The following is a 56,838-nucleotide window of genomic DNA, read 5'->3' as shown; positions in this document are numbered from 1 at the left end:
TGACGGGACGGACCGCAGACTTCACGACGGGGATCGTGCGGGCCGCGGCGATCACGACGAGGATCGCGATCGGTACGTTGACGTAGAACGCCCAGCGCCAGGTCAGATGGTCCGTGAACAGGCCGCCGAGCAGCGGTCCGATCACGGTCGCGACCCCGAAGACGGCGCCGATGGCCCCCTGGTACTTGCCCCGCTCCCGCAGCGGGATGACATCGGCGATCAGCGCCATCGCCGTCACCATCAGGCCACCCGCGCCGATGCCCTGCACCGCGCGCCACGCGATGAGCAGCGTCATGTTCGTCGAGAGTCCGCACAGGAACGAACCGGTGATGAAGACGATCGCCGAGACCTGGAAGACCACCTTGCGCCCGAACAGGTCACCGAACTTGCCGACCAGCACCGTGGCGACGGTCTCCGCGAGGAGGTACGCCGTCACGACCCACGACATGTGCGCGGCGCCGCCCAGATCCGACACGATCGTGGGCAGCGCCGTGCCGACGATCGTCTGGTCGAGCGCGGCCAGCAGCATGCCCAGCATGATCGTCACGAAGACGACGTTGCGGCGCCGCCGGTCCAGCACGGGCGGCTGCGGCGCCGGGGGCTGCACGGTCTCCGTTGTGGTGGTCACCCGGCCAGCCTCACATCGGGAATCGAGGTGCGCATGGTGGGCCGGTACGGATGGGTGGGCCTTGGACCGGTGTTCGGGGGCGGGCGGGGTTCGTGGTTCGCTGCGACTTGTGCGGGGCTGGGCGCGCAGTTCCCCGCGCCCCTCACCGGGCGCGCACCCTAGTGTCCGTGCAGGCTTGGTGCGCGCGTTGCCGCGTCGACCGGGGTGTCCGTCCGTTCCACCTCAGCAGCCAGGTCGGTGGCCCACGCGGTCAGCGTCACCGCGTCGATTCCGTAGGGGCTGTGACGGCCCGTGGTCTCGGTCCACGTGGTGACTCCCGCCGCACCCCGGCGCAGGAGGCGGGCGCCGCCCGACGTGTTGCCGCGGGCCGCATGCGTCAATCCCACCGCCAGCTGCGCCAGAGCACGCCACAGACCCCGCTCCCCGTCCGGTCCCGACTTCCACGCGTCCTCGAACACCTCGTGCGCGTGGAACGGCCTGCCCGCATCCAGCAGATCCTGCGCTTCCGTGACCGTCTCCTCGGGGGCCCGCACCACTCCCTCCGGCTGCCGCGCCACCCCCTCCGCGCCGTACGGCAGCGGACGGCCCAGGCCGTCGCGGGGGCGCGCGTTCCGGGCCCGCCCCTCCTCGTCACGGTCGCGGTCCCGGCCACTGCTCACGTCACTCATGCCTCGATTGTCCCGCGCCGGGGTCCGGCCGTCCGGGCACGGTCCGGCCGCTGCCCCCAGGCCCCTCGCACCGGCTACGGACCACCCCTGAGCTTGGGGTATTGTTCTTTCTGCGCCGCCAAGCGGAACACCCGCCGGGCGGCGCGACCGGGACGTGGCGCAGCTTGGTAGCGCACTTGACTGGGGGTCAAGGGGTCGCAGGTTCAAATCCTGTCGTCCCGACAGTTCGAACGTCGCAGGTGAAGGGCCGTTTTCATAACGGCCCTTTTTCTGTTCCCGGACGCGCTCCGTGGCGTCACTGGGAGTGCGGACTCCCTTCGCACCTGCTGCCCGCTCAGTTGCCGCGCGAGCACGGCGATCTGGGCCGTGTACCGCGTTCAGGCCGGCGAATCGTCGAACACCGGTCCCAGGCTGAACCGGTCGATGATCCACTCTCTGGGCCTGACGCGAGTTCTTTCCAGCTCTTCGCGGCGGTGCAGCGTGTCGCTGCGGATGAACCGCGTCATGGCGTCAGGGAACTCGCGAATTCGTCTGATTCTTTGAACGAATGCCGTAAATCGCTCATCCGGAAGATGGAGGGCGGCAACGCGCAGCTTGTTGTAGATGAGCATTCCGCCGTCCGACGTGACACCGGCATCGGACTTGAAGGCGTGGCGAACGGCGACATCTGGAATCGCGAGACACTTCAATCCCATGGCCCACAGGCGCAGCGAAATCTCGACATCTTCCTCCCCCCATGTGCCGAGCTTTCCATCGAAGCCCTGGGTACGTTCCAGGACGTCGCGGCGCATGGCCATGAACCCGCCGGGAAGCAATGGCACCTCGTAGGCGGCAGTGCCGGCTTTCGACAGCCAGCGCCAGTTGAGCGACGGGTCGCCTGTCGCCCACGTGCCGCCATAGCCTATTCGTGAGTCAGCCTCCATTCCTTGGATGCCGGGCGATACCGCCCCCACATCTTCTGCCTTGAGTTCATCTATGAGCTGCGCTGCCCATCCCGGGGGAACTCCGATGTGCGCATCGGACCACACGACGAAATCACCGGTAACGAAAGTCGCACCGAAGTTCTTGGCCCGTGCCACTCCGAGCCTCTTGTCGGGTCGCACCACCTTCACGATGGAGGGGAACTCGCCTTCCGCACTTCCGTCTGACGACTGATCGTCGACAATGATTACTTCTCGTAGCGTGATGCCCGTCCCGAGGTCGCCGTCGACGATCTCGGAGACCGTCTGACGGAGCCGGCGCCCCTCGTTCCGGGACGGCACGACGACACTCAGGGTCTGATTTCTCATGGTCACATGCCTCATCTTCAATCGAACGGGCGGAGGAGGTCAGGATATTGCGCGGCAATAGACTCATCCATTTCGCATTCCCTTGTCCGGGAGCATCAGACCGGGTCTACCGTGAAATCCAGGGGATTTCTCGGTGTCACCCATTCCCGTGACAGCGTGCCGCCTGGCGGTAGGCTCGCCCATTCGTCCACCAGTGCACCCAGCTGCTCGGCGATCTCCGAGAAGTCAACGGCCAAGATTTCCTTGCGAAGATCCTCGTAGCTCCGTCCGGCAAGAGCGCGACATTCCTCCGCGTCCTTGATGTGGCCGTCGGGATAGGAGTCCTCAACTGCGGCGACCATGATTTCTGCCTTGTAGAAGCGGGCGCCCGCGTCCGCCCTGACTGCAGCGGAGATCTCTGCTGCAGCATCTTCGTCGCGTCCGTTGAGTATCTTCATGCCGTCGAACAGGGCGCCGCGTGAAACGCAACCCCAAAAACCCCAGTCCAGGGAAAGGCAGCCCTCGATGGCGATATGCGACAGTTCGTGCGGCAGGGTGTGGTCGTGGTCTGTCTCGGCCACGAGTACCTCGACTGCGCCAGCCTCGATACGGGCGGTCGCAAGGTACCCACCGGATTCCTTCTTGGTCAGGCTGATCAGCATTTGAGACTCCCATCGAATCAAGAGGTGAGGCCGAGGGCACTCTTCAGGAACTGCATTTCGAGCGGCAGCACATTCTTGATCACCGCCTGGTCGGCGATCATGTGGTTGAGGCCGGGGAGGGGGAGAACGGTGTGAGGACGCCCGGCAGAGGTGAGTGCGGCAGACAGGCGCAGACTGTGGGCTGCGAAGACGTTGTCGTCCGCCAGGCCGTGGATGAGCATGAGTGGACGTCTCAGGCGGGGTGCCAACGACGTCAGTTGGCTCTCCTCGTACGGTCCGGGACTGTCGTCAGGGTGTCCGAGATAGCGCTCTGTGTAGTGCGTGTCGTACAGGCGCCAGTCGGTGACCGGGGCTCCGGCTATCGCTGCATGGAAGATGTCACCACGCTTCAGGACCGCGAGCGCTGCCAAGTAGCCTCCGAAGGACCAACCGCGTATGGCCACTCGACCGAGGTCCACAGGGAAGTGCTCCGCCAGGGCATGCAGGGCGTCGACCTGGTCGGTCAGCGGCACCTCGCCGAATCCCCGAGCTATCTCCTTCTCCCATGCCGGACTTCGCCCCGGGGTGCCGCGTCCGTCCGCCACGATGACGACGAACCCTTGGTCGGCGAACCACTGCGAGGTCAAGTGGGCGTGGTGCGTTGCCACAGCCTTCTGAACGAGCGGGCCCCCGTAGGGGTCCATCAGGACTGGCAGCGGCGGTCCGCCGACCTCGTATCCGGAAGGCATGAAGACCGCGCAGGGAATTCGGCGTTCGCCTGCCTCGGTCAGGGTCGGCCGCGCGGAAATACAGGGTTCCTGGGCCACGGAGCTGATGCGCGTGCCAGTGCCGTGGAGCCAGGCTGAACGCCCGGGAGGATCCAGGGTGCTTGACGTCAGCAGCGTCACGTCTCCGGATCGCAACCCGGCGTGGACCCCCGGGATCGCTGAATGCTGTGTCGTCACCCCGGCGTCGTCCACGCTGTAGACGTGGACCTCACCGATCGACGTACGGGGTGATGCTGAGAACAACAGCGGACCTGGGCCTGCGCTCAGAACAGCGCGCACGTGCAACTCGGAGGCGGTTACCCGTTCGCCGGCGACGGTCAGGTGCCGCGAGTCCGCGTCGTCCGAGATCATCACCAGACGGCCCTTCGAATCCCACGACGGCACGCCGGGGAAGATGTCGCACCAGGTGTCCGAAGTCCGCTCGTGAAGGACCAGGGTGGTCCCGTCGGCAGGGTCGATCTGCAGGACGCACTCCCGGCGCTGGTCACGGGACTGCACCAACATGAGCGGCGGCCCCCAGACACTCCAGCACACGGCAGCGAGGTAGGGCAGTTGCGCCCTGTCCCAGACCACGGGTGTTCGCCCGCCGCCGAGGTCGAGGACGGCCAGGGTGACGCTCGCATTCGGTGTGCCGGCTACCGGGTACGAGACGGCTCGAGGACGTTCGGCGGGTGCGCCGGGGTCAGCTACCCACCACTGACGGATGGGGGCGGTGTCGACATGCGTGGCCAGGAGCCTGTCACTGCGGGGACTCCACCAGAATCCGCGCAGGCGCCCCATCTCTTCGCGGGCGATGAACTCGGCCAGTCCCCACGTGGTGGTGTCTCCCTCGGGCTTGGCCAGGGTGCGGTCGTCGGTCCCGTCAGCAGCAACGACGCGGAGGGCACCGTTGGAGACGTACGCGAGGTGGGAGCCGTCGGGGGACAGGCGGGGGTCGGCCACCGGAGCGGCGGTGGACACACGACGCGGGGCGGCCTGGGGCCCGAGGAGGTCCACCAGCCGGACTTGGCCCTGGAAGAGGAAGGCCGCGCGCGTCACCTCCTCGTCGACGCTGTAACCACCGATGCCCGGCTCGGTGCCATGTTGGCCTTCCGCCATGGTGCGGGGGTCAGCGACGAGTCGCTCCACTCCGGGATCCATGTCGTATACCCATAGCCCGGTTGTCGCTGATGTTCCCGACATGGACCTCAAGAAGACCAGGCGCTTCTGGTCCGGTGAAAGGGAGAAGGAGTGCGGGGCGCCGAGCGTGAAGCCCTGGGTGGTGTGGAGCTGTTCGGGAAAGTCCTTCGCCGAGCGCATGAGTTCCTTCCTCTCGTGGGCCGGTCAGTCGAGGGCGTAGGCAGCTGTTTGCATGCCGTAGAGCTCGGCGTAGCGGCCGTGAGCGGCGAGCAGCTCTTGATGTGTGCCGTGCTCGACCAGCGTGCCTTTGTCGAGGACGAGGATCAGGTCGGATCCGGCGACGGTGGAGAAGCGGTGGGAGACGATGACGGTGATGGCTCCGGTGTGGTGGGCGAGGTAGCGGGCCCGTTCCATGTAGCGCTCGAAGATGGCGTGTTCGCTGGGGGCGTCCAGGGAAGCGGTGGGCTCGTCCAGCACGAACAGCAGGGGAGCCTGGCGCATGGAGGCCCGCGCCAGGGCAGTCTTCTGCCACTGGCCTTCGGAGAGGTCGACCCCGCCGAAAGCCCTGCCGAGCGGGGTGTCGAGTCCGTCGGGCAGGCGTTCCACGATTCTTTCGGCGTCCGCGGCCCTGATGGCGTCCGCGATGCGCGTGGCGTCGGCGATGTGGGCAAGGTCGCCGAGCCCGACGGCCTCGGCGAAGGTGGTCTGCGGGTAGCGGCCGAAGTCCTGGTAGGCGGCACTGGTGCGGGCCCGCCACTGCTCGGTGTGGAGGGCGGTGAGGTTCGTCCCGTCGATGAGGATGCTGCCGCTGTCCGGCCGGTAGAACTTGCCGAGGAGTTTGATCAGTGTGGACTTCCCCGAGCCGTATTCACCTACGACCGCCACTACAGAACCGGCGGGCAGGGTGACGCTCACGTTGTCCAGGGCGGGGCGCAGCGTGCCGGGGTAGGTGTGGCTGACGCCCTTCAACTCGATGCCCCTGCCCAGTGCTTGGGGTGGGGGGAGGGTTCCGCGGGCTCGGGCGCGGTCGGCATCGGCGTAGGTCTGCAGCCAGAGGTAGGGCTCGATCACGACGCCGGCACTCATCGTTCCGGTGAACTGGCTGACGGCGGCTTGGACGGTCTGCTGCAGCGACGCGGCGAGGGTGACGGTCATGACCACGTCGCCCAGGGTGGAGCGACCTGCGGCGGACTGGGTGACGACGAGGGCGAGCATGGCAGTGAAGCCGGCCGTGAAGGCGGCCCAGCCCAGGAACCTCCACAAGAACGCATGCATCCGGGCCCTGAAGCGCTCGCCCACCATGGCGTGCCACGCCTGATTCTGATGCTCGAGGAGCCGGTCGGTGGCACCGCTGACGCGGATCTCCTTGCTCGCGGCCACGTCGGTGGCCAGCTCGAACAGGCGTCGCTGGAGACGGAACTGCTCGGCCGTGGCGGTCTGGGCCCGGTTGAGCAGGCCACGCGCATGGGCGTCGCACCACAGGGGCACTGCCGCCAACGCGAACAGGCAGAGCAGCCAGGGCGAGACGCTGCCGAGCAACAGCAGCACGACGGTGAGCTGGAGAGCCGAGAAGAGTGTGCGGACGGCGGTCCACATTCCCGCCACCAGCTCCCACGACGAGGTGCGGAGCAGGCCGATGCGGTCCAGGTAGTCACCGCGCTCCATGTGCTCGGTGCTTTCGAGTGTGGCGACCTCGTGGGTGATGCGGCCGGCCAGCCAGGCGGGCCCGATCTTCTCGACCACGAGGAAGTTGCCGACCAGGTCGCGCAGACGCGCGGTCACCAGCGTCGCGGTGGCTGCCACAGCCGCTCCGCAGGCCCCGATCAGGGCCTCGGCCGTGTCACCGTACGCGGCGCCGTCGGCGGCAGCGCGCAGGGCGAGCGCCATTCCCACGCCGGCCAGCAGGACTACGGTCTCCACGGCGAAGTTGACGGCCATCAGCACCGGGGCACGCTCGCGCGTCACCCGCAGAATGTCCCACCAGAAACGTACGTACCGAGCACTGTTCACCGCGCCTCGCCCTCCTCGATCCGGTCGTCGTAGCCGGAACGGAAGCGCTCGGCCTGGATCGTGAACAGACGGGCATAGCCGCCGCCCTGCGCCATGAGTTCGTCGTGCGTGCCGCTCTCGGTGACCCGTCCGTCGTCGAGCAGAACGATGCGGTCGGCGTCGCGGACGGTGGACAGCCGGTGAGAGATCAAGACGATGCCGGCGTCGCCCCGGCGGTCGACGATCCGGTGGAAGACGTCGAACTCGGTGCGCACATCCAAGTGCGCGGTCGGCTCGTCCAGGACGAGGACATCCACTCCGCTGCGAACCGCGTACAGGGCGCGTGCCAGTACCACTTGTTGCCACTGGCCGCCGGACAGGTCGACTCCTCCGGTGCGGGAGCGCGACAGTGGCGTGTCCCAGCCCTCGGGCAGTCCCGCAAGCAACCCGGCGAAACCCGCGTCCTCGGCCGCACCCTGGAGTCGGGCGTGATCGGCCGGGGAATCCGCGCGGCCCAGGGCGATGTTGTCCGAGACGGACAGGGGGTAGCGCACGAAGTCCTGGAAGACGATGGCGAGATGACGCCGCCACTGGGCCGGATCGAGGTCGGCGATGTCTGTCCCGTTGGCGGTGATACGGCCCGAGGTCGGGCGGTACAGGCCACCAAGGAGCTTGATCAGAGTGGACTTTCCGGCCCCGTTGAGACCCACGACGGCCAGCAACTCGCCGGGACGCAGGGCCAGGTCGAGGTGGCTCAGGACAGGCCGGTCGGTGCCCGGATAGCGGAACGAGACATCCTCGAACCGAATGACGAGCGGGCCCTCCGGGATCACAGCGGCCTGGGTTTGCGGCGCATTCCCCTGGCCGCTTCCCAGTTCCTGGCCAAGGTCCTCCACGGCTGTCAGGCCCGGCAGCGCACCGTCGACGTCGAGCGCATCCGTGTAGCTGAGGGCGCTCAGTACCGACCAGGCTGCCGCGAAGAGGGCCGTCTGTGTGGCAACAGTGCCTGGCCCGTGCACGGTGTCCCACATGACCAGGAGGTACGCGAGGATCAGTGGTGGTCCGACGATGGCGGCCACCAGCCACTGCCGTTTCGCACTGCGTTCTCCGGCCGCCCAGGTCGGGGCGCACTGAGCCAGAGTGTGCTTGCGGGACTTGTCCGTTGCCCAGTCGGCCAGGCCGAACGTCCGGACCTCCTTGCCCTCGGTCCACTCGGTGGCGAGCTGGGTCCAGTGCCGGGCATGGATCTCATCCATGAGGCCGGAGCGGTCCAGGGCCAGCGTCGCGGCGAACTCCCGCCGCCACATCCACTGACAGAAGAGAGCCGGCAGGAGCACGAGCGCAACCAGCCACCAGGCATGGACGGCCAGCACCAGGCACGAGGCGAGCATCCCCAGGTAGCGGACCGTCAGATTCAGCTGAGCCAAGGCCCCTTCGCCCGGAGTGCGTTCGCCCCAGAACTCACGCTCGCCCCGGGCGAGCCGCAGCAACTGACGCGTACGGGGGCGTTCCAACGCATCGATCGTGGCGCTGCGCGAGACCAGGCGGACCACATCGGCTCGGTGATGACCGTCGATCCTCTGGGTCGCCAGATACGTGAGCGGGCCGGCGAGCTCCTGAGCGATCCGGCCCAGGAGAAAGGCGCCGCCAAGGAGTAGGAGAGGCAGCAATGTCGAGTCGAGGATGGCATTGCGAGGGCCATTCAGTAGTTGTTCCACCAGAAATCCAGTGGCAATTGCCGTGCCTGCTGGGACCAGGGCGCCGACTGCCTCAACTGCGGCAACCATCGCGGCCAGTGTGAATCCAGCATGCCGAAGCGTTCGTAGCAACAGAATCCGCTTCCCAACCGACGCCACGGCGTGGCCCTCCCTCACCAAGATCGGTGGCGACTCTGGCAGATGAAAGGGCAATACCGCAAGGTGTCGTGCCAAGTTACGTGGTGGAAGGTGACTGAAAGGATGCTGAAAGCCCCGGCGATTAATATCCACCCTCGCCAGTACGACCACGCGTGGTGGCGTCATTAATCCTGCGAGCAAAGGAGACTCACGTGCCGACTGCCGCACAGCTGACCTGGGATGAGCCGGCGGAGGCCGTCGTTCCCGGTCACCACACGACGGCCGCGTTCACGCTGGGCTGGGATGAGCCGGCGGAGGCCGTCGTTCCCGGTCACCACACGACGGCCGCGTTCACGCTGGGCTGGGATGAGCCGGCCTCGGACGTCGTCCCCAACAACCACACGACCGCGGCGTTCGCCATCGGGTGGGATGACTAAGTAGCACCCCGCCTCGAACAGTAGGGAAACGCGAATTCATGGGGCGGGGATCGTCTTCGAGGGCGCGCTCCGCCCCATGGCATGTCGAGTGATGAGAGGCGAGGCAGATGGCTGGGTGGAACAGTCTTGCGGCGGCGGATCCAAGGCTCGCCAAGCTGGGAACCAAGTTGATCAGCGCGACGGGACGGGCATTCCTTGCCACTACGCGAAAGGACGGAAGTCCGCGCGTCCATCCGGTATGCCCGGTGATCACGCCCGACGCAGTCTACGTGGGGATTATCAAGGAGTCGCCCAAGTATCAAGACTTGCTGAGGGATGGCAGATACGTATTGCATGCTGTACCTGGGCCCGCAGACGCAGAATTCTGGATCGAAGGAAGAGCCAGGTTTCTTGGCGTTGCAGAGCATGACGCGCTCCGCGAGAGGATTCAAATCCTCAACGCGGCTGCCGCGGGCACCCTCTTTGAGCTCGATTTGGCCAGCGCACACGGCACCATATTCAGTCCGGGGGAGAACAACACCCCAATTCCGGACCGTCGTCACTGGCACGCGGAGAGGAACAGCTGACGTGGAGTATCTGACCTACGTGAGGGTAGTGGCGGTTGACGCCGAGTCCAGCGTCGTCACCACAGCGTCCCGGCGCAGCTTCCGCGTGCCGCTCGGCCGGGACAGGACGATAGAGCTCATCCGCTCCCTGGAGCAGCCAGTGCGGACGTTGGCCGAGCCGGAAGGCGATGCCGCTCTTCTCGATCAGCTGCGGAACCTGCTGGAGCAGGGGGGCAGTCTGGCGCGTATGGGCGGGCACCGGCTGCACGCGGCCGAGAAGATCTTCGTGACCGGAGAGCGTGAGCTGTGCGAATCCGTTCTGGACGCGGGAAGGCTCGGGCTGACGTATGTAGAAGCCGGACGTTTCCTTTCGGACCACTCAGAGCACAGTCTGTGCGAAGGTCCGGTGCTGGTTGTGGCTGCAGGGACGGACGCTCCTCTGTTCCGAGATCTCGGCGTCCGGCTGGAACAGATGGGGAAGACGTGGTTGCCCTTCGTCCTCCAGGAGGGCATGGGCTGGATAGGGCCTCTGCTGGGCGGCGAACGGTTGCGGGTGACTGACCTGCTCGGGCGCCTGACTGCGAACGCGCCGCAATTTCCAGCGGAATCCGGCCCTGTCGTCGCTCTGGGGCGATGGGTCGAGCCCGCGCCCGAGGAGCTGGCGTGGATGGTGTCCCGTGCTTTGGTGGAACTCGCCCATTGCGTGAATGGCGAGGCCACCCCCATTCAGAGCCACCAGGTCGAGCTGGATCCGTCCACCCTTGAGACCCGCAACCACCTCGTCCTGCCGATCCCGAAGGAAACCGAAGATCCAGCCGCGCTTGGTTCGGTGCTGCCTCAAGCGTCGCCTGCCCTGACGCCGTCGGATCTGATCGACAGCAGGACGGGCGTAATCACCGAGGTGAGGCGCATTTCTCACCATCCCTCGATACCGGGTGATCTGGTCACCGTGCACGCTCACGTCTCCAAGCTCTCGCGCGTCACGCCGTGGAAGACCGATCCGGTGGCAGCCGGCAGCACCTTCGGATCTGAGGAGCAGGCAACAGCCGCAGCTGTGGGAGAAGCCGTGGAACGCTATGCGGGCAACATCATCCGCAAGGACCTCCTGCGAGAGGCCACTTGGTCCGAGATCACCGCCGGCAGGGAAGAGGCCCTCGATCCACAGGAGTTGGTCCTGTTCTCCGAGCGGCAGCATCGCGCTCCCGGTTTCCCGTTCGCCCCTTTCACCCGTTCTCTTCGGACGTACTGGGTTGAGGGCGAGTGTCTGTCGGACGGCAAGAGAGCGTGGTTGCCGGCGAGTCTCGTCTACCCGAACTGGAACTCCTCCGAGTTTGCCGGCTCGCCTTACACCAACAACACGTTCTACCCGGGCATCGCGGCTGGACCCAGCCTCGACTTCGCCCGCGCGTCCGGCATCGAGGAGATCATCGAACGGCACGCCACGATGGTGTGGTGGGCGCATGCGCAACCGTTGCCCGCGGTGGCGGCGCCCAAGGGCCTGATCGACTATGCGGGGAGGGAGGCTGGTGGTGAGCGCCAGAGGCGCTGGCTCATCCCCATCGACAACGAGTTCGGCGTGCCGGTGATGGCCGGCGTGGTGGAGGACATCGTCGACCGGATCCTGACCGTCGGGTTCGCTGCGAGGGCGACACCCCGTGAGGCGGCACTCAAGGCATGGGCGGAGGCGTTCACGTTGCAGGACGGTGCTCGCGACCTCGACGACCCCCGAGGTGGCTACCGCCAGTCCGCCGCACGCGGCGAGGTTCTTACGACATGGACCAAGCCCTGGCGCGAGGACAGGCGCTATCTCGACGCATATCGCGGAGACTTCCATGACATGGGAGACCTGATGTGCCAGTTGCAGGTCTATCTCGACCCCCGTGCTGCGGACCAGGTCCGTCCCATTCTGGAGACCGAGGAGTCGCGCGATTTCGCGGAACTTCCCAGTCTCCCGGATCGGTCACTGCGTACCTATCAGTCCCTCGTGGAGGCCCGCGGTTACCGGGTCTACTCCATCGACCTGACCACGCCGGACGTTGCCGCAACCGGTATGGCCGTCGCCCGCGTGCTGGTCCCCGGACTCGTGCCCAACTACGCCGCAGCCTTCCCCTTCCTCGGCCGCGGGTGCCTCCAACGCGCGGCCGTGGAGCTCGGCTGGCGTGACACGGAGCTCGACGAGAGTGAGATCCACCTCTTTCCGTTGCCTCATGCCTGACCCGCGCGGGATACGGGCCAAGTTCGCAGGCCGGCACTGCTTCCTGGACGACATGGCATTCGACGGGCAGTTGTGGGCAGCCGTTGTGCGAAGCCCTCATCCGCGCGCTCGGGTGCTCCACCTGGACACAGAGGATCTCCTCGGCCGCGCGGGCGTAGTCGCTGTTTTCCGGGCGGGTGACGTACCTCGGACAGTGTTCAATCCTGCGGCGCTGCCGGACGACTCCAGGCTGTCCAGGGCACGGGACAAAATGCTCCTGACCGATGGTCCGCGCCACGTGGGCGACGGAGTCGCCGTTGTGGTGGCGACGAGCCGTCAGGGAGCGCGGGATGCCGCATGCACGGCGCGGGTGGACTGGACCGTACTGCCCGCCGTGCTGACACTGGACGAGGCCTTGGCTCAGCGAACGTTCATGGGGCAGGTGCGGTATGGCGAGCAGAGCGTTCTCGAACGATTGGAGCGTTGCGAGGTCCAGGTTTCCGGTACCTACGCCTTCGACGGTGCGGCCCATTCGAACCTCGACACCCACTCATGTGCGGCAGTTCCGTCCGACGACGGTCGCGTGACGTTGTGGACCAACACCCAGAACCCGACCGAGATCCACCGCTTGGTCAGCGAGGTTCTCGATGTGCCAGCCGACCTCCTGCGGGTCAGGAAGGTGGACGAGGGCGGAGGGTTCGGCGCCAAGCAAGAGATGTACGAAGAGGCACTGGTGACGTGGTTGGCACGGAGACTCGGCCGAACGGTCCGCCTCACGTACACCCGGCGGGAAGAGCTGAATGCCGGCCGTATCAGGGGCGGCGGACGGATCGCTGTGCGCCTTGGGTTCGACGCTGCTGGGCTGCTTGTCGCCAGTAGCGTCAAGGCGGTGTTGAACTCAGGTGCGTACGCGTCGCACACGCCCCATGTACTGAGCGGCATCTGTGGACACCTCCTCGCCGTGTACCCAAAGGCCCGCCATCACTACGAGGGGCGTGCCGTCGCCACGCACACCGTTCCGGCCGGCGCCTACCGGGGCTACGGGGTGGCAGAGGCCAACTTCGCCGTAGAGCAGGTGATGGACGTCGCTGCGGACCAACTCGGCCTCGACTCCGTGGAACTGCGTCTGCGTAATGTCCAACCAGCCATGGCAGCGTGCCTCACATCTGTGGCGCGGGCCCGTGATCCTGACACAGCGCCTGGCTCGAAGTCCCTTACCGGTACGGGCTATGCGATCGCAGCCAAGCACAGCGTGACGTCCCTGGCTCCGCCCGACGCGAGCCGCTGTGACATCGCAATGGGAGAGAACGGACGACTGAAGCTCTTCACCGGAACCTGTGACAGTGGCACGGGTTCCAGTTACGCGCTGGCCCGCATCGCGGCCGAGATCATCGGCGTGCACCAGGATGACATCGAAGTTGTCGAGGGCGATACCGACCAGGTCGTTGACCTGGGCAGCACGGGACAACGGAGTCTCTTCGTGGGGGGAGCCGCGACTCGCGACGCGGCCGAAACCTTCGTGAAGAGCGTGCTCGATGCGGCCGGTGGCAGGCTGGGGATGCAGCCCCGGTCCCTGGCCCTCGCCTGGCCGGACGTAGTCGATGTGTCGACGGGACAGAAGCTGATCGGCGTTCCCTCACTCGACCTGGCCGAAATCACGGTCTCGGCCACGGGTGTCGTCACACATCCTGGCGCCAGCTACTGCGCGATGCGGGTCTCGGTGAGCGTGGAACCTGAATCAGGGCTCGTCACAGTGCAGGACGCGTTCATGACGGTCGACTGCGGCCGGGTCGTCGACATCGCATCTGCGCGCGGTCAAGTCATCGGCGGCATTGCGCAGGGGATCGGCCTCGCGTGTGTGGAGGCCTGGAAACCAGGCACGCAGGGGTGCGGACCGTCCGGCATCCATGAGCACGGGGTTCCCCGGGCGGGCGATGTTCCCACAGTGCGTGTGGAGTTCGTGGATGCGAGGAGTGGACAACCGAGCGGCCTGGGTGAGCTTCCCCTGGTACCTGTCATGGCCGCGGTCTCGAACGCTGTCAGCAATGCCATAGGCGTTCGGTGTCGGACCGCGCCCATGCGGCCCGGTGACGTGTGGGAGGCTCTCGCGCCCCATCGGAGGCACCATGAAGACTTCTGACGCCCCTGCAGCTCCGCAAGTACGGAGGCCCACCACGGTGGAGGAGCTCGCGGCGCTTGTGGCAACCAACCCTGGCGTCACGGTTTTGGGCGGCGGCACGCTGGAAGTACCTCGGTGGGCCGATCCGAGTGTGAGGCCGGCACGGGTCGTGCTCCTGAACGACGTCCCCGAACTGACCGTCGTGGACACGGGGTTGTGTGGCGCCGGAGTCACACTGGCACGAGCGGCAGGCCACGCGCGGCTCCCCCTCGCCCTACGCCGGGCGGCGCGATCCATAGCGGGGCCGGCCCTCAGATCAACGGCGACTGTTGGCGGAAACGTGGCTGGGGTGTCGCCGGGGTGCCTCGCCGTCGCTCTTCTCTCACTCGGAGCGGAGGCCGAGGTCCTCCAGCGGGACGGCAGCCGGACCTGGAGGGAGCTGGCGCGGCTGCTTCAGGGGCCGAACCAGGATGGCTACGTGATCCTCGCCTTCCGGTGGCCGGGCACACCTGAAGCCTCCTCCTTTCGAAAGGTCACTCAAAGCGCAGGAGGCGGCGTGCCGTTGGTGACGGTGTCCGTGTCCGTGTCCGGCTTCAACGGGGAGCGGAAGCTGTGGCGTGCCGCTGTCGGCGGCCGAGGCTTCCTCCCACAGAGGCTGCCGGAGCTGGAGCACCAGCTGGCAGCGGATCCCAACGCGAAGAGCCTTCCCGAGCGACTGGTCGGACCTCAAGACATCGAGTTCCGTTCCATTGGTGACGAGGGCGCCCGACGGTTCCGGGTCGCACTGATCGAGAGACAGGTGCGGGCCGCGGTGCTGAGTATCTGGGAGTGAAGGTGGCCGAGGAACCGATGAAGGCAAACGTTGACGGCAGCTCAGTCCTCATACCTACCGATGCACGCCGACTACTTGACTGGCTGCGCGAAGACCTGGGCATCACCACCGTGAAGGCAGGATGTGAACAAGGGCACTGCGGCGCATGCACGGTGCTGGTGGACGGTGTGCCGGTACTTGCGTGCACGACGCTCGCGGTGACCTTGAGCGGCGCGAGTGTGGCAACCGCGGCGGAGGTCTCCAGGCAGGCAGTTGGGGCGCGACTCGTTGAGGCGTTTGCGCAATCGGGCGCGGCGCAGTGCGGCTTCTGCTCCCCCGGCATGTTGTGCGCAGCGGCTGCCTACGTGGCTGACCCTCGCCGAGCCGAGTCGACGCGCGAGGCACTGGCGGGCAACGTCTGCCGTTGCACGGGATACATGCAAATCGTGGAGGCCGTGGAAGAAGTCAAGGCACACGGTGCCCCGGACCGTGCCCCGGACGTTTGAGTCACGCGCGACGGTGAGCCGATATGGCTTGAACATTCGGATTGGCCTGTCAGCAGAGAGCCGGACGGCCGTACCGTGCAACTTGGGGAGTAAACAGGCAAAGGCGGCTTGTGATGTCGGCCTCGAGCACGGTCCGGGCGTCGATTATTGGCCACGGTAGGGTGGTGCGGACCAGATCTAAATCCTGTGTAGCCTCTTCAGGCTGGTTGTTCATTAAATGAAGCAAGTGCTTCCAGCCACCTAGGCGAGATCTCGTTGCCCGCCGGATCGTAACCGCTTACTATCTCCGAATGGCTGATGGCGAACCACTTGGGCGAGGCCGGAACGGCGCCCCGGGATAGGCACCTCTGGGGCCGGCTGGGAGATGCGGTAATGCCGTGTGTGTCGGGTGACTCGGACTCTCGAAAGCTACGTATTGACGAAAAACGGGGGCTATCGTGCAGATTCGGCTACTTGGACCTTTGTGTATCGAGACGCGTTGTGGCGCGCTTTCACTGAAGTCCCCTCAGATGCGCAGCCTTGTCGCCGTCCTGGCGCTCAACGGTGGCAATTCGGTCGAACGCAAAGAGATATGTTCGTGGATCTGGCGTGAAGGTGAATCCCCGGTGAGTGCGGACGGGGCTCTTTATACCTGTGTGAGTCGACTGCGCAATCTACTGAACCGCTCCATGGGTGGTGGAGGTGAATTGATGATCGATACGACGCCAGGCGGATACTCTCTGACTGTCGATCGATCAGATGTTGATGCACTCAGGTTTGAGTCTTCGCTTCGTCGAGCTCGCGCAGATCAACGGCTGGGACGGATGGGGTCAGCTCTCCATGGTTTCGAGGAGGCGCTGGGCTTCTGGTCCGGGCCGGCCCTGGCCAACATTTCGCCGACGGACCCGGTTCTGGCTGAAAGCGTCAGCCTCAATGAAGCGCGTTTCGGCGCAGAGCTTGACCTGATCGGGGTAAGTCTCAGGATGGGGCGAGGCCTGGAAGTGCTCGATAGAGTGTCAGGACTTGTCGTGAAAAATCCCTTTGTGGAGTCGGTCTCATACCTGTATATGACCGCATTGTCGCAATGCGGGAGGCGAAGCGAGGCCATCAGTCACTACAGGGAGGTGTACCGGTCCATGAGGGCGGAGTTGGGATCGGTGCCGTCAATAGAATTGCAGAACTTGCATACGGCCCTCCTCCAGGGGCGGGCGGCATCGGATGGCCTGGACATTTCGTTCGGTGAACCAGCTCAGCTCAGGTCTTGGTGACGCTTCAGAGAGTATGCCCTCAATGACTCTCCAAAGATTCCCCCTCTCGTTTCCGTGAGCCGATCATCAATGTGTTCGCCGGCCATGACGAGAGATGCCAGTTCTCGGCAATATCTGTCATACACCTCCGGGTGATTGTTTACGATCGTTGCGCGCAGTTCCAGGTCGCGATGAATGTGTTGAGCGAGCATGCCGTCGCGGCTCGTGCGGTAGTAGTGAAGTGCCTCAGCAGCCGACGACATCTTGCCTCCGAGCTTTCCTAGTGCGATCCAGAAGTCCCAATCCTCATACGAGGGCATCATTTCGTTGTAGCCGCCGACCTGGACCCAGGCGCGCCTCCTGAACATCGACGAGTACGGCGCCACGTTCCGTGATTTCAGATCCTGGAAATTATATGGTGAATGACTCCAGGTGTAGTCGGCAATGCCGAATGCCCGCAGGGTTGGACGGACGACATCCACGGAATCGTCATCGTCGAGTTTGGTCGCCATGTGCTCGAGGGCGGTGTCGGAGAAGTAGTCGTCCGCATCAAGGCAAACGATGTACTCTCCGCGAGCCACTGATATCCCTGCGTTGCGTGCGCGCCCCAGCCCTCCGTTGCGCTTGAAGAGGAGGGTTACTGCCAGCTCCGGATGATCGTCGGCAAAATCCTGAGCGAGACGTCGTGAAGAATCCGTACTTCCGTCGTCAACGACGATCAACTCCCAATCCGTAGAGCGTTGATCGCGGATGCTGTTGATGGAACGCATGAGATAACGAGAATAGTTGAAGCAAGGGATGATGACCGAAATTTTTGCGTCCACTCGGTCGAGGTTACGCTTGGCTGCTTACAGGCACCTTTCACTCATCTTTTAAGTAACTGTCCAAGAAGCGCGGAGCAAGGTCAGAAGGCCCTGTCCATCGTGGTCACTGCCGGTCGGCGCCGTGACTCACCCGGCCGCTCGCGAGCTTGCCGCGGATGACAACAGCCATTCCGGCGACAGTGACGGCCATGGCGGCGATCTGCAGGGGTGCCGGGGCGCCGGCCAGGTGGAGCATCGCGGAGCTGACACCGACCAGTGGAGACACGGCGAGCCCCAGGAGCGCCGAGTAGGACGGGCCACCCACCAGCAGAATGCGGTGTTGCAGAAGGTAGGCGGGTACATAGACCACGATCCCGAGCAGGGCCAGCATCCCCAGCGTCGCCCAGCCGACCTCGCCCCCGGCGATCAGGGCCCAGATGGCGAGGGGAACCGTGCCGACCGCGAAGATCGGCAGGATCCTCGGCGCCATCGCGCCGCGATACCCGCGGTTGACCCGCTCGAAGTAGATCCCGTAGAACGCCATGGAAAGCAGAGCGGCCACAGCGACCAGCGAGCCCAGGGCGACTTGGTGTCCGAGATTCCCGGCAAGTCGCGGCACCGCGTACAGCACAGCTCCGGCGACCGCAACGACTGTTCCAACGATGGTGCGCACCGGGGGCCACTTGCGAGCCATGACGCCTTCGGCGAGCAGCACCACAGCCGGCGTGAGCGACATGCCCAGTGCGGGCAGGGCGGGCCCGGCGAGGCTGATGGCGACGGTCGACAACAGCGTATAGGCCGTCACACCGGTCAGCGCGAGGATGGCCACCTGCCACCAGCGACAGGGGGGCGAAGGCGCGGCAACGGGGAGCGCCTCGCCGGCCGGTGCGGTTCGGGACGCCGACCACCAGGTGAGGGCGAGCAGGCCCAGGACGGTGAATCCGGTGCGGCCTGCCGATACCGTGGCGGTACTGGCCCCGCGGAGCGACGCCTGCACGATCAGCCAGGTCGAAGTGAGCAGGACGACCAGCGCAGCGGACTGCCAGGCCAACAGCGCCTTGCCGGCCCGCGCGGACACGCCGTAGTCAGGCGCCGCAGCGTGATCGGACCGGGCCAGTCTGCCGTCACCCACGCGCCTCACGGACCACGTCCTCGTATACGGTGCAGGTGCGCTGCACCATCAGGTCGGCGGTGTACAGCTCCCGGTACCGTTCGTGCGCGCTGGCCGTAAGCCGCCGGGCGCGGTCCGGGTGAGAGAGAACTGCCAAGGCGGCCTCGGCCAGGCCCTCGCGGTCCTCCGGGGTGACCAGCAGTCCGTCGATGTCCTTCCGAACCATCTCCGGGATGCCGCCGACCTCCGTCGCCACGATGGGGATGTTCGACGCCATCGCTTCGAGCACGACCAGATTGGCAGCATCGGCCCGCGACGGCACCAGCAGCATGTCGGCCCCGAGCTCCGCGGTCAGCGCGCCCGAGACGCTGCCGTAGAAGTGCACGTTGCCGGACAGGCCGAGTGCTGAGACCGTTCTGCGCACCAGCGATTCGTCCGGTCCGGTGCCGACGAGGTGCAGCTGCGCATGCGGTAGGGAGCGGAGGATCAGCTCGAATGCGAGGACGGCGGCATCGGCGCCCTTCTCCGGCGAAAGCCGCCCGCAGTACAGGATGTTGGGACCCGATGAGCCGTTCAGACGGAAGCCTGACGGTGCGGGAACGTCCACGCCGTTGGGTACATGGCGCACTCGGCCTGCATCGCCGAAGAACTTACCGATGGCCGCGTCGGCGAACTTGGCGACAGTGATGACCGGGAACTGTGCGTTCGCGGCCGAAGCCGCGCGCAGGAACGCATCGACGGGGTTGTACATGTGCTGCGTGTACACCAGCGGCACCCTCAGGGCCATCGACAGCTCGAGACCCCGAAAACCGGCGTGCATCAAGTGGGCGTGGACGATGTCGGGACCCCATTGTGCGCCCCGCGCGTGCAGCTCACGGGAGTCGTTCGGCTCGGCGGGGTCGGCCCCGTTCGGCAGGAGCGTCCGGTCGACGAAGACATCGGCGCCGGCCTCCCGGCACCGTTCGGTCAGGACACCGTCGCTCCCGGCGACGACCTTCACCGCCAGCCCTCGGCGCACTTGGTGGGCGACTTGGGTGGCGACATGGCTGACCGTTCCTCCGGTGGTCGGCCCGCACTGCACAAGATGGATGACGCGCATGTCTGATGAGTCCTTGTATAGGAGAGGAAGCCGGTCGGCCCGCGGTCAGCTGCCCTCGACGGAACGGGCCATCACGGGGTTCCCCGCGGTGAGTCCGCCGTCGACCGTCAGCACCGAGCCCGTGATCCAGGCGGCGCTGCCGGAGGCGAGGAAGCAGACAGCGGCCGCGACGTCGTCCGGCTCGCCGACCCTTCCGAGGGGGTACCACTGAGCGAGCGCGTCGAAGACCGTCGAATCCTTTGCCTCCTGCTCGGCCCATGCTGCTGTGCGGATCGTGCCGGGGTTGACCGCATTGGCGCGGATCCCGTAGGGGCCGTACTCGACGGCCAAGCTACGGGTGAACGACACCAGCGCGGCCTTGGCCGCGCTGTAGGACGGATGTCCGTAGAAGGCGAAGGCATTGACCGAGACGAGATTGACGATCACCCCGGTGCGCCGTGCCATCATCGAGGGAAGGACCGACTGGCAGCAGCGCACCGCGCCCTTGACGATCACGTCGAGGTCCGTGTCCCAGAGGCTGGTCGGAGCCTCGTGCAGTTTCGGCGGGATCGGGCACGCCACGATCGCGTTGTTCACCAGAAGATCGACCGGCCCGAATGTGCTCGCTGCGGTAGCGACCGCCGTGGCGACGCCTGCGTTGTCGGTGACGTCCATGGCGACACCGAGGGCGCGGTGTCCTTGTGCGGTCAGTTCGCCGGCGAGATCCTTGCATCCCCGTTCATCGATGTCTGTCACCACCACCGAGGCGCCCTCACGGGCCAGCCGCGTGGCCGTCACGCGCCCGATACCCCCGGCGGCACCGGTGATCAGGGCGACCTTCCCCGTCAAGTCGAAGCGGTCCGCAGCTGTCATGTCGAGATCCCCTTGTTCTCAATGGGCCACTGGGCTGTTCGCCCGCGACTGGCCGTTGTCGAAGTAATCGCGCAGTACCGGGTCCAGCGCCGGCACCGCGAGCGGAACTCCACCGCCCCGTAGGGACCGTGCCGCCAGTTCGCCGGCCGCGACCGCCATCCGGGCCGCAACCGGGGAGGTGCTGGTGCGAGCCCCCTCGCGGACAAAGTCGACGAACTCCTCGACCGCCTTCACGTCGGCGCCGTCGTGCCCTCCGGCGCTGTCCGGGATCCGGTACTCCGCATCGCCCCGCTCGTCGTAGTTGCGGCGGCCCTTGTTCCACACCCTGATCGCTCCGCCGGCCTCGTCGCCGAAGTTCTCCATCCGCCCTTCGTCGCCGATGACGGTGAAGCTGCGCCAGTAGTCGGGGGTGTAGTGGCACTGTTGATAGGCGGCCAGCACGCCGTTGTCCAGGCGCATGTTGACCAAGGACAGGTCCTCGACGTCGATGGTCGGGTTGAGGTCGCGCTGTGACCTCGGAGGCCAATTGTCCCGGGACAGCCAGTCGTCGGTCTTCGGCTGTCCGGCGGGACGCCGTGGAAGGTCGCCGTAGACGGTCAGGTCGCCCAGTGCCTGCACTGTTTCGGCGTAGCCACCGACTATCCAGTGCAAGGCGTCGAGGTCGTGGGCGGCCTTCTGGATCAGCAGGCTTCCGACCTTGGAGCGGTCGGCGTGCCAGTCCTTGAAGAAGAAGTCCCCGCCGTGGCCGACGAAGTGCCGCACCCACACGCTGCGTGGCCGCCCGATGTCACCCCGCTCGACGACCTCCTTCATCAAGCGGACGAACTGCATATGGCGCATGTTGTGTCCCACGTACAGGCGTGAACCGGTGTCATGGGCGGTCTGGAGGATGGCGTCGCACTCTGCCAGCGAAATGGCCATCGGCTTCTCGAGATAGACGGCCTTGCCCGCGCGCAGGGCATCGATGGCGATCTCGGCGTGCGTGTGATCCGGCGTCGCGACAAAGATCGCGTCCACGTCGTCCCGCTTCAGCAATTGGCGGTAGTCGGTACCGGCCGTGGCGTTGTCGAAGGACTCGGCCGCCCTCCGCGCGGTGGCCTCGTCCAGATCGGCCACCGCGGTGATCCGTGACCCTTCGCCGGGTGGACGGTGTGCGGTCTCGGCGAGACTGCGCCGAAGGCCGAGCCCGATGGCGCCGATTCGAAGATCATCCATAGCTCTGCGCACTCCCAAGATCTGTCGTGGGGTCGACCGGCACGCTCCAACAGTCGTACTTGGTAAGGCTGTTGGCGTGACGGTCAGGCCTGCGATCTCGCAACGCGGTGTCTGTGACGCATCCTCATAATGCTCAATGTTGATCTGTCTTGCAAGGATGCGAGCATGAATGAGCATCAGCGCCCATGGCCCTCGGCATCGAGGTCGCGCCGCACGAGCTCCTCGACCGGTCCCTGATCTGGAACCAGGCCCACCTGCTCCATGCGGTCGGCGAGTTCGACGTCGCAGATCAGGGGCCGTGTCAGAGCAATCCGACACGGCCCCTCGGTCGTTCCTGAGACTCCTCGAACTCCCGCTATTCCGGGGCGTCTTCCTTCATTTGCGGCGTCCCGTACCTGTTGCGCGCCGCGTACCACCACACCGTCGCCAGGATCAGCACCACGGCCAGGGCTGCCGACGAGTAGTTCATCGAGCCGATCGTCACCGGTGACGCCTGCGGCAGGCAGAACAGGATCGTCACGAACGCCACCCACGTCACCGCGGTCCAGCCGACCGGTCTGCTCCAGCGCCCCAGGTTCCAAGGGCCCGGGGTGAAGCGGTCGCCCGCGCGCAACCGCAGGAGGATCGGGATCGCGTACGCGGGCGTGATCCCGATGACGTTGATGGCGGTCACCGCACCGTACGCCGTCGCGGAGTACAGGGACGGCAGCGCGATCACCGCGGCGAGGCCCACGGACAGCCACACGGCGGGCACGGGGGTCCGGGTGCGGGCGCTCACCTTGCGCCACAGGGCCGAGCCCGGCAGCGCGTTGTCGCGGCTGAACGCGAACACCATGCGACTGGTGGCCGCCACCTCGGCATTGCCGCAGAACAGCTGGGCCACGATCACGATCAGGAGCAGTGCCGTCGCCCCCGACGTCCCGACGGCGTCGATCATGATCTGCGCGGGCGGCACCCCGGTGGCACTGTCCTGCGCGCCCGCGTAGTCCTGGATCGCGAACGTCAGGCCCGCGAGCAGCACGAACCCGGCGATCCACGAGACCCACACGGCCCGCACGATGCCCCGCGCCGCGGAGACGGAGGCGTTCGACGTCTCTTCCGAGAGGTGCGCGGACGCGTCGTAACCGGAGAACGTGTACTGCGCGAGGAGCAGGCCGATCGCGGCGACGTACAGCGGGTTGTGCCAGCCGGTGTCGTTGACGAACTCGGTGAACACGAAGGACGGCGACCGGTGGTGGTCGGGGACGATCGCGAGGACGCCGACGATCACGGCCACGCCCGCCAGGTGCCACCACACGCTGATCGAGTTGAGCAGGCTGACCAGGCGGACGTCGAAGAGGTTGAGGGCGGCGTGCACGAAGAGGATGGCGAGGAAGATCAGGAAGGTCGATCCCGGTGTCGGGTCGAAGCCGAACCGGAGGTTGAGGAGCGCGCCGGTGAACAGGGCCGCGCCGTAGTCGATTCCGGCGATCGCGCCGAGCAGGCCCAGGAGGTTGAGCCAGCCCGTGTACCAGCCCCAGCGGCGGCCACCGAGCCGGTCGGCCATGTAGTAGAGGGCACCGGACGTCGGATACGCGCTGGTGACCTCGGCGAGCGCCAGGGCGACGAGGAGGACGAAGAGGCCGACGCCCCCCCAGCCCCACATCATCACGGCCGGACCGCCGGTGCCGAGGCCGAATCCGTATAGCGTCATGCAGCCGGACAGGATGGAGATCACGGAGAAGCTGATGGCGAAGTTGCCGAAGCCGCCCATGCGGCGGGCCAGGACCGGCTGGTAGCCCAGCTCCCTGAGTCTGGCCTCCTCGTCCGGTGGCTGCCCGGCCGCTCCGGACGCCGCGGGGCTCGACGAAGTAGTGCGTATTTCCGGTGTGGACATGAGCTCCTCTTGTGGGGCGAGAGGCGTGAATTCGCGGATGACATACGGAGATTGACGGATCATCAGTCCAGAGGGAAGGGGTGCAGGGGCACCCTTGACTCTCTCGCGGGGGCTGTAGCAGGCTTCCCGCGGTGATCAGGAATGACAGCGGGCCGCGCGAAGGGGTCGTCCTCGCCATCGATCAGGGCACATCGGGGACGAAGGCCCTCGTCGTCTGCCCGCGCCGCGGCGTGATCGGTTCCGGCGCCGCGGCCGTACGTCCGCGCTACCTTCCTGGCGGCCTCGTCGAGGTCGAACCGGACGCGCTCCTGGGCTCGGTGCTCGACGCGGGGCGCCGCGCGCTGGCCGCGGCGGGCGAGCCCGTCCGCGCCGTCGGACTCGCCAACCAGGGCGAGACGGTCCTCGCCTGGGACCCCGCGTCCGGCAGGCCGCTGACGGACGCGATCGTCTGGCAGGACCGGCGGGCCGCACCGCTGTGCGAGGAACTCGCCCCGCACGCCGGTGAGTTGAAGCAACTGACCGGGCTGCCGCTCGACCCCTATTTCGCCGCTCCCAAGATGGCCTGGATCCGGCGCCACCTCACCCGCGACGGCGTCGTCACCACCAGCGACGCCTGGCTCGTCCACCGGCTCACCGGCGCGTTCGTCACCGACGCCGCCACGGCGGGACGCACGCAGCTCCTCGACCTGGACACCGTCGCATGGTCGCCCCGCGCCCTGGACATCTTCGGCCTCGGCGGCGAGCGGCTGCCGGACGTCGTCGATGCCGCGGGACCCGTCGGCACGACGAACGCCTTCGGCCCCGAACTCCCCCTGACCGGGCTCCTCGTGGACCAGCAGGCCGCGCTGCTCGCGCAGGACGTGACCGGGCGAGGAACCGCCAAGTGCACTTATGGAACAGGGGCGTTCCTGCTCGCCCCGACCGGTGGTCGCGCACACCGCGGTGACTCGGGACTGGCCAGTTGTGTCGCCTGGCGCCTTGCCGGGCGGAGCAGCTACTGCCTCGACGGGCAGGTCTACACGGCCGCCTCCGCCGTCCGCTGGCTCACCGACCTCGGGGTCATCGCGGGGGCCGAGGACATCGACCCGGTGGGATCGGCCGTGCCCGATACGGGCGGTGTCACCTTCGTGCCGGCCCTCGCCGGTCTCGCGGCGCCGTGGTGGCGCGGCGATCTGCGCGGCTCCCTGACGGGCCTCGGCCTGGACACGACCTCGGGTCACGTCGTCCGCGCCCTGTGCGAGGGGATCGCCGCGCAGGTCGTCTCGCTCGCGGACGCCGTCGCCGCCGACCTGGGCGAGCCGCTGCGCACCCTGCGCGTCGACGGCGGTCTGACCCGGTCGGCCCTGCTGATGCAGACCCAGGCGGACCTCCTCCAACTACCCGTAGAGGTCGCCGAGTTGCCCGACGCGACCGCGCTCGGCGTGGGTGTCGTCGCCCGGCTGGGGCTCGATCCCGCCCTCACCGTGCGGGACGCGGTCCCGCGCAGGCGGCCCGCCGCCGTGTACGAGCCGCGCATCGACCCGGCGCAGGCCGCCGAACGCCTCGACGGGTTCCGCTCGGCGGTGGCCACGCTCCTCGACCGCACACCGACGGCGTCCTCGTGACCGGCACGACCAAAGGGGCGCTGTCGTCCAAGGGGCCGCTGCCGTCCAGGCCCTACGACGTCGCGGTCGTCGGCGCCGGCGTCGTCGGTACCGCCATCGCCCGCGAACTGGCGCGCCACCCACGCCTGCGCATCGCTCTCGTGGAGGCGTCCGGCGATGTCGGCGACGGCACGTCCAAGGCCAACACGGCGATCCTGCACACCGGTTTCGACGCCGTGCCCGGCTCGCTGGAGTCCCGCCTCGTCAGGGAGGGGCAGCGACTCCTCGCCGCCTACGCGGCCGAGTCGGGAATCCCCGTCGAGCCGGTCGGCGCCCTGCTCGTTGCCTGGGACGAGGATCAACACGCAGCGCTGCCAGGCCTGTTGGAGAAGGCGAGGCGCAACGGATACGGCGCCGCGCGGATCATCGGCGCCGACGAGACCCGGGCTCGCGAGCCGCACCTCGGCCCCGGTGCGCTCGGCGCCCTCGACGTCCCGGGCGAGAGCATCATCTGCCCCTGGACGACCACACTGGCGTACGCCACCCAAGCGGTGCGCTCCGGCGTCGACCTGCACCTCAACTCGCGCGTGGTCTCGGTCGGTTCGGACGAGGTTGGCCATGTTCTGTCCACATCGCGCGGCGCGCTGCGGGCGCGGTTCCTCGTCAACGCGGCGGGGCTCCACGCCGACGTACTCGACCGGCTCGTCCTCGGGCGCGGCGACTTCACCGTCACCCCGCGCCGCGGCCAGCTCATCGTCTTCGACGAACTCGCCCGCGACCTGGTCGGGCACATCCTCCTTCCGGTGCCGACCGCGCTCGGCAAGGGCGTCCTCGTGGCACCGACCGTCTACGGCAACGTACTGCTCGGCCCGACCGCCGAGGACCTCGACGACAAGGCGGCCACCGGCACGACGGCGGACGGACTCGACGGGCTGCTCACGAAGGGGCGCCGCATCCTTCCGGCCCTGGTCGACGAGGAGGTCACCGCCGTCTACGCGGGCCTGCGGGCCGCCACCGAACACGACGACTACCGGATCCGCTGCCACGAGGACCGGCGCTATGTCACCGCGGGCGGCATCCGCTCGACCGGACTCACCGCGTCGATGGCGATCGCGGCGCACGTCACGTGCCTGATCGCCGATGCGGAACCCGGCCTCGGCCTCAAGGAGCCGGTCGACCTGACGCCCGTCCACATGCCCAACCTGGGCGAGGCCTTCCCCCGCCCCTACCAGCGCGCCGACCTCATCGCGACCGACCCCGCGTACGGCACCATCGTCTGCCACTGCGAGCGCGTGACCCGCGGCGAGATCAGGGACGCCCTGATCAGCACGGTCCCGCCCGCTTCCCTGGAGGGACTGCGCCGCAGGACCCGGGCGCGGGGCGGCCGGTGCCAGGGGTTCTACTGCGGGGCCGCGCTGCGTGAACTCCATGAGGGGCGGGGCGAATGGGGGCCGGCATGACGCGGCGGCGGCGGAGCGTCGACGTGGTCGTCGTCGGTGCGGGGCCCGCCGGGCTGGCCGTCGCCCGCGGTCTTGCCGAGCACGGCGCGGGCGTCGTGGAGGTCCTGGAGCGTGAGGCGGTGGCGGGCGGCGTGCCGCGGCACTGCCACCACCGCGGGTTCGGGCGGTGGGGCGTGACCGGGCCGCAGTACGCGGCCAGGACCGTCGAGGCCGCGCTCGGCTCCGGCGCACGCGTGCGGACCGGGGTCACCGCCACCGGATGGGCCGGGCCCCTCACCCTGGACACCACCGGCCCGCACGGGCTCGAACGCATCACCGCACGCGCCGTCGTCCTCGCCACCGGCGCGCGCGAACGTCCGCGCAGCGCACGCCTCGTCCCCGGCACCCGCCCCGCCGGAGTGCTCACCACCGGCGAGCTCCAGCAGGCCGTCCACCTCCATGGACAGGCGGTCGGCACCCGCGCGGTCGTCGTCGGCGCCGAACCGGTCGCTTACGCGGCCCTGTCCGCCCTGCGCCGCGCCGACGTCACCGTCGCCGCACTCACCACCGAGGAGCCGCGCCACCAACTGGGCCGGGCGCGGGCCGCGGCCGCCCGCATCGGTCACGGCGTCCCCGTCCTCACCGGCGCGACCGTGGCCGAACTCCTGGGCAGGGGACGGCTCTCAGGCGTGCGGCTGCGGCACCTCGACGGGCGGCTGACGACGGTCGACTGCGACACCGTGGTGTTCACCGGGGACTTCGTGCCGGACCACGAGCTGGCGCGGCGCGGGGGAGTGGCACTCGATCCCGGGACGCGGGGGCCCGCCGTCGACGGCGCGTTCCGCACCGGCGTCACGGGTGTCTTCGCCGTGGGGAACGTGCTGCACGCGGTGGAGCCGGCGCTGTGGGCGGCCCGGGAGGGCGCTCTCGCGGCCGACGCCGTACGCCGGTTCCTCGAGGGCGCCGGCCCGGCGTCCGGCGGACCCGCGATCGAGGTCGCGGCGCCCCTGCGCTGGGTGGCGCCGAACCGGGTGGCTCCGCAGGCGCCGGTGGACCGCTTCGTCCTGCGCACGTCGGAGGCGCTGGTGCGGCCCGTACTCGTCGTCACCCAGGACGGCCGCCGCCTGCACCGCCAGTACGTACCGCGCGGCGCTGTTCCCCACCGACCCCTGCATCTGGCGGGCCACTGGACGGAAAAGGCCGACCCCGCGGGCGGGCCGGTCCGGATCACGGTGGGCGGGCTCAGGGGCCGCATCTTCGGAGCGTCCATGGAGGGATGCGCTTCCGAGTAGTGCGGGTGGGCGTTCCGCAGCCGCTCGGGTTACGGGCCGTACCTGCCTATGGGCAGACAGGGCCCGATGAACTCCCGCTCTGCATAAGCCAGTTGCCCCGTGAGTGCTCCTGCGCCCTCTCCGCCGTAGTCACTGCTGTTCCCCGGCCCAGTACGCGGCCCGTACCTCCGCCTCCGCGAAGTCCCGGCGCGGCAGACACAGACCGAGGGACTGCTCCAAGGCGTGGAAGTACAGCTCGAACGTATTGGTCAACTCGGGGTGGTCCAACTCGGCACGGCGCACCGCCCGGTTGAGGAAGTCCAGCTCGCCGCCCCGCAGGTAGGGGGCGCGGCCGCGCTCGTACCAGATCAACTCCAGGATGCCCCAGTCGTCGTCGACACGGCGTCCGTCCCGCATGTAGTCCAGGGTGTAGATGGCCTTCGCGGAGGTGGCGGTCAGCCACACGCTCTCCTTGATCCCGAGCGCCGCGTACGCCTCCTTGTCGGCGAAGGACCCCGGTGGCGTGTCGTGGTACAGCAGGAAAGTCCACTCGCCCGCCTGCCCGAAACAGCAGCTCTCCCACTGGCGGTCCCAGTGGGCCCGGCCGCCGTCCACGGCCTGTAGGTCCTTCAAGCGCGTACCGGCCGCGACCTGCGCGGGATCGGCCCCGTACAGCAGGGCCAGCCGCTCGGCGTCGATGCTTCCCCCGGGCTCCGTGCGGAAGAAGGCAAGCGTCGTGTACGGGTCCTGCTCACGCCAGGACCTGGCTATCCAGGCGAGCCCCTCCAGCGGGTCACGCCCGCACGCCTCAACCGTCCCCGCGTCGTCCAGGCCGCCACTGCGGAACCGTCTGCCCCACGCCGCATCGATCCGGTCCAGCGCGTCGGCCACCTCCTCAAGACTGCCGCCGCGCCGACGCATCGCGGCCTCGGCGATCAGGTACAGCACCTGTTCGAGGTCGCGGGTGGCGAAGACCTCCCGGTAGGGACCGTGATGGCCGCGCACCGTGCCGTCCTCGTCCAGCAGCAGGCACAGGCCGTCGTCCTGCGCCTCCTCGGCGAGCTCGGCCCACTCCTCCAGCTCGTCTTCCGAGAGCGCCACGGGCGGCAGCCCGACCTCGTCCAGCAGGGCGTGCCGCGCGGCCACCTGCTGCCAGGCCTCGACAAGTGTCTGCTTGGTGATCTCCATGGCGTCAATATAAAAGGGGGCACTGACAACCGGCCGACCCCGCCGACCGGTTCAGCACTCGGCCGCTCAGGACCGGTACAGGGCCCGCCGTGTTGCCGCGAACCCGCCCCGCCGCGAGCAGCCGCGCGACGCCGACGCCTCCGCCCCGACCGCCACCGGCTCCCCCGAACACACCCAGCTTCCGGGCCGTCGGCGCCGGCTCGGCCACCACGTCTGCGAGCGGTGCCACGACCTCCGGGCCCGCCTCGTACGCCTGCCCCGTGGCACGGTCTGCCTCGGCTGCCCGGTGGTGCACCTTCGGAAAATGGCGCGGACACGCCCATTGTCAGGGTTGCGGTGAGGGAGTTACATGGTGCCCGCACGTGACGAAAGCGCTTTCTGCCGGTCGGGGAACCCCCTGGTCGGCAGCCCCTTCGTTGCCGCTCGGAGGCCGTATGAGACCGCCCCGCACCAGACGTACCGCCCTCGCCCGGACCGCCGTCCATGCCGGGATCGAACCGCGCGCGAGGCCCACCCGGTCCGACCGCCGCACGCTCCGTACCCGACGCACCGCCCTCGCCGCCGTGGCCCTCGCCTCGGCCGCCGTCCTCGCAGCCGCCGCGCTTCCCGCGCAGGCGAGCGGCCCCGCCTCCGCGGTTTCCGCGCAGCCCAACGGCCCTGTCTCACATGGCCCGTTGCGCTCCCATGCGGTGGCCGCCTACGACTTCGGTCACCCCGATCCCGCCGATCCCGCGAGGGAGCGGGACATCGGACGCTCCGGCACCCCGCTCACGCTCATCAACGGCGGCTCCGCGATGCGCGTCGACGACGAGGCGTACCGGGGCAGCTCGCCCGCTCTCCAGGTCCGTCAGCAGAACCCGGCCACGGCCGGCAACGACGACTGGAAAGCGGGTACTTGGGACGAGGGCGGAGTCGGTTCCCTCGGCGCGTTCAACAACGCGGAGTCCGCCACCGTCATGGGCTGGTTCAAGATGACGGGCGACAACCCCACGCTCAACTCCAACACCACCGACCCCACCGACCGCTACGGAGCGATCGGACTCGCCGGGGTGCTCTCCGGCACCAGTGACGGGCACGCCGTACGCGCGCTGCTCGAACTCATCCAGGTCAACGGCGAGTTGAAGCTCGTCGCGCTCGGCCGCCGCCTCGACAGCGGTGCCTCCCAGACCTTCGCCGCCTCCGCCGACTGGCAGAAGGTCCTGCCCCGCGGAGAGTGGGTCCATCTGGCCGCCACCTTCGACTTCCGTGACGGCACGATGGCCCTGTATCGCGACGGAAAGCCCCTCGACGGCTTCTACGTCACACCGGGTGACCCCTGGGAGCTCACCACCACACCGGCACCGCACCGCACCTCGCCGACCGACCCGCGCGGCATCAAGATCGGCGGCAGTTTCCCGCAGAACACGCGCGAGAACAACGCCTGCGACTGCCGCATGGACGATCTCCTCTTCCTGGACCGCGAGGTGACGGCGGGTCAGGTCCGCGCCGAGTACCGGCGCATGACGCGGGGCCGCTGACACCGCGTACCCCAGTTCTTGACCTCTTCCCAGCCGTACTCGCCATCCGAAGGGACCCGCATGGCAGCACGACGCAAGAACCCAAGACTCTGGGCGGCCTTCGCCGTCACCGCAACCCTGGCCCTCGGCGGACTCGCCGCACCCTCGCACGCCGACGAGCCCGCTCCCGCCGCCGCGGCAGCGGGTCTCACCGACCCGATCCCGGAGAAGCCCGCCCAGTCGACTACGGGCCTGGTCCTCACGGAGTACGCCCAGTTCCCCGAGTCGGAGCCGGTCCCGGCCCCCACGGACCCGCGCCTGATGCGCCACGCCAGGATCAACACCATCAACGAACTCCCCGACGGCTCGGGCCGGATGGCGACCCCGGACCTCAACGGGACGCTCTACCTGACCGACCCCAACACCGCCGGCGCGGACACCGGCGGCACCCCGCACCCGTACCTCGACGTCAAGGCCGCCTTCCCGAACTTCTTCTCGGGCCGCGGCCTCGGCCAGGGCTTCGGATACGCCGCGTTCCACCCGCAGTTCGCGAAGAACGGCCGCTTCTACACCATCCACACCGAACTCGCCTCGCAGGTCACCCAGGCCCCCGACTTCAAGCAGGCAGGCACCACCACCTATCACGGCGTCATCACCGAGTGGACCGCCGACGACCCGAAGGCCGCCGTCTTCCACGGCACCCACCGCGAGGTCCTGCGCATCGGCTTCACCGGCCAGGTGCACGGCATCCAGCAGATCGACTTCAACCCGACCGCGAAGCCCCACGACAAGGACTACGGGCTGCTCTACCTCGCCGTCGGCGACGGCGGCCAGGGCGTCGGCAACAGCGAACCGCAGAACATGGCGCTCCCGCACGGCAAGCTCCTGCGCATCGACCCGGCGGGCCGCAACAGCGCCAACGGCAAGTACGGCATCCCGGCCGCCAACCCGTTCGTGTCCACACCCGGCGCCCTCGGCGAGATCTACGCCGTCGGCATGCGCGACCCGCACCGCTTCAGCTGGGACACGGGCGGCAGCCACCGCATGTACCTCGGACACATCGGCGAGCACGCCATCGAGTCGGTCTACGAGGTCAAGGCCGGCGACAACTTCGGCTGGAGCGAACGCGAGGGCCCGTTCCTCTTCGACAAGAAGACCACCGACCCGTGCGCCCGCATCGCGCCCCTGCCCGCCGACGACGCCAAGTACGGCTACACCTACCCCGTCGCCGCGTACGACCACGACCCCGGAGCGGACTGGGACTGCCGCTCGGACGTGGGCCGGGCGATCGCCGGAGGCTTCGTCTACCGCGGCAAGGACGCGCCCGAGCTGCGCGGCACGTACATCTTCGGGGACCTCGTCGACGGGCGGATCCTGGCCGCCGACACCCGCGACATGCGCCGCGGAGCCGGTCTCGCGCCCCTCAAGTCGCTGATGCTGTTCGACCAGGCCACCGGCAAGAAGGTCACCATGCGCGACCTTGCCGGGGACCAGCGCGTCGACCTGCGCTTCGGCACCGACCTCGCCGGTGACCTGTACATCGTCTCCAAGGCGAACGGCAAGGTCTGGAAGGTCACCGGCACCCGCACCTTCGCCGACTGCAAGGTGGGCCACACCCCCACGACGCACACCACCGGCGCGGACAACTGGGCCCCGGTCACCCCCGCCAAGTGGGAGTTCACCCACCGCGAGACGGTCCTGACCGAGCCGGGCGTCTCCCGCCCCGGCCCGCGCCGCCCCTTCGAGTACGCCGTCCTCACCGCGGGCCCGCGCTACTCGAACGTCACGATCGAGGCCGAGGTACGCATCGACACCCCGGTCGACATCACCAACCGGGACGTCATCGTCGTCTGGGACTACAACTCGGACACCCAGTTCCAGTACGCGCACCTGTCCAGCGACAACAGCATCTACCCGCACAACGGCCTGTTCACGGTCGACAACGCGGACCGGCTGCGCATCGACGACCAGTGGAACGGCTCCTACGGCGCGCCCCCGGCCATCAAGGACGCCGCCTGGCACAAGGTCCGCCTCACGCACTGCGCGGACACCGGCGAGACGGCCGTCTACATGGACGGCAGCCGCACGCCACTGATCACGGGCACGGACCCGGTGTTCTCCTCGGGCCGCGTGGGCTTCGGCTCGTTCGACAACAACGGCCGGATCCGGAACCTGAAGGTCAAGGGGACGGTGGCTCGCGACTGACCCGGCAAGACCGAAAGCACGTGTGGGGGAGCCGGTCCGCTGTCCGGACGGACCGACTCCCCCCTGACCGTGCCGCCGTGCCGTCGTTACAGAATCGGCGGTGCGGCCTCGCGCTGGTGCGGGATGGCCACCACCCCCTGCTGGAGGGCCACCGTCCGCGTGGGTGCCGGTATGCGGATGCCCTCGGCCCGGTACCGGGCGTGCAGGCGCTTGATGAACTCGTGCTTGATCCGGTACTGGTCGCTGAACTCGCCGACGCCCAGGATGACCGTGAAACTGATTCTGGAATCGCCGAACGTGTGGAAGCGGATGGCCGGTTCATGGTCGGGGACGGCGCCGGTGATGTCGACCATGACGCTCTCGACGACCTCGGCCGTGACCCGCTCGACGTGCTCCAGGTCGCTGTCGTAGCCGACGCCGACCTGGACGAGCAGGGTCATCTCCTGCTCCGGGCGGCTGTAGTTCGTCATGTTGGTGGAGGCGAGCTTCGCGTTCGGGATGATGACCAGGTTGTTGGAGAGCTGACGCACCACCGTGTTACGCCAGTTGATGTCGACGACGTAACCCTCCTCGGCGCTGCTGAGCCGGATGTAGTCGCCCGGCTGCACGGTCTTGGACGCCAGGATGTGCACGCCCGCGAAGAGGTTCGCGAGAGTGTCCTGGAGCGCGAGCGCCACCGCGAGACCGCCGACGCCGAGGGCGGTCAGGAGCGGGGCGATGGAGATGCCCAGGGTCTGCAGGACCACCAGGAAGCCCACGGCGAGCACCACGACCCGCGTGATGTTCACGAAGATGGTGGCCGAGCCGGCGACCGCGGACCGCGACTGCGCCACCGACCGTACGAGCCCGGAGATCACCCGGCCCGCGGTGAACGTGGCGACGAGGATCAGCAGGGCCGTCAGCGTCACGGTGACGTTGTGCCGGGTCCGGGTGGTGAGCGGCAGCGCCGAGGCGGCCACGGCCAGGCCCGCGGCGACCGCGGCCCACGGCACGAGGGAGCGCAGCGCGTCCACGATGACGTCGTCGCCGCCCCAGCGCGTGCGGTCGGCCCGCACGCCCAGCCAGCGCAGCATCATGCGCAGGAGCAGCGCCGCCGCGAGTCCCGCGGCGACCGCGATCCCGGCCACGATCAGATCGTCGGGCGTCATCGCGCGGTTCACCGGCGGCCTCCCGCGCCGTGGCCGAGGCCGTCGTACGCCGCCGGGAGCGGCCATATGTGATGAGTCGTCACCTTGCTACCTGCTTGTCCGTAAGGGGTGCTGCCGCGCCTGCACCGACGCGCCGGGACATCCTGCCGCACGCGTCGCGCGCATGTGCGCGGGGGATGGCGCTCACCTGCGTCAACGCGGCACACGCGCGTCCGAGGTCAACTCCCCGGCCGCGCGCGTCCACTCGTCAGCGCGCCGTCCCCGCACCGTCGCCGCCGCCCAGCGCGGCGTACCGCGCGTGCGCCTCCAGGGAGTCCGACACGAACGGGTACTGGCGCATCGCGTTCGTCAGACCGGCCTCGGTGAGCCAGTCGTGCCAGACGATCTCGGAGGGGAGCGGCGCGACCGGCCCGTCGACGGTGACCTCGTGGACCCCGAGCCAGTACGGGCCGATCTCCCCGCGGCACAGGTACTTGAAGACGAAGCGGACCGGGGCCGTGACCCCGAGCTCCTCCGCGAGCTCGCGGGCCGCCGCGGCCTCGTACGACTCGCCCGCGTCGACACCCCCGCCGATCAGCCAGTTGTACCGCCCGGGGAACCGCGAGACGTGCGGCGCCCGGCGGTGCACGAGGATCCGCCCCGTGGGGTCGCGGCACACGACCGTCGCCACCCGGTGCAGCCATCCCTCGCGGACGGCGGAGCCCCGGTCCACCGTGCCCAGTACGCGGTCCTGTTCGTCCACGCGGTCCACCAGTTCGCTCATGCGGCCACGATGGCAGATGCCGCCGGACGTCACCGCACCGGCACCGCCCTCCCCTCGCGCGCCGACCGGTACGCCGCGGTGACGATCCGCAGGGAACGCAGCCCTGATTCGCCGTCCGTCATGCTCGTCCCGCCGTCGCTCCCGTACAGGAACGAGTGGAGCATCAGGGCATCCAGGTTGACGCCGTAGGGCAGTTCGAAGGGCGCGCGGGACGTCTCGCTGAAGCCGTGGACCTTCTGGTCGAAGGCGTCCATCTCCAGGGTCGCCCGCTCGCCGATCACCTGCATCTGCAACCCGCCCCAGGCGGGGTGGTGTTGGGGCTGGCTCCAGCTGCAGTCGATCGTCGCGACCGCCCCGTTCGCGTACTCGACCGTGACGAGCCCCGCGGTGTCCGCGTCCACCCGCCCCTCGTGGAGCACGTTGTTGACCTGTGCGTACACCGTGGTCGCGGGGGACTCCTCGAAGAGGTCGTCCAGAAGGTCCGCGATGTGCACGGTGTGGTCCATCAGGGCTCCTCCGCCTGCCAGTTGAGGGTCGGCGAACCAGCGGCGTCGCGCGGCCGGCAGATAGCCGTTGTTGGCACCGGACACCGCGAGGACGCCTCCCGTCGTGCCCGATCGCACGGCGTCGCGGACCGCCGTGTAGGCCGGGCTGAAGCGGACGGGGTGCGCCACCGCGAGCCGCACGCCTGCGGCGCGGCACGCCGCGACCATCGCCGCGCCGTCCTCCTCCGTCGTCGCGAGGGGCTTCTCGCACAGCACGTCCACGCCGTGCGCCGCCGCCAGCTCCACGAGGGGCCGGTGGCGGACGTTCTCCGAACAGACGACGACCTTGTCGGGACCCCAGGCGAACAGCTCCTCGTACGAGTCCACGTAGGCCACCCCGAGCCGGTCGGCGAACTCCCGGCCGCGGACCTCGCCCGGAGCCGCCAGATCCGTGTCCGGGTCGGCCGCAAGGACCTCGACGCCTTGCATCCCGTCGAGCAGGCGGGCGAACCCGCCCGCGTGGACGTGCGCGAACGACAGCACTCCGACCTTCATCGGGCCGCCTCCTCGGAGATCTTGAGTTCGACGGGTTCGCCGCTGCGGGCCGAGGCGGCCGCCGCTGCCGCGATCCGCACCGCCTCGACGCCGTCGCGGGCCGTCACGCGGGGAGCGGGCCCGCCTTCCACCGCCCTGGCGAACTCGCGCAGCTCGGTGAGGTACGGGCTCTCCGTCATCGGGCTGCCGGGAATGCCCTCGCCGTCCGGCCGTGCGCCCTGGGCGAGGACGCGGAACCCGGGCAGGGCCGTCGAGTCGTGCTCCAGGATCCCGTCCGGTCCCGCGACGCGGAACGTCGTACGGAACTGGAGGTCGGGCAGGCCCCACACGCCGAGGACGTGGCTGATCGCGCCCGACGCGTGGGTCAGCACCGCCGTGCCGACCGCGACGTCGCCGCGTTTCGCGCCCGGCTCCTGGCGGCCGCGGAGCCGCGCGTGGACGCGTACGACTTCGCCCGCGAGCATGCGCGCGAAGTCGATGTCGTGGATCATCTGGTCCATCAGGATGCCGCCGGACAGGTCCGGGTCGCAGAACCACGGCGCCCACACCGGATAGGCGCCCGAGCGGGTGAAGCGCAGTACGGCAGGCGTCCCGATTCCGCCGTCGGCGACGGACCGCGCCATCGCCGCGTACGCGGGGAAGTAGCGGACCACGTGCGCGGGGAAGAGCAGGACGCCCGCCGCCTCGGCCGCGTCCGCCATCTCGGCGGCCTCGGACGCGGTGAGGGCGAGCGGCTTCTCGCAGATGACGTGCTTGCCGGCGGCGATCGCGTCGAGGGCGATGTCCCGGTGGGTGAACGTGGGTGTGCAGATGTCGACGACGGTGGAGCGGTCCAGGAGACCGGCCAGGCTGTGCGTGGCCGTCACACCGGACGTGGCGTATTTCTCGGCGAGTTTCTCCGCGTTGCCGTCCGTGGAGAGGATGGTGACGCGTGCGCCCAGCTCGATCCACGCGGGCAGATGGGCTCGGGCGATGCCGCCCGCGCCGATCAGCCCCACATCGAGGCGTGTCATGTCGTTCCTTTCCGGAAACGGGGGTTCGAGTTGTTGGCTGTTTACAGCGCATGAGCGAGTGTTGGCGTGTGTGCGTGTCCTGGCCTGATTGCTGATCCGTGGATGGCGCTGCCTGTGCAGGAGTTCGGTGGGGAGCGGGAGTTTGTGCGCCGAATGGGTGACCTTGGGGGCGGGCGGTCGTTGGGTGTGGTGGCGGACGTTTCGGTGTCGGGTGGGGGTGAAGTGGTGGGTGGGTTGCGGGCGTTGGCTGTGCCATTTGTGGCGGCGGGTCCTTCTGGGGTGGCCATTCGTACCCGCCTGAAGGGTCTGACCGCCGGAGATGTGGAGGTGCTGCGCCGGGTGGGGGCGCGCATGGGTTCGCTGGCGTCGAGGGATCTGGCGGTGCGCTCCCGGCAGGGCCTTGCACATTCCGCCGGGACGTGGGCGGTGCGTAAGCGGGAGGTGACCGCGGCCTCGTCGTCGCGATGGGCCGGCAGCGTGACGAAGGCCACGCACGATCAGTGGGCGCTGGCCCGCCGCGGGCACCACGCCCACCTGCAGTCTTTGGAGGCGGGGGTGCGCATGCTGCGGCGCCGGCTGTCCCTGCCGCTGGGCGAGAAGGGCAGCAATCATGCCCCGGGCGGCTATGGCACACGTCGGGAGTGGCACGCGAAATCCCGGCGCCTGCAGGTGCTGGAGCAGCGGCTCGCGAGGGCGCGGGCGGACTGGACGGCCGGTCGGGTCCATGTGGTGCGCGGCGGCAAACGGCTGGCCCGCATACGCCAGCACCTCGATCAGGCCGGGCTCAGCGAGCAGGCGTGGCGGGAGCAGTGGGAGGCGGCCCGCTCCTTTCTGCAGGCCGACGGAGAGTCCGGGAAGCGCTGCGGCAACGAGACCGTTCGCATCACGCCCGAGGGTGAGGTCAGTATCAAACTCCCGGCGCCGCTGGGCGGGTTGGCGAATGCTTCGCACGGCCGGTATGTGCTGTCCGGGCGGGTGCGGTTCGCCCACCGTGGCGAGGAGTGGGGGGATCGGGTGGCGGCGAACCGGGCCATCGCCTACCGCATCCACCACGACGTACAGCGCGGCCGCTGGTATGTGACCGCATCCTGGCAGCGCCCGGTCACACCGAGCATTCCGATCGAGGCCGCGCTGGCGCAGGGGGTGATCGGGGTGGATACCAACGCCGATCACCTGGCCGCCTGGCGGCTGGACATGCACGGCAACCCGATCAGCAACCCACGGCGCTTCTTCTACGATCTGTCCGGTACCACCGAACATCGCGACGCCCAGGTCCGCCATGCGCTGACCCGCCTGATCAACTGGGCCACCACTTGCGGCGTCCGGGCGATCGCGGTGGAGGATCTGGACTTCACGGCGGCCAAGACCCGGGAGAAGCACGGCCGCAAGAGGTGCTTCCGGCGGCTGATCTCCGGGATGCCGACGGGGAAGCTGCGGGCCCGGCTGGTCTCGATGGCCGATGCCACCGCCATCGCGGTCATCGCCGTGGATGCGGCCTACACCTCCAAGTGGGGCGCGAAGCACTGGCAGAAGCCCCTCACCTCCGACAAGCGGAAGACCACCGGTCACGATGCGGCGAGCATCGCGATCGGACGGCGTGCCCTGGGACATCCGATCCGGCGACGGACGGCACCGCCCCGCACCCACCAGAGCGACGGATGCGGGCATCGGACCGTCCAGGCCGGCCCGGACACCCCAGGGTGCGAGGAACCCCGCCCCCGCGTTCCCGGACCACGGACACGATCCGTGCCGCCCGGACGCGGAGTGCATGCGGGCAACCAGCGTGTCCAAGACCGTTCGGGACACGCGGCTGAGCACGAGCCCTGGCAACAGGACTCACTCCCGCTCAGTCTTTAGAAACGGTAGAAGTTCTTCTGCCGGTCCATCTCGGTGGCGATCCCGTACACCCGCGTCCGCGGGTTCGTCAGCTCGCGCGCCGAGTCCCGAACGTCGTCCCAGGTCCTGGAGGCGTCGGGGTGGCCGACGCCGGCCTTGTCGACGGCCGAGCGGGGTGCGGTCGCGGGCCGCGTACCGGTCGAGCGGCTCCAGGACGCCGTTGGCCGCGTACAGCTGGATGTTCACGGCGTTCATCCAGAACACGTCCGGGGCGGTCCCGCCGCGCATCGAGGTCCTGAGCGTCGTCCAGTACGAGCTCCAGGGCGTGAGCTGGATGTCCACGGAGATGTCGGGATTCTTGGCCTCGAACGCCTTCACGATCTGCTGCATGCCCGCGAGCTGGGCCTGGTCCCAGATGCCGTACGAGATGGTGGTGCGGCCGCCGCCGCCCGACGAGGTGGAACCGGAAGCCCCGCCGCCGCTGTCGCAGGCGGCCACGAGGGGCGTGGCCGCGAGCGCACCGGCGAGAAGCGTTCTCCTGCGCATACGCGCCTCCGGAGGGTGAGGGGGACGGTGTGAGGTCAGGGTGCGGGGGACGGGCGCAACGGGCCTGTTCCATAAGGGAGATGAGCGTCCAGAGCGTCCAGCGCGCGGCGCACCGCACCGAGGGCCACGCCCTCACGGCCGAGCGCGCTGACCGCGATGCGCGGCACGTGCAGCGTCAGTGGCCGCAGATGTTCCGTGAGCAGGGGCCCGAGCGGCTCACCGACCGGGGCGAGCGCGCCCGAGAGGACCATGAGCTCGGGGTCCAGGGCGAGAACCAGCGCGGCGATGCCCGGGGCGACCCCGGCGAGATAGTCGTCGAGCACGGCCCGCGCCCCCGCGTCCCCGGCCCGCACAGCCCGCGCGAGGGCGTCCGTCTCGGACTCGCCCGCGAGCCGCTCACCGTCCCACGCCAGCCACATCTGCGCGGCGTCCAGGCCGAGTTGGGGCAGGATCCCCAGCTCGCCCGCTCCGCCGCGGCGCCCCCGGTGCAGCTTGCCGTTGATCATCAGCCCGCAGGAGATGCGCCGCCCCACCAGGACGCACGCCACGTCGTCCGCGAGCGTCGCCGCGCCCTGCCAGTGCTCGGCGAGCACCGCGAGATTCACGTCGTTCTCGACGAGGATCCGGCACGGGAAGTCGTCGGCGAGCCGTCGCGCGAGATCCAGGTCGGTCCACTCGGGGACGATCACCGAGCGGATCCGGCCCGTGTCGTCGACCATGCCCGGCACACCGATGCCGATGGCCCAGACGGCCTCGGCCCGCAGATTCTGCTCGACGAGGAAGCGCCGCAGCCGCACGCGGAGCAGCTCGATGCGCTCCCTGCCGCTCAACTCCTCGGCGATGTCCTCCCGTTCACGCGCGACGACCTCGCCGTCGAGCCGGGCGAGCACCAGCACGATCTTGCGCAGTCCGATGTCGACACCGACGACGTGCCCGGCCTCGGCCCGGAAGCGCAGCCGGCGCGCCGGGCGGCCGGGGGTGCGCCCGGCGGGCGGAGCGCCGGTCTCGGCGATCCAGCCCTGCGAGACGAGCTCGTCGACCAGTGCCTCGACCGTCGGCCGCGACAGCCCGGCCGCCCGCGCCAGCTGGCTGACGGTCTGCGGGCTCTCCCTGCGCAACGCCCGCAGGACCACACCCGTATTGAGCCCGCGCAACGCCGCAAGGTCGTGCCCACGCGCCCCAGCCATGCCGACTCGCTCCCCTCACATCGGGTTGCGCAGGACTGTTGCATATCCCGACTCCCTTGGGAACCCTGCCGGTTGAGCCGGTTACGCAGAACTCTTGCGAATTGCCTTCGCGGGCCCACGGCCGGCGACGGGGGCGAGAGCCATGGCGGCCACCCGGGTGACCCGCGACCCCCAAGGGGCGGATCGCCACAGATGGCCCATTGACGCGCTTTCGGCTCAGCATTGAGGGTGGAGGCATGACGCGACTGTCCGAGCATCTGCGCCAGGCCACCCCCGTCGTCGCCGAACGCGGGGAGGGCGTCCATCTCTACGGCACCGACGGCCGCCGATATCTGGACTTCACCGCCGGGATCGGCGTCACCAGCACCGGCCACTGCCATCCGCGCGTGGTCGCCGCCGCCCAGGAGCAGGTGGCCACCCTCATCCACGGCCAGTACACGACCGTCCTGCACCGGCCCCTGCAGCGCCTCGTCGAGAAGCTGGGATCCGTACTGCCCGAAGGACTCGACAGCCTGTTCTTCGCCAACTCCGGCAGCGAGGCCGTCGAGGCGGCCATGCGGCTCGCCCGGCACGCCACCGGCCGGCCCAACATCGTCGTCGCGCACGGCGGCTTCCACGGCCGCACCGTCGCCGCCGCCTCCCTCACCACGTCCGGCACGAAGATCCGTACCGGCTTTGGTCCGCTGATGGCGGGCGTCGCCATCACGCCCTTCCCGAACGCCTACCACTACGGCTGGGACGAGGACACCGCGACGCGGTTCGCGCTGCGCGAGTTCGACCACCTCCTCCAGACCGTCTCCGACCCGGACGACACCGCCGCGATCCTCGTCGAACCCGTCCTCGGCGAAGGCGGCTACGTCCCCGCCAACTCCGCCTTCCTGCAAGGACTCAGGGAGCGCGCCGACCGCCACGGCATCCTGCTCATCCTCGACGAGGTGCAGACCGGCGTCGGCCGCACCGGACGTTTCTGGGGCCACGACCACTTCGGCGTACGCCCCGACGTCCTCATCACCGCCAAGGGCCTCGCCAGCGGCTTCCCGCTCTCCGGGATCGCCGCCCCCGAGGCACTGATGCACAAGGCGCGGCCCGGCTCCCAGGGCGGCACCTACGGCGGCAACGCCGTCGCCTGCGCCGCCGCGGTCGCCACCCTGGAGGTCGTCGAGGAGGAAGGCCTCGTCGCCAACGCGGCCGCCATGGGCGCCCGCCTGCGCTCCGGCCTGGAGGACATCGCCGCGAAGACCGAGGCGATCGGCGATGTACGGGGCCTCGGCCTGATGCTCGCCAGCGAGTTCACCACCCCCGACGGGGAACCCGACGCGGCCACCGCCGTACGTGCCCAGCAGGCCGCCGCCGACGAAGGACTGCTGCTCCTGCTCTGCGGCCCCTGGGGCAACGTGGTGCGGATGATTCCCGCGCTCATCGTCGACGAGGGGCAGATCGACGACGGCCTGCGGGCCTGGGCCGCGGCCGTGGAGACCGCGACGGCAACCCGCTGACCAGCGACGGAGGAACACGCATGACCACGACCCACCCCACGCCCCAAGTCGTCGAGGACGTCCCCAAGCAGCTCCTCGTAGGCGGCCGCCTTCAGGACGCGGCCGGGGGCCGCACCTTCTCCGTCGACAACCCGGCCACCGGCAGGAGCCTGTGCGAGGTCGCCGACGCGGGCCCCGACGACGGCCGCCGCGCAGCCGAGGCCGCCGCGGCCGCACAGGAATCATGGGCCGCCACCGCGCCCCGCGCGCGGAGCGAGATCCTGCGCCGCGCCTACGAGATCATCATCGCCCGCACCGACGAACTCGCTCTCCTCATGACGCTGGAGATGGGCAAGCCCCTCGCCGAGGCGCGTGGCGAGGTCGCGTACGCCGCCGAATTCTTCCGCTGGTTCTCCGAGGAGGCCGTACGCATCGAGGGCGGGTTCGCGCCCTCGCCCGACGGCCGCAGCCGCCACCTGATCATGCGCAGGCCCGTCGGCCCCTGTCTGCTCGTCACCCCCTGGAACTTCCCGCTCGCCATGGGCACCCGCAAGATCGGCCCGGCCGTCGCCGCGGGCTGCACCATGGTCCTCAAACCCGCGCCGCAGACACCCCTGTGCACCCTGGCCCTGGCCGGGATCCTCACCGAGGCGGGCCTGCCCGACGGCGTCCTGAACGTCGTCACCACCACGGACGCGGGCGCCCTCGTCGAACCGATGCTGCGCGGCGGACTCATCCGCAAGCTGTCCTTCACCGGGTCCACCCAGGTCGGCCGGATCCTCCTCGCCCAGTGCGCCGACACCGTCGTGCGTACCTCGATGGAGCTCGGCGGGAACGCGCCGCTCATCGTCTTCGACGACGCGGACCTCGACACGGCCGTCGAGGGCGCCATGATGGCGAAGATGCGCAACATGGGGGAGGCGTGCACGGCCGCGAACCGCATCTTCGTGCACAGCTCCGTCGCCGACGAGTTCGCCTCCCGGCTCGCCGCGCGCATGAGCGCCCTCACCGTCGGCCCCGGCACCGAACCGGGCACGAACGTCGGGCCGCTCATCGACGCCGCGGGCCGCGACAAGGTCGACCGGCTCGTCCGGGACGCGGTGGACCGTGGCGCGAAGGTCCTCACCGGAGGTGAACTCCCGGACAGAGAAGGCTACTTCTACCCGCCGACCGTTCTCGTGAGGGTGCCGCGCGACGCCGGTCTCACCGGGACCGAGATCTTCGGCCCCGTCGCGGCCCTCTTCACGTTCGACGACGAGGACGAGGTGGTGCGCGCCGCCAACGACACCGAATGGGGCCTCGTCAGCTACCTCTTCACCCGCGACCTCGACCGGGCGCTGCGCGTCGGGGAACGCCTCGAGACGGGCATGGTCGGTCTCAACACCGGCCTCGTCTCCAACCCGGCCGCACCCTTCGGCGGAGTCAAGCAGTCCGGCATCGGCCGGGAAGGAGGCAGGGTCGGCATCGACGAGTTCCTGGAGTACAAGTACCTGGCGATCCCGGCGCCTGGGCAGTGACGCGCAGGCGGCTCCTCAGAGGCGCTCCAGTGCGCGGAACGCCATTAACTCCGCCACCAACTCCCTTGCCAGGGGAGCAAGTTCACGAATCGGCAGTGGCCGTCCGGAGTTGAGGACCCGCAGTACGGCGGCCAGGTCGGCGGCCGGCAGCTCCGTGGCCGCCACCTGGCCGCACGCGGAGAACAGCCGCCGGCCGGCGGCCTCGCTCCACAGCACGCGCTCCGTGGCGCGCACGACGTCGTCGTCGCCGAACCTGCCGCGCGGCGCCGGCGGCGGCACGGGCCAAAAGCCCCCGGCCGTCCAGTGCCGCAGGGAGTGCCGGGCGACGCGTTCCTCCAGCGGCCCGTGTGCGCCCACCGCACGGAAGTGCGCGAGTGCGCGCTCCAGAGGCGCGGGCAGCTCCGCCCCCGCCCCCGCCCCCGCCTCGGCGTCGGGCACGAGCAGCACCTCCTCGCCGGACGGACCGGCGCCCGTGGGATCCGGGTCCGGCGCGAGGAGGGTCTCGGGCGTCACGTCGTGCAGCAGGCCGTACAGCTCGGACGCCGCCTGCCGCCCTTCCCGTACGACGCTCACGCGCACGCCGGTCGACGCCCACCCGGCGTAGGGCTCGGCGACGGGGGAGAAGTGCGACGGCCAGTACAACAGGTCACCCGGATTCGCCTCGACGGTGAAGGATCCGCCCCGGTCCGCCGCGCCGAACCGCATCCGCTGCCGACCGCCCAGCACGAACAGGAACGTCGCGACGCGCTGCCCGGGAAGCGCCTCGGCGAGCGGCTGCTCGTACGTCCCGTGCACCAGCGTGGTGTACGCACTCTGCACGGGCTGCCCCTCGCGCGCCCACAGACCGGCGAAGAAGTCGCGCTCGCGCGCCCACAGCGGATGGTGGAACGCGTGGAACGCGTGAAGCGAGAGGGAGTACGGCTCGCCGCAGAGCTGCCGGACGAGGCGCTGGTGGTAGCCCGCGAACGAGCCGTCCCGCGGCTGCGGCAGGAAGTCGCCGGGGTCGGCCTGGGGCTCGCCGCCGACCGCGAACCCCGCGTAGGGCGGCACGCCGAACGGCCCGCCGCGGCGACGGCGGTCTCGAACACCTCGTGCGCCTCGAAGGGGGCGGGCGCGACCGACTTGAACAGCACGGGGCGCCGGTCCCAGTACCGCTCGCCGAAGACCCGCCAGTCGAGCCGGCCGAGCCGGTCCGGCTGCCCCTGTTCGGCCGGGGTGGCGGGAGCGGGAGGGCGGCGTGCGGGCTCGGAGGCGCGGGGATCCTCCCTCATACCGCCCCGTCTTCGTCCACCAGTTCGATGGCGCGTAGGCGATGCAGGTCGGACAGGAGCGCGATCAGCATCTTCACGGGCATCCGCGAGCTGTGGCCCAACTCCCCTATGTCGAGAGCCCTTCCGGACCGCAGCACGTCCCTGACGCGTTCGGGTGCGGCCCCCTCGACCGACAGGGTGTGCCCGTTCGCGGCCCACACGGCGCGTCCCGGCCCGTCCGGTACGCGGAAGAGCTGGGCCGAGGCCCGTATGCGCAGGCCGGGGTGCAGGGGTACGGCCGGTCGTGGCGGGGGCGCCGGTTCGAGACCCGCCGCCGACCTGCGGGCCGCCCAGGCCACGCGCAACTCCCTTGCCGTTCCCGGGCCGGCGGCGAGCCCGGCGAACAGCCGCGCGGCGCCCGCGACAGGCTCCGCAGCGCCGATCTCTCCGTCCGGGCTCGCGGGAGGAGGGAACGGCAGGACGCCGGGGCCGCCCGCGTAGGCGGGGTCTTCCTGCATCCGGTCCGCGAGGAGTCCCCGCACGTGGGTGAGGACGGCGGCGCGACGGGCGGGGACGACGAGCCGTAACGTGGTGCAGCCGTCGAGGTAGTGATCGAGATGGCGGCAGCCGGCCGGCCAGTACAGCAAGTCCCCCGTTCCAGCCGCGAGTTGATACTCGGTGCCGGTGTGCTCGGGCCAGAGTCTGACCGTCATCGTCCCGGAGAGTACCCACGTGAGCGCGAACGAGCCGGGGCGCGGGGCGGGTGCGTCCGGTCCGGTGCAGTGCTCTCCGAGGGCGAGTTCGGCCGTCACGGGCAGGGCGGGCCAGCCCACCGCCCGCCACAGCCCGCAGACGAGTTCGCGCACGCGCGCCCAGACTCCGAAGTCCCGCCACAGCGGCTGCCGCACGGTCAACAGCCAGCCGGATCCGGCGAGTTGACGGTTCAGTCGTTCCCGGTAGGCGTCCGGGCCCGGGTCGTGGTGGCCGGGCAGCAGTGCGCCCGGGGCGCGTAATCGGCCCTGCTTCGCGGTGGCGAAGCGGACGCCTGCCGCGTCCTCGGCGGGCGGTGCGCAGGAGGCGGCGACGACCCCGTACGCCTGCTCCGGTGCGAGGCCCGGGGCGAACGGAATCGCGGCGGGCTCCTTGCCCCAGTGCGCTTCGGCGAACCGTTTCCACCTGGCGGAGAGGTCGGGCTCTGTCGCATTCATGGCGTCGAGAATCTGTCAGAGCGCGATCGAGCGAGTCAACGGTTGACCCGTAATCGGCAGACATATGGCGCGGAAGCGGTGCTGCGTCCCAGTGGTCCGCCGTGGTTCGCGGTGGCCCCCCGTGACCCGTCCGGCACGGAACGGGGAGGGGTGCGGGCCTGGTCGAGCGGCGGCTGAAAGGTGAAGAAACTGTGGAATCTGGAGCGCTCCAGCGGCGGTATGTCGGATTCCCATGTATTCACCACGGAGTTGCCGCCGGTAACCCTTAGCGGCCTTGATCAGCGGAGATCGCAGACATGGGATCGTATGTACGAGCCCGCTGCGGAGGTTCTGCGGCCGAACCCGAAAGGTGATCTGCATGCCCCTCGCGCTGTTCAGGAGGAGCCGGGCCGGACGCGACTCGCGCGGGGCAGGGCTGGTGCACCCTGTGCCGCACGGTGCCGGCGCCTTCCACTGTGAAGTGGCCGACCCCATGGGGCAGCCGATGGCGGGAGCGGACGTCACCGTGACGCAGGTCGGCAACGGCCGTATCGCGGCGAAGGTGACCAGCGACCCGTACGGCCTCGTCTTCCTCACACTGCCGCCCGGCCGGTACGGCGTCATGATCGCGGCCAACGGCCTGAAGCCCCATCAGCAGACCGTCGACGTCGTCGCCGGCGAGACGCTCCCGCTGACCTCCGTGCAGCTGAACATGGGACGGCCGCCGGAGCTGCCGCAGCCCGGCACCTGGCTCTTCGACCCGCCGCACACCGCGATCCGGTTCATCGCCAAGCACGTCGGCATGGCCCACGTCCACGGCCGGTTCACCCGCTTCGACGGCGGCATCCAGGTCGCGGACGACATGGCGGACTCGCGGGTCGAGGTGCAGATCGACGCGGCGAGCATCACGACCGGGAACAAGACCCGGGACAACCACCTGCGTTCGGCCGACTTCCTCGATGTCGAGCGCTACCCGTACATCCACTTCTCCTCCGACCGCTTCGTGTATCGCGGCGGCACCAAGTGGACGATCCAGGGCGCCCTCACCATGCACGGCGTCAGCCGCACGGTGGAGCTGGACACCGGCTATCTCGGCATGGTCAACGGCGGTTACGCGGAGGAACTGCGCTGCGCGGCCCTCGCCACGGCCGAACTCCACCGCGAGGACTACACCTTGGACTGGCGGAGCATGCTGGCCCGGGGCATCGCCGTGGTCGGCCCCACGGTGAAGCTGGAGCTCGACATCCAGGCGATGTACCACAGCCACGACACGCCCACGCCGCCGGAGTAGGGCGCGAACGCCTGGGTCCACGGATTCCGCCGACCCGTGGACCCAGTACGACGGCGATCGGGGCTCAGGCGGATTCGAGGAGCGGGCGGATCTCGATCGTCTCCGGAGTAGGCAGGGACTTGGCCAGTTCGACGGCCTCCGCACGGTCGGCCACCTCCACCACGAACCAGCCGCCGAGGGTCTCCTCGCCGGTGTGCGCGGGCCCGTCGGTCACCGATGACGCCCCGTCGGACGTCTTGCGCACGGTCGCCGGGCTGTTGTTCTCGGTGTCCAGGGCGTCGCCGCCCACCAGCTTTCCGGCCGCCGCGAGCTTGCCGATCCAGTTCTCGTAATCCGCGCGGTAGGTGTCCCGGTCGGCCTGGATCCGGCGGCGGGACTCATCGGTCTCAAAGATCACGAGGGCGTATTTCACGGATGTTCCTCTCGGGCCGCCGTGCGGGCGGCCGTTGTTGACGTCTGGCGGGTGTGAGGGAGTCGTCCGTCAGGTGGCGCTGTCCACCGAGGCGATGCGGGCCAGCGCACCGATCTCCAGAGCTGCCCACAAGGCGCCGTCGGCACCGACGGTGATGCCGTGCGGCTCGGAGCCGGGGGTGGGCAGGTCGTGCACGGTGATGGTGCCGTCGGGAGTGATCGAGCCGACGCGGTTGCCGCCCCAGTCGGTGAACCACGCGGTGCCGTCGTCGGCGACGGTGATGGCGTGGGGCCGCGCTGCGCGGTCGGGGAGCGGGAATTCGGTGATCTTCCCGTCGGGGGTGATCCGTCCGATCTGACCGGCGGCGATTTCGACGAACCACAGTGCCCCGTCGCGCCCGGCGGTGATGCCCACCGGTGCGGCGTTCTCGGTCGGCAGTGGGTGGAGGGTCACTGCGCCGTCCATGCCGATCCGGCCGACAGCGTTCGTCTGGTTGAGCGTGAACCACATCGCGCCGTCGTCGCCGGCGGTGATCGCGGAAGGGAACGCGCCCGTGACGGGGAGCGGGAACTCGGTGACCAGGCCGTCGGGTGTGATGCGACCGATGCGGTCGGCGGCGGTCTCGGTGAACCACAGGGCGCCGTCCGGCCCTGCTGCGATGCCGAAGGGCCCGCAGTCGGGGGTGGGTATCGCGAAGTCTTCGATGAGGCCGCCGGTGGTGATCCGCCCGATGCGGTGGGCCTGGTACTGGGTGAACCACAGGGCGTCGTCGGGGCCGTGCACGATGACGGTCGGCCCGCACGCGGGGTCGAGCTGGTGGCTCGTGGGTTCTTCGCCGGGGACCAGCCGACCGATCCGGCCGCTGTGGACCAGGGTGAACCACAGGGCGCCGTCCGGCCCGGTGGTGATGGCGTACGGTCCGGCCCCGCTGTCCGTCACAGCGTGCTCTTCGATGGACATCTGGGTCACAGAGGCTTCTCCAGATCGTGCTCGGCGGCGATGCGTGCGATGTCCGCGGGAGTTCCGGCCATGATGACGCGGGCGTGTTCGGTGACCAGCTCGACAGGCCAGTCCCACCATGCTGCGCGGAGCAGTCGCGAGACGTCTTCGTCGGTGAACCGCTGCCGGATCGGCCTGGCCGGGTTACCACCGACGATGGTGTACGGAGGGACATCTGAGGTGACCATGGCGCCGGCCGCGATGATGGCGCCGTCGCCGATGTGCACACCCGGCATGACGGTCGCCCCGTGACCGAACCAGACGTCATTGCCGATGACGGTGTCCCCGCGGCTGGGCATGGCCGTGACGATGTCCAGGGTTTCCTCGGCCCAGCGGCCGCCGAACATGGTGAACGGGAAGGTGGACACACCCATCGTCGGATGCTCCGCGCCGGCCATCAGGAAGCGGGTCCCCGTGGCGATCGCGCCGTACCTGCCGATGATCAGGCGCTCCGGCCCGTAGGCGTAGAGCACGTTGCGGTGCTCGAACTCCGTCGCGCCGTCGGGGTCGTCGTAGTAGGTGTACTCGCCGACGACGATCTTCGGTGAGGCGACCAGCGGTTTGAGGAACACCACCCTGTCGTGCGCGGGGAGCGGGTGAAGGGTGGTCGGATCAGGTGCCAAGGTGTGGATCCTTCGTGTGGTGCGCTCCGCGGCGGCGGACGATGCGGAGAGGCGAAGGGACGGGTGGGCCGGCTGACTGCTGTTCCCAGCCGGGTGCCGGTGGGCCGGTGGGCCACGGCCGAGTCTCGCTTAGGCTGTTCGGCCGGAACAACGCCGAGTTCCGTATAGCAGCCATAAGCGGGAGTGATCAATGGGGGAGCCGTGGAACTGCGGGACATCGAGATCTTCCTGACGCTGGCCGAAGAACTGCACTTCGGCCGGACCGCGGAGCGGCTGCATCTCTCCCAAGCACGCGTCAGTCAGTCCATCAGCCGGCAGGAACGCCGCCTGGGCGGGGCCTTGTTCGACCGCAGCAGCCGCACCGTGACACTGACGCCTCTGGGCGGGCGGCTGCGCGACGATCTCCGCCCCGGCTACGAGTTGATCCGCAAAGCCCTGACGCATGCGGCGGATTCCGCCCGCGGTTGCTCAGGGACCGTGCGGCTGGGGACGATGGGCGTACTCCCCTCCGAAGTGGCCTGGCTGGTGGAGGAGTTCTGCGCCCGCCACCCCCAGTGCAGTGTGGAGTTCGTGGAGTACCACTTCAGCGATCCGCTCGCCCGGATACGGGCCGGCGAGGTAGCGGCGCAGCTGATGTGGCTCCCGGTGCCTGAACCCGGACTCAGGCTCGGGCCTGTCGTGCTGACGGAGGGCCGGGTACTGGCCGTGGCCGCGGGCTCCGATCTGGCGTCACGGGCTCGGGTGTCGCTCGAGGACCTGGCCGGTCGGACCGTTCCGGACCCCGGCACGCGTACTCCGGCGGAGTGGTACCGGGCGATGTGCCCGGAGCGGACGCCTGGCGGGCGGCTGGTCCACCGCGGCCCGCAGGCGAGGACCTTCCACGAGGTCCTCGCCTTGGTCGCCACCGGGCGCGTGGTGTGCCCGTTCAACGCCCATGTCCCGCGCTATTACGCCTATCCCGGAGTGGTGCTGGTCCCGATCGATGATGCGCCCCTCACCGAATGGGCGCTCGTCTTGCCCGAGTCCGCCCCCGCGCCGCATGTACGGGCGTTCGTGGAGACCGCCCGCGAACTGGGGGCGCGTGAGATCGGCAGGGGCGGAGCCGGTGACGAGCGACCAGGCGTGTCGGGCGCGGAGGCGCACCACGCAGGCGATCCAGGCGCAGCCGCGTAGAACGGCGTCGACGGCGGCTGCAGGCCCTGGACTTGCTGTCCGGTCCGCGGCCACGTCGCCGACGAGTGCGAGGGTCTCTTCGTGTACGTCGTCCGGCATCGCGGCGCGTGCCGCCTGCGCTGGTCGGGCCAGGTCCACCGACGTGCACAACGCCTCCTTGTCCGGTCAGGCCACCAGTCGCAGCCGTTCCCGGGCCCGGCCCACCCGCACCGTCTGGCCCCAGGTCAGTTCCAGGGCGTCGCTCTCCACGCCGTCGCCGAAAGCGACCAGGCGGTCGGACTCGACCGTGACGCGCAGCCGGTCGGTGGGGCCGAGTGAGCCCTCCACGCGTGACGTTCCCGTGGCGGGGGAGGGCCAGGCCTCGCGGACGAACCAGAGCAGCCGGGAGTCCGCCGGGCCCGGCAGCGTGAGGGCGCTCCCGTGCTGCTGCCACAGCGAGCGCAGCCACCCGGTGGCGCCGGTCCCGGTGCCGATGAGGACGCCCGAGGAGGCCTGGGCCTCGAGCGCGTGCGAGTCGTCGTCGGGGCCGATCCGGTAGCGCGCCGTCTGGTGCGACGGCGGGCCGAGGTAGATCTCGTTGAGCGCGAGCAGCCGCTGCGTGTCGTCAGCGACGGCCTCCACCATGGTGAGTTCGTCGGCGGGCGCCCGGTCCGAGACGGTCGTCGGGAGCAGTTTCGCCGCGTCGGCCGCGCGGTGCCGCACGAGGACCCCCGGGTTGCGCCCCGGATCCGCGTCGATGCCGACGACCGGCTGGCCCGACAGGTACTTGGCGGCGTTCGCGACCAGGCCGTCCTGCCCGACGACGACCACGACGTCCTCCGGGCCGAACAGGAACCGGTCCAGGTCCGCCCGTTCCAGACGGGTCCTGCGCCACGTGAGCGGCACGGCCGCCGCGACCTCCGCGAGCGCACGCGTCGTACGGTGATGGCGCTCGGCGACCTCCTCGACGGAACGGCCGCGCGAGGAGAGGAAGAAGGCGGCCTGGCCGTGCGTGCCGTGCCGGGCCAGCAACTCCTGGTATTCCGTGGTCCGGTGGACGAGTACGGCGCGGGGGGCGAGCGTCACGACCGTGCACCCCGGTCGTTTCCGAGCCGGGCGAGCAGGCCCGTGAGCACGTCGGGGGAGAGGGTCAGGTTCTCGATCCGCGGCAGGTTCTGTGCGAGCTGCGTGGCGGCGAGGGCGTGCAGGGTCGCGGCGTCCACCTCGGAGTGGACCCGCAGCCACGCCTCCTGCGCGTGCGCCCGAGCCTCGCCGACCGCGCGCGCCGCCTCGGCCTCGCCGCCGGCCAGGCGCACCGCCCGCGCGGCCTCCGCCTCGGCGCGCACCGCGTCGGCCGCCGCGTTCTCCTCGGCCTCGCGGCGCGCGTTCGTACCGCGCTGCTCCACCAACTGCTCTTCCTGCCGGGCCAGTTCGATGCGGCTGCCGAGCTCGTTCTCGGCGATGGCGCGCTCCCGCTCGACCGCCACCGCGCGCCGCTCGTACGTGGCCCGGTCGGCCTCCTGCTGGATCCGCTCCCTGGCCGGGGTGCGCAGTGCCCGCTCGACCTCGGGCTCGGGGCGCAGCGCCACGACGCGCACGGTGACGACCTCGACGCCGGTCGCGGGCAGTCGGGGCTCCGCGGCGAGACCCGCTGCGACCCGTTCGCGCACCGCCGTCACGCCGTCGGCGAGGACCTCGGCGAGCGGGGTGCGCGCCAGGACGTCCAGTGCGTGCTGCTGCGCCGTCTCCGTGAGCAGCGCGGACAGCTGCTCCAGGGGTGTGCCGCGCCACGCGCCGGTGTCCGGGTCGAGCGAGAAGTCGAGCCGGGCGGCGGCGAGCGCGGGGTCGCTGATCCGGTACGTCACCGAGGCCTGCACGGCGACGTCCTGGAAGTCGGCGGTCCGCGCGTGGAACGTGACCGCCAACTCCCGGTCGTCCACCGGTATTTCGGACAGCGCCGCGCTCAGCGCCCGGAACCAGAAGCTCAGGCCCGTGCCGTCGTGGGCGAGCGTTCCGCGCTTATGGTGACGGATGTGGGCGGTGGGTGCGCAGCGCAGGTGGTGCAGTCCGAAGCGTCGCTTGATGTCGGCCATGACAGGAACCCCCTAGGTGTTTTCGTCATGGCGACGATATGGCGCACCTTGAATATAGTCAAGGTGACCATAAAGATTCGGGGGTGCGTCTGCGGGTTTTCGGGGGTGCGTCTGACGGTGCGTCTGAGGGCTACGGCTTGCGCGCCACCCCCGCGTACAGCGGCACCGGCGCGTCGTTCCTGACCTCGCCGACAGCGAGCTCCGGGTGCCAGTCCGGCAGCCACACGATCCCGGGGTCCAGCAGGTCGAGCCCCTCGAAGAAACGGGCCATCTCCTCGCGTGAGCGCGGTACGAGCGTCACCCCGCCCGCCGCGTACATCGCCACGGCCTCCCGTGTCCGCTCCGGATCGAAGTCGCCGGCGAGCTGCGACAGGACCAGATGGCTCCCCGGCGCCAGCGCGTCCACCAGGGTGCGTACGAGGTCGTAGGCGCCGTCCGCGTCCGGGATGAAATGGAGCAGCGCGATGAGCGACAGCGTCACCGGGCGGTCGAACTCCAGGATGTCCGCGGCGAGTTCAAGGATCTTCTCCGGCTCCCGCGCGTCCGCCGAGAGGTACTCGGTGCGCCCCTCCGCAGTGCCGCGCAGCAGCGCCCCCGCGTGGGCGAGCACGATGGGGTCGTTGTCCACGTACACGACACGGGCGTCCGGCGCGGCGGACTGGGCGATGCGGTGGAGGTTGGGCTCCGTGGGGATGCCGCTGCCGATGTCCAGGAACTGGCGCGCCCCGGCCGCCCCGGCGAGATGCCGTGTCGCGCGCTGCATGAACCAGCGATTGTGCTGAGCCGCGTATTTGGACTGCGGTTCGAGTGCCACGATCTGCCGGCCGAGCTCCTCGTCGACCGGGTAGTTGTCCTTGCCGCCAAGGAACCAGTCGTAGACCCGGGCGGGATGCGGCTTGCTGGTGTCGATCCGGTCGAAGGGCGGCGGCGTGTTCTCCCCCATGGTGCAACTCCCTTGCGAAGAAGAGCAGTTCGGTCAGGTGCCCGATCATCGTGCCTCAGTGGTCGCGGCGCAGGGAGGTGATCGGGAAGGATGGGCCCGGCACAGATCAAGGGCGGCGCCCGGCGGCGCGCCGCACAGGAACGGAAGAGGCGACGATGACGCGACCGGACCCCCACACCTCCGGCAACCACCCGACGGCCGGCACCCCCGAGGCGCCCGAGCGGCTCGACATCACCCGGGCCACGCTCGACGACTGGCCCGTCGTCACGGGCTGGGCGGCGGGCGAGGGCTGGAACCCCGGCCTCGCCGACAGCCGCAGCTTCTTCGCCCAGGACCCCGACGGCTTCTTCATCGGCCGGGTCGACGGCGAGCCCGTCTCCGCGATCTCCGTGGTCAACTACGGCGACGACTACGCCTTCCTCGGCTTCTACCTCGTACGCCCAGACCTGCGCGGCCGCGGCTACGGCATCGCCACCTGGAAGGCGGGCCTCGCGCACGCGGGCGGCAGGACCGTCGGCCTCGACGGCGTCCCCGCCCAGCAGGACAACTACCGCAAGTCCGGCTTCGGTCCGGAGCACACCACCGTCCGCTACGCGGGCGTCCCGCAGTCCCCGCGCCCGGCCGCCGACGGACCCGCACCCGGCGCCGTCATCCCCGTCGCCGAGGCGGGCGGCCTGAAGGCCATCGCCCTGTACGACAGTGCCTGCTACCCCGCGGAGCGGCCCCGTTTCCTCGCCTCCTGGCTCGCCGGTGACGGGCATCGCGCGCTCGCCCGCGTCGTCGACGGCCGCGTCACCGGCTACGGCGTCGTCCGCCCGGCCCGGGACGCGTTCCGCGTCGGCCCGCTGTTCGCGGACACCCCGCAGGATGCCCGCGCGCTGTTCGACGCCCTGCTCGCCGCTGTCGGCCGGGCGGCGGTCGCGGTGGACGTCCCCGAGTCGAACCCGGCCGCCGTGGCACTCGCCGAGGAGTACGGACTGACCCCCGGGTTCGCCACGGCCCGCATGTACACCGGCCCCGTCCGGCGGTTCGCCCAGGAGCGGATCTTCGGCATCACCACACTCGAACTGGGCTGAACGGGAACCCGCGCGCATGGGTCGCGGGTTATCTCGAAAAGGTAACTGGGCTAGACCATTCTTAAGGCTTCGGCCATCTCCGGTATGTCGCCAGGCCATCGCGATCCATGACGCTCGAGTCGACCAACCACCCGCACACGGGGGCAGTCGTTTTGGAGGAACACCGATGGATCGCAGATCGTTCATGGCCACGACGGGGCGCGCGACGCTCGCGGGCGGCGCGCTCGCCGCGACCGGCTCCCTGGTCTCCGCGCCCGCGGCCGCCGCAGCGCCTACCGCCGCTCCCGCCGCACAGGGCCACGGCGACGGCGGGACCGTGCGGTTCAACATCATCAGCGACATCCAGGGCGACCTGACCGACTTCGGCAAGGCGCTCGACGACCTGCACTCGGTCAACCCCCACAGCGCGGGCCTCGGCATCGCCGGCGACATCACCCCGCGCGGCTACGACTTCGAGTACGCGGCCGTCCGTCAGACCCTGGACAAGCACCCGCACCCCAAGAGCGTGGCGTGGGCGATCGGCAACCACGAGTTCTACGTGCCGAAGTACAGCGACCCGAACACCCTCGCCCAGGCCACCTGGCCCAACGGCACCACCGAGGACTCCCTCTTCCGGAGCTTCTACAACTTCGCGGAGCGGGGCAAGGTCTACTCGGAGACCTCGTTCGGCGGCGTGCCCGTCCTCAGCCTCGGTACCGAGCGCTACTCCCACTACCACGACGCGAAGCTGTGGGACGAGGTGTGGATCAGCGACGAGCAGTTCGCCTGGCTCGAGGACCGGCTCGCGTACTGGGCGCGCCGCCGCCGTCCCGTCATGGTCCTGACCCACCACCCGCTGCCCAACACCGTGTCTGGCACGCACAACAAGCTCTACCTGAGCGACTACCTCCAGCCCGACCGGCTCCTGTCGATCCTGGGCCGCTACAAGGACGTGTTCCTGTTCTCCGGGCACACCCACTGGGACCTCAACCTGTCCGACTGGGTGGTGCGCCGCGTCGTGCCCGGCACCGGCAACCTCGAAGGGTTCACCGTCGTCAACACCGCCGCCGTACAGGTCGGTTGGATGGACGACGGCAAGGGCGGCGAGGTGTCGCTCGGCGGCGCCTTCAACCAGGGCCTCCAGGTCGAGGTGGGCCCCCGCTCGGTCGTCATCAAGGCACGTGACTTCACCACCGGCACCTGGCTGAAGCAGCTCACGGTCCCGCTGCACACCTAGGGCCTCTCGTTTGGATCATGCATGCCGGGCTCGCGGGGCCTGGTGCCGCACCTCGCGGCGTTGTCGTTACTCGCCGACTCCCCCAAGCTCTCGGCTTCGCTCGAGCAGGGGGACCCCCATCGCGTCGACTCCCTCCTCCGCCTTGCGATGCACGCTCCCCCAAGCTCTCGACTGCGCTCGAGCAGAGGGCACCCCCATGCCCCCGCTCCCTGATCCGGCCTGATCCAAACGAAAGACCCTAGGCCTGACCGTTCGCCGGGGGTGGGCGCGGCACCGGGTCACCTGTCGGTGAACGACCCGTGCCGCCCCGCCCCTGACGCGAACCGCGCGGCCCCCTTCAGGCTCTCCTCCAACACGGCTGTCCCGTACCGCAGTTCAGCCGCCATGGCCGCCTCCTCGCCCTGCCCCGCCTGGTCGAGTACGGAGGCGCGGTCGCCGCGCATGCAGGCCTGGGGGAAGCCCGCGAGCTGCGCCGCGAGCTCCTCCGCCTCGGCGCGCGCCCGGCCGGGCGGCACGACCCGGTTGGCGAGCCCCATTGCGTACGCCTCCGGGGCGAGCACCGGGCGGCCCGTCAGGATCAGGTCCATGGCGCGGCTCTCGCCGATGAGCCGCGGCAGCCGCACCGTGCCGCCGTCGATGAGGGGCACGCCCCAGCGCCGGCAGAACACCCCGAAGACGGCGTCCTCCTCGGCCACCCGCAGATCGCACCAGAGCGCCAGCTCAAGGCCGCCGGCCACCGCGTGCCCGCTCACCGCGGCGATCACCGGCTTGGACAGCCGCAGCCGGGTCGGGCCCATCGGGCCGTCACCCTCCTCGGTGACCCGGTTCCCGCGCTCCGTGCCGATGGCCTTGAGGTCGGCGCCCGCGCAGAACGTGCCTCCCTCGCCCCAGAGCACGGCGACGCGAGCGGATTCGTCGGCGTCGAACTCCTTGAAGGCGGAGGCCAGTTCGGCGGCCGTGGACCCGTCGACCGCATTGCGGACCTCGGGGCGGGACAGTACGACCGTGGTGACGTGACCTCGGCGTTCGACGCGGACCGACATCCGGACCCTCCTGAGTGATCATCGCTGAGTGATGCCCAGCGTGGCACGTCGACCGCGCCCCTCCCAGATGTCCTCCACCGTGAATCAAGCATCCGCGTTGACCTAAAGCTTGCTTG

The 56,838-nt window shown here is 69.5% G+C and carries 49 protein-coding genes and 1 tRNA gene (1 of these 50 running past the window's edge); 21 read left to right on the top strand and 29 right to left on the bottom strand.

The genetic code is table 11. From position 1 onward, the window contains the following. Positions 1 to 628, bottom strand: partial view of an MDR family MFS transporter gene (locus AC07EJ_RS11595; protein WP_393581599.1) — the 5' end (the start) only. It extends 1,448 nt beyond the left edge of the window; 628 of the gene's 2,076 nt are visible here — the first part of the coding sequence; its start codon is at positions 626 to 628; the stop codon falls past the left edge of the window. 158 nt (positions 629 to 786) lie between these two features. Beyond that, a complete protein-coding gene (locus tag AC07EJ_RS11590; RefSeq protein ID WP_393581598.1) occupies positions 787 to 1,296 on the bottom strand; it encodes a DUF309 domain-containing protein in 510 nt (169 codons plus the stop codon). 148 nt (positions 1,297 to 1,444) lie between these two features. Here AC07EJ_RS11590 and AC07EJ_RS11585 point away from each other — a divergent pair. Next, positions 1,445 to 1,518, top strand: a tRNA-Pro gene (locus AC07EJ_RS11585). Between the two features lie 155 nt (positions 1,519 to 1,673). Here AC07EJ_RS11585 and AC07EJ_RS11580 read toward each other — a convergent pair. The 5 genes from AC07EJ_RS11580 to AC07EJ_RS11560 form a co-directional block, all read right to left on the bottom strand. Continuing rightward, complete coding sequence (locus AC07EJ_RS11580) at positions 1,674 to 2,585, bottom strand: glycosyltransferase (RefSeq protein ID WP_389476459.1); 912 nt, start codon at positions 2,583 to 2,585, stop codon at positions 1,674 to 1,676. Positions 2,586 to 2,680: 95 nt separating this feature from the next. Beyond that, a complete protein-coding gene (locus AC07EJ_RS11575; protein WP_389476457.1) occupies positions 2,681 to 3,226 on the bottom strand; it encodes a hypothetical protein in 546 nt (181 codons plus the stop codon). 17 nt (positions 3,227 to 3,243) lie between these two features. Further along, positions 3,244 to 5,292 carry a S9 family peptidase gene (locus AC07EJ_RS11570; protein WP_478884119.1) on the bottom strand — a complete coding sequence of 683 codons (2,049 nt, stop codon included), beginning with the start codon at positions 5,290 to 5,292 and terminating at the stop codon, positions 3,244 to 3,246. Positions 5,293 to 5,316: 24 nt separating this feature from the next. Further along, entirely contained in the window at positions 5,317 to 7,122 is a 1,806-nt protein-coding gene (locus AC07EJ_RS11565) for an ATP-binding cassette domain-containing protein (protein ID WP_389476453.1), read from the bottom strand. Further along, positions 7,119 to 8,615, bottom strand: a complete 1,497-nt coding sequence (locus AC07EJ_RS11560; protein ID WP_478884118.1) for an ABC transporter ATP-binding protein — start codon at positions 8,613 to 8,615, stop codon at positions 7,119 to 7,121. The genes AC07EJ_RS11565 and AC07EJ_RS11560 overlap by 4 nt, the downstream gene beginning before the upstream one ends. Positions 8,616 to 9,148: 533 nt before the next feature. Here AC07EJ_RS11560 and AC07EJ_RS11555 point away from each other — a divergent pair. From AC07EJ_RS11555 to AC07EJ_RS11525, 7 genes are all read left to right on the top strand, one after another. Further along, positions 9,149 to 9,373, top strand: a complete 225-nt coding sequence (locus AC07EJ_RS11555) for a hypothetical protein (RefSeq protein ID WP_389476449.1) — start codon at positions 9,149 to 9,151, stop codon at positions 9,371 to 9,373. Positions 9,374 to 9,618: 245 nt separating this feature from the next. After that, on the top strand, positions 9,619 to 9,939 hold the full coding sequence (locus AC07EJ_RS11550; protein WP_478884117.1) for a hypothetical protein: 321 nt from the start codon (positions 9,619 to 9,621) through the stop codon (positions 9,937 to 9,939). A gap of 1 nt (position 9,940) precedes the next feature. Then, positions 9,941 to 12,133 carry a YcaO-like family protein gene (locus AC07EJ_RS11545; RefSeq protein ID WP_389476445.1) on the top strand — a complete coding sequence of 731 codons (2,193 nt, stop codon included), beginning with the start codon at positions 9,941 to 9,943 and terminating at the stop codon, positions 12,131 to 12,133. After that, complete coding sequence (locus AC07EJ_RS11540; RefSeq protein ID WP_389476443.1) at positions 12,126 to 14,252, top strand: xanthine dehydrogenase family protein molybdopterin-binding subunit; 2,127 nt, start codon at positions 12,126 to 12,128, stop codon at positions 14,250 to 14,252. The genes AC07EJ_RS11545 and AC07EJ_RS11540 overlap by 8 nt, the downstream gene beginning before the upstream one ends. Further along, a complete protein-coding gene (locus tag AC07EJ_RS11535; RefSeq protein WP_393581591.1) occupies positions 14,239 to 15,063 on the top strand; it encodes an FAD binding domain-containing protein in 825 nt (274 codons plus the stop codon). The genes AC07EJ_RS11540 and AC07EJ_RS11535 overlap by 14 nt, the downstream gene beginning before the upstream one ends. Positions 15,064 to 15,065: 2 nt before the next feature. Then, positions 15,066 to 15,548 carry a (2Fe-2S)-binding protein gene (locus tag AC07EJ_RS11530; RefSeq protein ID WP_389476439.1) on the top strand — a complete coding sequence of 161 codons (483 nt, stop codon included), beginning with the start codon at positions 15,066 to 15,068 and terminating at the stop codon, positions 15,546 to 15,548. Between the two features lie 509 nt (positions 15,549 to 16,057). After that, positions 16,058 to 16,795: an AfsR/SARP family transcriptional regulator gene (locus AC07EJ_RS11525; protein WP_389476437.1), complete on the top strand. Its 738-nt coding sequence runs from the start codon at positions 16,058 to 16,060 to the stop codon at positions 16,793 to 16,795. Here AC07EJ_RS11525 and AC07EJ_RS11520 read toward each other — a convergent pair. The 5 genes from AC07EJ_RS11520 to AC07EJ_RS11500 form a co-directional block, all read right to left on the bottom strand. Further along, the gene (locus tag AC07EJ_RS11520) at positions 16,777 to 17,598 is read right to left on the bottom strand and encodes a glycosyltransferase family 2 protein (RefSeq protein ID WP_478884116.1); all 822 of its coding nucleotides are present in this window, start codon (positions 17,596 to 17,598) and stop codon (positions 16,777 to 16,779) included. The genes AC07EJ_RS11525 and AC07EJ_RS11520 overlap by 19 nt on opposite strands. A gap of 103 nt (positions 17,599 to 17,701) precedes the next feature. Next, on the bottom strand, positions 17,702 to 18,709 hold the full coding sequence (locus AC07EJ_RS11515; RefSeq protein WP_478884115.1) for a DMT family transporter: 1,008 nt from the start codon (positions 18,707 to 18,709) through the stop codon (positions 17,702 to 17,704). Continuing rightward, entirely contained in the window at positions 18,702 to 19,787 is a 1,086-nt protein-coding gene (locus AC07EJ_RS11510; protein ID WP_389476431.1) for a glycosyltransferase family 4 protein, read from the bottom strand. Before AC07EJ_RS11510 ends, AC07EJ_RS11515 begins: the two co-directional genes overlap by 8 nt. A gap of 45 nt (positions 19,788 to 19,832) precedes the next feature. Next, complete coding sequence (locus AC07EJ_RS11505) at positions 19,833 to 20,639, bottom strand: SDR family NAD(P)-dependent oxidoreductase (RefSeq protein ID WP_389476429.1); 807 nt, start codon at positions 20,637 to 20,639, stop codon at positions 19,833 to 19,835. 18 nt (positions 20,640 to 20,657) lie between these two features. After that, positions 20,658 to 21,854, bottom strand: coding sequence for a Gfo/Idh/MocA family protein (locus AC07EJ_RS11500; RefSeq protein ID WP_389476427.1), 1,197 nt, complete (start codon positions 21,852 to 21,854; stop codon positions 20,658 to 20,660). A gap of 185 nt (positions 21,855 to 22,039) precedes the next feature. Between AC07EJ_RS11500 and AC07EJ_RS11495 the strand changes: the two genes are divergently transcribed. Next, positions 22,040 to 22,192 (top strand): hypothetical protein, encoded by a 153-nt coding sequence (locus tag AC07EJ_RS11495; RefSeq protein WP_389476425.1) that lies wholly within the window; start codon positions 22,040 to 22,042, stop codon positions 22,190 to 22,192. A 17-nt stretch (positions 22,193 to 22,209) separates the two neighbouring features. Here AC07EJ_RS11495 and AC07EJ_RS11490 read toward each other — a convergent pair whose 3' ends face one another. Then, entirely contained in the window at positions 22,210 to 23,730 is a 1,521-nt protein-coding gene (locus AC07EJ_RS11490) for an amino acid permease (protein WP_478884114.1), read from the bottom strand. A gap of 131 nt (positions 23,731 to 23,861) precedes the next feature. Here AC07EJ_RS11490 and AC07EJ_RS11485 point away from each other — a divergent pair, with 131 nt between their 5' ends. The 3 genes from AC07EJ_RS11485 to AC07EJ_RS11475 are packed head-to-tail and all read left to right on the top strand — an operon-like array spanning position 23,862 to position 28,044. Next, on the top strand, positions 23,862 to 25,334 hold the full coding sequence (locus AC07EJ_RS11485) for an FGGY family carbohydrate kinase (RefSeq protein ID WP_389476421.1): 1,473 nt from the start codon (positions 23,862 to 23,864) through the stop codon (positions 25,332 to 25,334). Further along, a complete protein-coding gene (locus AC07EJ_RS11480) occupies positions 25,331 to 26,773 on the top strand; it encodes an FAD-dependent oxidoreductase (protein ID WP_389476419.1) in 1,443 nt (480 codons plus the stop codon). Before AC07EJ_RS11485 ends, AC07EJ_RS11480 begins: the two co-directional genes overlap by 4 nt. Then, a complete protein-coding gene (locus tag AC07EJ_RS11475) occupies positions 26,770 to 28,044 on the top strand; it encodes an NAD(P)/FAD-dependent oxidoreductase (protein ID WP_393581582.1) in 1,275 nt (424 codons plus the stop codon). Before AC07EJ_RS11480 ends, AC07EJ_RS11475 begins: the two co-directional genes overlap by 4 nt. 129 nt (positions 28,045 to 28,173) lie before the next feature. Here the strand turns inward: AC07EJ_RS11475 and AC07EJ_RS11470 are convergent, their stop codons facing one another. Then, positions 28,174 to 29,211, bottom strand: a complete 1,038-nt coding sequence (locus AC07EJ_RS11470) for a hypothetical protein (RefSeq protein WP_478884113.1) — start codon at positions 29,209 to 29,211, stop codon at positions 28,174 to 28,176. A gap of 434 nt (positions 29,212 to 29,645) precedes the next feature. Here AC07EJ_RS11470 and AC07EJ_RS11465 point away from each other — a divergent pair, with 434 nt between their 5' ends. Together AC07EJ_RS11465 and AC07EJ_RS11460 are read left to right on the top strand one after the other, a co-directional pair. Then, complete coding sequence (locus AC07EJ_RS11465; RefSeq protein WP_478884112.1) at positions 29,646 to 30,728, top strand: LamG-like jellyroll fold domain-containing protein; 1,083 nt, start codon at positions 29,646 to 29,648, stop codon at positions 30,726 to 30,728. A 60-nt stretch (positions 30,729 to 30,788) separates the two neighbouring features. Beyond that, the gene (locus tag AC07EJ_RS11460; RefSeq protein ID WP_389476411.1) at positions 30,789 to 32,912 is read left to right on the top strand and encodes a PQQ-dependent sugar dehydrogenase; all 2,124 of its coding nucleotides are present in this window, start codon (positions 30,789 to 30,791) and stop codon (positions 32,910 to 32,912) included. 86 nt (positions 32,913 to 32,998) lie between these two features. Here AC07EJ_RS11460 and AC07EJ_RS11455 read toward each other — a convergent pair whose 3' ends face one another. From AC07EJ_RS11455 to AC07EJ_RS11440, 4 genes are all read right to left on the bottom strand, one after another. Beyond that, positions 32,999 to 34,072, bottom strand: a complete 1,074-nt coding sequence (locus AC07EJ_RS11455) for a mechanosensitive ion channel family protein (RefSeq protein ID WP_478884111.1) — start codon at positions 34,070 to 34,072, stop codon at positions 32,999 to 33,001. 235 nt (positions 34,073 to 34,307) lie between these two features. Beyond that, a complete protein-coding gene (locus AC07EJ_RS11450; RefSeq protein WP_389476407.1) occupies positions 34,308 to 34,823 on the bottom strand; it encodes an NUDIX domain-containing protein in 516 nt (171 codons plus the stop codon). A gap of 29 nt (positions 34,824 to 34,852) precedes the next feature. Continuing rightward, positions 34,853 to 35,863 (bottom strand): Gfo/Idh/MocA family protein, encoded by a 1,011-nt coding sequence (locus tag AC07EJ_RS11445; RefSeq protein WP_478884110.1) that lies wholly within the window; start codon positions 35,861 to 35,863, stop codon positions 34,853 to 34,855. After that, entirely contained in the window at positions 35,860 to 36,876 is a 1,017-nt protein-coding gene (locus AC07EJ_RS11440) for a Gfo/Idh/MocA family protein (RefSeq protein ID WP_389476405.1), read from the bottom strand. The genes AC07EJ_RS11445 and AC07EJ_RS11440 overlap by 4 nt, the downstream gene beginning before the upstream one ends. A 102-nt stretch (positions 36,877 to 36,978) precedes the next feature. On the opposite strand from AC07EJ_RS11440, the gene AC07EJ_RS11435 reads away from it, so the two are divergent. Next, positions 36,979 to 38,733 (top strand): IS200/IS605 family accessory protein TnpB-related protein, encoded by a 1,755-nt coding sequence (locus tag AC07EJ_RS11435; RefSeq protein ID WP_478884109.1) that lies wholly within the window; start codon positions 36,979 to 36,981, stop codon positions 38,731 to 38,733. Here the strand turns inward: AC07EJ_RS11435 and AC07EJ_RS11430 are convergent. Together AC07EJ_RS11430 and AC07EJ_RS11425 are read right to left on the bottom strand one after the other, a co-directional pair. After that, a complete protein-coding gene (locus AC07EJ_RS11430; protein WP_389476401.1) occupies positions 38,713 to 39,258 on the bottom strand; it encodes an ABC transporter substrate-binding protein in 546 nt (181 codons plus the stop codon). The two genes, AC07EJ_RS11435 and AC07EJ_RS11430, sit on opposite strands and share 21 nt — an antisense overlap. Before the next feature lie 35 nt (positions 39,259 to 39,293). Then, positions 39,294 to 40,445 carry an ROK family transcriptional regulator gene (locus tag AC07EJ_RS11425; RefSeq protein ID WP_389476399.1) on the bottom strand — a complete coding sequence of 384 codons (1,152 nt, stop codon included), beginning with the start codon at positions 40,443 to 40,445 and terminating at the stop codon, positions 39,294 to 39,296. Positions 40,446 to 40,681: 236 nt separating this feature from the next. On the opposite strand from AC07EJ_RS11425, the gene AC07EJ_RS11420 reads away from it, so the two are divergent. Together AC07EJ_RS11420 and AC07EJ_RS11415 are read left to right on the top strand one after the other, a co-directional pair. Next, positions 40,682 to 41,941 (top strand): aspartate aminotransferase family protein, encoded by a 1,260-nt coding sequence (locus tag AC07EJ_RS11420; protein ID WP_389476397.1) that lies wholly within the window; start codon positions 40,682 to 40,684, stop codon positions 41,939 to 41,941. A 20-nt stretch (positions 41,942 to 41,961) separates the two neighbouring features. After that, complete coding sequence (locus tag AC07EJ_RS11415) at positions 41,962 to 43,437, top strand: NAD-dependent succinate-semialdehyde dehydrogenase (RefSeq protein ID WP_478884108.1); 1,476 nt, start codon at positions 41,962 to 41,964, stop codon at positions 43,435 to 43,437. 15 nt (positions 43,438 to 43,452) lie between these two features. Here the strand turns inward: AC07EJ_RS11415 and AC07EJ_RS11410 are convergent, their stop codons facing one another. Together AC07EJ_RS11410 and AC07EJ_RS11405 are read right to left on the bottom strand one after the other, a co-directional pair. Then, positions 43,453 to 44,487, bottom strand: a complete 1,035-nt coding sequence (locus AC07EJ_RS11410) for a hypothetical protein (RefSeq protein WP_478884107.1) — start codon at positions 44,485 to 44,487, stop codon at positions 43,453 to 43,455. A 217-nt stretch (positions 44,488 to 44,704) separates the two neighbouring features. Beyond that, positions 44,705 to 45,895, bottom strand: coding sequence for a hypothetical protein (locus tag AC07EJ_RS11405; RefSeq protein WP_478884106.1), 1,191 nt, complete (start codon positions 45,893 to 45,895; stop codon positions 44,705 to 44,707). 358 nt (positions 45,896 to 46,253) lie between these two features. On the opposite strand from AC07EJ_RS11405, the gene AC07EJ_RS11400 reads away from it, so the two are divergent. Next, positions 46,254 to 47,165, top strand: coding sequence for a YceI family protein (locus AC07EJ_RS11400; protein WP_393581568.1), 912 nt, complete (start codon positions 46,254 to 46,256; stop codon positions 47,163 to 47,165). A 64-nt stretch (positions 47,166 to 47,229) separates the two neighbouring features. On the opposite strand, the gene AC07EJ_RS11395 is transcribed toward AC07EJ_RS11400, so the two are convergent. The 3 genes from AC07EJ_RS11395 to AC07EJ_RS11385 form a co-directional block, all read right to left on the bottom strand. Further along, on the bottom strand, positions 47,230 to 47,577 hold the full coding sequence (locus AC07EJ_RS11395; RefSeq protein ID WP_389476387.1) for a YciI family protein: 348 nt from the start codon (positions 47,575 to 47,577) through the stop codon (positions 47,230 to 47,232). 69 nt (positions 47,578 to 47,646) lie between these two features. After that, complete coding sequence (locus AC07EJ_RS11390) at positions 47,647 to 48,537, bottom strand: Vgb family protein (protein WP_478884261.1); 891 nt, start codon at positions 48,535 to 48,537, stop codon at positions 47,647 to 47,649. Positions 48,538 to 48,542: 5 nt separating this feature from the next. Next, the gene (locus tag AC07EJ_RS11385; protein WP_389476385.1) at positions 48,543 to 49,199 is read right to left on the bottom strand and encodes a CatB-related O-acetyltransferase; all 657 of its coding nucleotides are present in this window, start codon (positions 49,197 to 49,199) and stop codon (positions 48,543 to 48,545) included. Between the two features lie 201 nt (positions 49,200 to 49,400). Between AC07EJ_RS11385 and AC07EJ_RS11380 the strand changes: the two genes are divergently transcribed. Further along, positions 49,401 to 50,372 (top strand): LysR family transcriptional regulator, encoded by a 972-nt coding sequence (locus tag AC07EJ_RS11380; RefSeq protein WP_389476383.1) that lies wholly within the window; start codon positions 49,401 to 49,403, stop codon positions 50,370 to 50,372. A 165-nt stretch (positions 50,373 to 50,537) separates the two neighbouring features. Here AC07EJ_RS11380 and AC07EJ_RS11375 read toward each other — a convergent pair whose 3' ends face one another. The 3 genes from AC07EJ_RS11375 to AC07EJ_RS11365 all read right to left on the bottom strand — a co-directional run bounded on the left by AC07EJ_RS11375 (position 50,538) and on the right by AC07EJ_RS11365 (position 53,387). Then, positions 50,538 to 51,437: an NAD(+)/NADH kinase gene (locus AC07EJ_RS11375; protein ID WP_478884105.1), complete on the bottom strand. Its 900-nt coding sequence runs from the start codon at positions 51,435 to 51,437 to the stop codon at positions 50,538 to 50,540. Continuing rightward, positions 51,434 to 52,444, bottom strand: coding sequence for an SPFH domain-containing protein (locus AC07EJ_RS11370; protein ID WP_478884104.1), 1,011 nt, complete (start codon positions 52,442 to 52,444; stop codon positions 51,434 to 51,436). The genes AC07EJ_RS11375 and AC07EJ_RS11370 overlap by 4 nt, the downstream gene beginning before the upstream one ends. Before the next feature lie 130 nt (positions 52,445 to 52,574). After that, on the bottom strand, positions 52,575 to 53,387 hold the full coding sequence (locus AC07EJ_RS11365; protein ID WP_478884103.1) for an SAM-dependent methyltransferase: 813 nt from the start codon (positions 53,385 to 53,387) through the stop codon (positions 52,575 to 52,577). Positions 53,388 to 53,542: 155 nt separating this feature from the next. On the opposite strand from AC07EJ_RS11365, the gene AC07EJ_RS11360 reads away from it, so the two are divergent. Beyond that, positions 53,543 to 54,463, top strand: coding sequence for a GNAT family N-acetyltransferase (locus AC07EJ_RS11360; RefSeq protein WP_389476375.1), 921 nt, complete (start codon positions 53,543 to 53,545; stop codon positions 54,461 to 54,463). A 166-nt stretch (positions 54,464 to 54,629) separates the two neighbouring features. Further along, complete coding sequence (locus tag AC07EJ_RS11355; protein ID WP_389476373.1) at positions 54,630 to 55,679, top strand: metallophosphoesterase family protein; 1,050 nt, start codon at positions 54,630 to 54,632, stop codon at positions 55,677 to 55,679. Positions 55,680 to 55,957: 278 nt separating this feature from the next. On the opposite strand, the gene AC07EJ_RS11350 is transcribed toward AC07EJ_RS11355, so the two are convergent. Then, entirely contained in the window at positions 55,958 to 56,722 is a 765-nt protein-coding gene (locus AC07EJ_RS11350) for a crotonase/enoyl-CoA hydratase family protein (RefSeq protein ID WP_389476371.1), read from the bottom strand. Positions 56,723 to 56,838 lie beyond the last annotated feature (116 nt).

The organism is Streptomyces sp. NPDC045026, assembly GCF_056432625.1.
Note: the sequence above shows the minus strand (reverse complement) of the source record. Positions and strands in the feature narration are given on the sequence as shown.

What these genes read in the sequence shown, in the direction of transcription:
- AC07EJ_RS11400 (WP_393581568.1), top strand. Translation starts at nt 46,254, where the DNA reads ATGCCCCTCGCGCTGTTCAGGAGGAGCCGGGCCGGACGCGACTCGCGC.
- AC07EJ_RS11420 (WP_389476397.1), top strand. Translation starts at nt 40,682, where the DNA reads ATGACGCGACTGTCCGAGCATCTGCGCCAGGCCACCCCCGTCGTCGCC.
- AC07EJ_RS11450 (WP_389476407.1), bottom strand. Translation starts at nt 34,823, where the DNA reads ATGAGCGAACTGGTGGACCGCGTGGACGAACAGGACCGCGTACTGGGC.
- AC07EJ_RS11425 (WP_389476399.1), bottom strand. Translation starts at nt 40,445, where the DNA reads ATGGCTGGGGCGCGTGGGCACGACCTTGCGGCGTTGCGCGGGCTCAAT.
- AC07EJ_RS11390 (WP_478884261.1), bottom strand. Translation starts at nt 48,537, where the DNA reads ATGTCCATCGAAGAGCACGCTGTGACGGACAGCGGGGCCGGACCGTAC.
- AC07EJ_RS11535 (WP_393581591.1), top strand. Translation starts at nt 14,239, where the DNA reads ATGAAGACTTCTGACGCCCCTGCAGCTCCGCAAGTACGGAGGCCCACC.
- AC07EJ_RS11470 (WP_478884113.1), bottom strand. Translation starts at nt 29,211, where the DNA reads ATGGAGATCACCAAGCAGACACTTGTCGAGGCCTGGCAGCAGGTGGCC.
- AC07EJ_RS11405 (WP_478884106.1), bottom strand. Translation starts at nt 45,895, where the DNA reads ATGAATGCGACAGAGCCCGACCTCTCCGCCAGGTGGAAACGGTTCGCC.
- AC07EJ_RS11460 (WP_389476411.1), top strand. Translation starts at nt 30,789, where the DNA reads ATGGCAGCACGACGCAAGAACCCAAGACTCTGGGCGGCCTTCGCCGTC.
- AC07EJ_RS11435 (WP_478884109.1), top strand. Translation starts at nt 36,979, where the DNA reads ATGGCGCTGCCTGTGCAGGAGTTCGGTGGGGAGCGGGAGTTTGTGCGC.
- AC07EJ_RS11350 (WP_389476371.1), bottom strand. Translation starts at nt 56,722, where the DNA reads ATGTCGGTCCGCGTCGAACGCCGAGGTCACGTCACCACGGTCGTACTG.
- AC07EJ_RS11510 (WP_389476431.1), bottom strand. Translation starts at nt 19,787, where the DNA reads ATGCGCGTCATCCATCTTGTGCAGTGCGGGCCGACCACCGGAGGAACG.
- AC07EJ_RS11500 (WP_389476427.1), bottom strand. Translation starts at nt 21,854, where the DNA reads ATGGATGATCTTCGAATCGGCGCCATCGGGCTCGGCCTTCGGCGCAGT.
- AC07EJ_RS11575 (WP_389476457.1), bottom strand. Translation starts at nt 3,226, where the DNA reads ATGCTGATCAGCCTGACCAAGAAGGAATCCGGTGGGTACCTTGCGACC.
- AC07EJ_RS11525 (WP_389476437.1), top strand. Translation starts at nt 16,058, where the DNA reads ATGCGCAGCCTTGTCGCCGTCCTGGCGCTCAACGGTGGCAATTCGGTC.
- AC07EJ_RS11365 (WP_478884103.1), bottom strand. Translation starts at nt 53,387, where the DNA reads ATGGGGGAGAACACGCCGCCGCCCTTCGACCGGATCGACACCAGCAAG.
- AC07EJ_RS11540 (WP_389476443.1), top strand. Translation starts at nt 12,126, where the DNA reads ATGCCTGACCCGCGCGGGATACGGGCCAAGTTCGCAGGCCGGCACTGC.
- AC07EJ_RS11465 (WP_478884112.1), top strand. Translation starts at nt 29,646, where the DNA reads ATGAGACCGCCCCGCACCAGACGTACCGCCCTCGCCCGGACCGCCGTC.
- AC07EJ_RS11430 (WP_389476401.1), bottom strand. Translation starts at nt 39,258, where the DNA reads ATGCGCAGGAGAACGCTTCTCGCCGGTGCGCTCGCGGCCACGCCCCTC.
- AC07EJ_RS11590 (WP_393581598.1), bottom strand. Translation starts at nt 1,296, where the DNA reads ATGAGTGACGTGAGCAGTGGCCGGGACCGCGACCGTGACGAGGAGGGG.
- AC07EJ_RS11440 (WP_389476405.1), bottom strand. Translation starts at nt 36,876, where the DNA reads ATGACACGCCTCGATGTGGGGCTGATCGGCGCGGGCGGCATCGCCCGA.
- AC07EJ_RS11360 (WP_389476375.1), top strand. Translation starts at nt 53,543, where the DNA reads ATGACGCGACCGGACCCCCACACCTCCGGCAACCACCCGACGGCCGGC.
- AC07EJ_RS11505 (WP_389476429.1), bottom strand. Translation starts at nt 20,639, where the DNA reads ATGACAGCTGCGGACCGCTTCGACTTGACGGGGAAGGTCGCCCTGATC.
- AC07EJ_RS11490 (WP_478884114.1), bottom strand. Translation starts at nt 23,730, where the DNA reads ATGTCCACACCGGAAATACGCACTACTTCGTCGAGCCCCGCGGCGTCC.
- AC07EJ_RS11415 (WP_478884108.1), top strand. Translation starts at nt 41,962, where the DNA reads ATGACCACGACCCACCCCACGCCCCAAGTCGTCGAGGACGTCCCCAAG.
- AC07EJ_RS11355 (WP_389476373.1), top strand. Translation starts at nt 54,630, where the DNA reads ATGGATCGCAGATCGTTCATGGCCACGACGGGGCGCGCGACGCTCGCG.
- AC07EJ_RS11580 (WP_389476459.1), bottom strand. Translation starts at nt 2,585, where the DNA reads ATGAGAAATCAGACCCTGAGTGTCGTCGTGCCGTCCCGGAACGAGGGG.
- AC07EJ_RS11570 (WP_478884119.1), bottom strand. Translation starts at nt 5,292, where the DNA reads ATGCGCTCGGCGAAGGACTTTCCCGAACAGCTCCACACCACCCAGGGC.
- AC07EJ_RS11475 (WP_393581582.1), top strand. Translation starts at nt 26,770, where the DNA reads ATGACGCGGCGGCGGCGGAGCGTCGACGTGGTCGTCGTCGGTGCGGGG.
- AC07EJ_RS11370 (WP_478884104.1), bottom strand. Translation starts at nt 52,444, where the DNA reads ATGGCCGACATCAAGCGACGCTTCGGACTGCACCACCTGCGCTGCGCA.
- AC07EJ_RS11445 (WP_478884110.1), bottom strand. Translation starts at nt 35,863, where the DNA reads ATGAAGGTCGGAGTGCTGTCGTTCGCGCACGTCCACGCGGGCGGGTTC.
- AC07EJ_RS11495 (WP_389476425.1), top strand. Translation starts at nt 22,040, where the DNA reads ATGGCCCTCGGCATCGAGGTCGCGCCGCACGAGCTCCTCGACCGGTCC.